General features: G+C 41.3%; 57 protein-coding genes, 1 pseudogene and 1 other annotated feature (2 of these 59 cut by a window edge). Of the genes and pseudogenes, 22 read left to right on the top strand and 36 right to left on the bottom strand.

All coding sequences use genetic code 11. The annotated features are described in order from the left end of the window. The 3 genes in view from I2D69_RS07060 to I2D69_RS07050 are tightly spaced (at most 30 nt apart) and all read right to left on the bottom strand, a layout consistent with a single transcriptional unit that may run on beyond the window. Positions 1 to 414, bottom strand: partial view of an SDR family oxidoreductase gene (locus tag I2D69_RS07060; protein ID WP_148461067.1) — the 5' portion only. It extends 399 nt beyond the left edge of the window; the window shows 414 of its 813 coding nt (coding positions 1–414); it begins with the start codon at positions 412 to 414; its stop codon lies beyond the left edge, outside the window. 15 nt (positions 415 to 429) lie between these two features. Next, complete coding sequence (locus I2D69_RS07055) at positions 430 to 1,473, bottom strand: beta-propeller fold lactonase family protein (RefSeq protein WP_195379656.1); 1,044 nt, start codon at positions 1,471 to 1,473, stop codon at positions 430 to 432. 30 nt (positions 1,474 to 1,503) lie between these two features. Continuing rightward, positions 1,504 to 2,850 (bottom strand): glycosyl hydrolase family 28 protein, encoded by a 1,347-nt coding sequence (locus tag I2D69_RS07050; RefSeq protein ID WP_173773973.1) that lies wholly within the window; start codon positions 2,848 to 2,850, stop codon positions 1,504 to 1,506. 229 nt (positions 2,851 to 3,079) lie between these two features. Here I2D69_RS07050 and I2D69_RS07045 point away from each other — a divergent pair, with 229 nt between their 5' ends. The 8 genes from I2D69_RS07045 to I2D69_RS07010 all read left to right on the top strand — a co-directional run bounded on the left by I2D69_RS07045 (position 3,080) and on the right by I2D69_RS07010 (position 8,940). After that, entirely contained in the window at positions 3,080 to 3,853 is a 774-nt protein-coding gene (locus I2D69_RS07045) for a GntR family transcriptional regulator (protein WP_195379655.1), read from the top strand. Positions 3,854 to 3,887: 34 nt separating this feature from the next. Continuing rightward, complete coding sequence (locus I2D69_RS07040) at positions 3,888 to 4,820, top strand: transglutaminase-like domain-containing protein (RefSeq protein ID WP_195379654.1); 933 nt, start codon at positions 3,888 to 3,890, stop codon at positions 4,818 to 4,820. A 76-nt stretch (positions 4,821 to 4,896) separates the two neighbouring features. Further along, entirely contained in the window at positions 4,897 to 5,940 is a 1,044-nt protein-coding gene (locus I2D69_RS07035) for a type II secretion system F family protein (RefSeq protein ID WP_195379653.1), read from the top strand. Positions 5,941 to 5,961: 21 nt separating this feature from the next. Next, on the top strand, positions 5,962 to 6,312 hold the full coding sequence (locus I2D69_RS07030) for a hypothetical protein (RefSeq protein WP_195379652.1): 351 nt from the start codon (positions 5,962 to 5,964) through the stop codon (positions 6,310 to 6,312). After that, a complete protein-coding gene (locus tag I2D69_RS07025; protein WP_195379651.1) occupies positions 6,309 to 6,797 on the top strand; it encodes a DUF4860 domain-containing protein in 489 nt (162 codons plus the stop codon). Before I2D69_RS07030 ends, I2D69_RS07025 begins: the two co-directional genes overlap by 4 nt. 61 nt (positions 6,798 to 6,858) lie before the next feature. Continuing rightward, positions 6,859 to 7,320, top strand: a complete 462-nt coding sequence (locus I2D69_RS07020) for a hypothetical protein (protein ID WP_195379650.1) — start codon at positions 6,859 to 6,861, stop codon at positions 7,318 to 7,320. Next, the gene (locus I2D69_RS07015; protein WP_173717896.1) at positions 7,317 to 7,865 is read left to right on the top strand and encodes a hypothetical protein; all 549 of its coding nucleotides are present in this window, start codon (positions 7,317 to 7,319) and stop codon (positions 7,863 to 7,865) included. Before I2D69_RS07020 ends, I2D69_RS07015 begins: the two co-directional genes overlap by 4 nt. 4 nt (positions 7,866 to 7,869) lie before the next feature. After that, complete coding sequence (locus I2D69_RS07010) at positions 7,870 to 8,940, top strand: PilT/PilU family type 4a pilus ATPase (RefSeq protein ID WP_195379649.1); 1,071 nt, start codon at positions 7,870 to 7,872, stop codon at positions 8,938 to 8,940. Between the two features lie 268 nt (positions 8,941 to 9,208). Here I2D69_RS07010 and I2D69_RS07005 read toward each other — a convergent pair whose 3' ends face one another. The 3 genes from I2D69_RS07005 to I2D69_RS06995 all read right to left on the bottom strand — a co-directional run bounded on the left by I2D69_RS07005 (position 9,209) and on the right by I2D69_RS06995 (position 11,822). Next, positions 9,209 to 10,402 carry a site-specific integrase gene (locus I2D69_RS07005; protein ID WP_195379648.1) on the bottom strand — a complete coding sequence of 398 codons (1,194 nt, stop codon included), beginning with the start codon at positions 10,400 to 10,402 and terminating at the stop codon, positions 9,209 to 9,211. A 78-nt stretch (positions 10,403 to 10,480) separates the two neighbouring features. Continuing rightward, complete coding sequence (locus I2D69_RS07000; protein ID WP_002341493.1) at positions 10,481 to 10,687, bottom strand: excisionase; 207 nt, start codon at positions 10,685 to 10,687, stop codon at positions 10,481 to 10,483. Further along, on the bottom strand, positions 10,680 to 11,822 hold the full coding sequence (locus I2D69_RS06995) for an XRE family transcriptional regulator (protein WP_107600230.1): 1,143 nt from the start codon (positions 11,820 to 11,822) through the stop codon (positions 10,680 to 10,682). The genes I2D69_RS07000 and I2D69_RS06995 overlap by 8 nt, the downstream gene beginning before the upstream one ends. 511 nt (positions 11,823 to 12,333) lie before the next feature. Here I2D69_RS06995 and I2D69_RS06990 point away from each other — a divergent pair. Further along, entirely contained in the window at positions 12,334 to 12,969 is a 636-nt protein-coding gene (locus I2D69_RS06990) for a helix-turn-helix transcriptional regulator (RefSeq protein ID WP_195379647.1), read from the top strand. 139 nt (positions 12,970 to 13,108) lie between these two features. Here the strand turns inward: I2D69_RS06990 and I2D69_RS06985 are convergent, their stop codons facing one another. Continuing rightward, complete coding sequence (locus I2D69_RS06985) at positions 13,109 to 13,516, bottom strand: MerR family transcriptional regulator (protein WP_195379646.1); 408 nt, start codon at positions 13,514 to 13,516, stop codon at positions 13,109 to 13,111. 103 nt (positions 13,517 to 13,619) lie between these two features. Here I2D69_RS06985 and I2D69_RS06980 point away from each other — a divergent pair, with 103 nt between their 5' ends. From I2D69_RS06980 to I2D69_RS06955, 6 genes are all read left to right on the top strand, one after another. Further along, the gene (locus I2D69_RS06980) at positions 13,620 to 14,480 is read left to right on the top strand and encodes an aldo/keto reductase (RefSeq protein WP_195379645.1); all 861 of its coding nucleotides are present in this window, start codon (positions 13,620 to 13,622) and stop codon (positions 14,478 to 14,480) included. Beyond that, positions 14,480 to 15,148 (top strand): flavodoxin, encoded by a 669-nt coding sequence (locus tag I2D69_RS06975; RefSeq protein WP_195379644.1) that lies wholly within the window; start codon positions 14,480 to 14,482, stop codon positions 15,146 to 15,148. Before I2D69_RS06980 ends, I2D69_RS06975 begins: the two co-directional genes overlap by 1 nt. A 9-nt stretch (positions 15,149 to 15,157) precedes the next feature. Continuing rightward, on the top strand, positions 15,158 to 15,691 hold the full coding sequence (locus I2D69_RS06970) for a flavodoxin family protein (protein WP_195379643.1): 534 nt from the start codon (positions 15,158 to 15,160) through the stop codon (positions 15,689 to 15,691). A 9-nt stretch (positions 15,692 to 15,700) separates the two neighbouring features. Further along, on the top strand, positions 15,701 to 16,102 hold the full coding sequence (locus I2D69_RS06965) for a cupin domain-containing protein (protein WP_195379642.1): 402 nt from the start codon (positions 15,701 to 15,703) through the stop codon (positions 16,100 to 16,102). A 142-nt stretch (positions 16,103 to 16,244) separates the two neighbouring features. Continuing rightward, positions 16,245 to 16,664: a sigma-70 family RNA polymerase sigma factor gene (locus tag I2D69_RS06960; protein ID WP_195379641.1), complete on the top strand. Its 420-nt coding sequence runs from the start codon at positions 16,245 to 16,247 to the stop codon at positions 16,662 to 16,664. A gap of 4 nt (positions 16,665 to 16,668) precedes the next feature. Then, the gene (locus I2D69_RS06955; RefSeq protein ID WP_195379640.1) at positions 16,669 to 16,908 is read left to right on the top strand and encodes a helix-turn-helix domain-containing protein; all 240 of its coding nucleotides are present in this window, start codon (positions 16,669 to 16,671) and stop codon (positions 16,906 to 16,908) included. 224 nt (positions 16,909 to 17,132) lie between these two features. Here the strand turns inward: I2D69_RS06955 and I2D69_RS06950 are convergent, their stop codons facing one another. The 7 genes from I2D69_RS06950 to I2D69_RS20870 all read right to left on the bottom strand — a co-directional run bounded on the left by I2D69_RS06950 (position 17,133) and on the right by I2D69_RS20870 (position 25,675). Next, a complete protein-coding gene (locus tag I2D69_RS06950; protein ID WP_195379639.1) occupies positions 17,133 to 19,835 on the bottom strand; it encodes a C1 family peptidase in 2,703 nt (900 codons plus the stop codon). Between the two features lie 112 nt (positions 19,836 to 19,947). After that, complete coding sequence (gene hisC / locus I2D69_RS06945; RefSeq protein WP_173736032.1) at positions 19,948 to 21,012, bottom strand: histidinol-phosphate transaminase; 1,065 nt, start codon at positions 21,010 to 21,012, stop codon at positions 19,948 to 19,950. Between the two features lie 296 nt (positions 21,013 to 21,308). Then, positions 21,309 to 21,473: a hypothetical protein gene (locus I2D69_RS06940; protein ID WP_173717892.1), complete on the bottom strand. Its 165-nt coding sequence runs from the start codon at positions 21,471 to 21,473 to the stop codon at positions 21,309 to 21,311. Between the two features lie 2 nt (positions 21,474 to 21,475). Continuing rightward, positions 21,476 to 22,111 (bottom strand): beta-phosphoglucomutase, encoded by a 636-nt coding sequence (pgmB, locus tag I2D69_RS06935; protein WP_173717891.1) that lies wholly within the window; start codon positions 22,109 to 22,111, stop codon positions 21,476 to 21,478. Positions 22,112 to 22,161: 50 nt separating this feature from the next. Then, the gene (locus I2D69_RS06930) at positions 22,162 to 23,919 is read right to left on the bottom strand and encodes a glycoside hydrolase family 3 N-terminal domain-containing protein (RefSeq protein WP_173717890.1); all 1,758 of its coding nucleotides are present in this window, start codon (positions 23,917 to 23,919) and stop codon (positions 22,162 to 22,164) included. Continuing rightward, entirely contained in the window at positions 23,919 to 25,478 is a 1,560-nt protein-coding gene (locus I2D69_RS06925) for a GH116 family glycosyl hydrolase (protein WP_202017071.1), read from the bottom strand. The genes I2D69_RS06930 and I2D69_RS06925 overlap by 1 nt, the downstream gene beginning before the upstream one ends. After that, positions 25,466 to 25,675: a DUF6783 domain-containing protein gene (locus I2D69_RS20870; RefSeq protein WP_308768373.1), complete on the bottom strand. Its 210-nt coding sequence runs from the start codon at positions 25,673 to 25,675 to the stop codon at positions 25,466 to 25,468. Before I2D69_RS20870 ends, I2D69_RS06925 begins: the two co-directional genes overlap by 13 nt. On the opposite strand from I2D69_RS20870, the gene I2D69_RS20865 reads away from it, so the two are divergent. Beyond that, positions 25,595 to 25,786: a DUF6783 domain-containing protein gene (locus tag I2D69_RS20865; protein ID WP_306467780.1), complete on the top strand. Its 192-nt coding sequence runs from the start codon at positions 25,595 to 25,597 to the stop codon at positions 25,784 to 25,786. The two genes, I2D69_RS20870 and I2D69_RS20865, sit on opposite strands and share 81 nt — an antisense overlap. Here the strand turns inward: I2D69_RS20865 and I2D69_RS06920 are convergent. From I2D69_RS06920 to I2D69_RS06905, 4 genes are all read right to left on the bottom strand, one after another. After that, on the bottom strand, positions 25,729 to 26,721 hold the full coding sequence (locus I2D69_RS06920) for a sugar ABC transporter permease (protein WP_173717889.1): 993 nt from the start codon (positions 26,719 to 26,721) through the stop codon (positions 25,729 to 25,731). The two genes, I2D69_RS20865 and I2D69_RS06920, sit on opposite strands and share 58 nt — an antisense overlap. 137 nt (positions 26,722 to 26,858) lie before the next feature. Beyond that, positions 26,859 to 28,004: a substrate-binding domain-containing protein gene (locus I2D69_RS06915; protein WP_173736033.1), complete on the bottom strand. Its 1,146-nt coding sequence runs from the start codon at positions 28,002 to 28,004 to the stop codon at positions 26,859 to 26,861. A gap of 87 nt (positions 28,005 to 28,091) precedes the next feature. Continuing rightward, entirely contained in the window at positions 28,092 to 29,075 is a 984-nt protein-coding gene (locus tag I2D69_RS06910) for an inner-membrane translocator (RefSeq protein ID WP_237925871.1), read from the bottom strand. Positions 29,076 to 29,091: 16 nt separating this feature from the next. Then, the gene (locus I2D69_RS06905; protein ID WP_173736034.1) at positions 29,092 to 30,594 is read right to left on the bottom strand and encodes a sugar ABC transporter ATP-binding protein; all 1,503 of its coding nucleotides are present in this window, start codon (positions 30,592 to 30,594) and stop codon (positions 29,092 to 29,094) included. A 186-nt stretch (positions 30,595 to 30,780) separates the two neighbouring features. Here I2D69_RS06905 and I2D69_RS06900 point away from each other — a divergent pair, with 186 nt between their 5' ends. After that, positions 30,781 to 31,833, top strand: coding sequence for an AraC family transcriptional regulator (locus I2D69_RS06900; RefSeq protein WP_173736035.1), 1,053 nt, complete (start codon positions 30,781 to 30,783; stop codon positions 31,831 to 31,833). Here I2D69_RS06900 and I2D69_RS20015 read toward each other — a convergent pair. Both I2D69_RS20015 and mgtE read right to left on the bottom strand, forming a co-directional pair. Next, positions 31,830 to 32,129 (bottom strand): polysaccharide biosynthesis C-terminal domain-containing protein, encoded by a 300-nt coding sequence (locus I2D69_RS20015; protein ID WP_330386374.1) that lies wholly within the window; start codon positions 32,127 to 32,129, stop codon positions 31,830 to 31,832. The two genes, I2D69_RS06900 and I2D69_RS20015, sit on opposite strands and share 4 nt — an antisense overlap. A gap of 210 nt (positions 32,130 to 32,339) precedes the next feature. After that, the gene (gene mgtE / locus I2D69_RS06890) at positions 32,340 to 33,734 is read right to left on the bottom strand and encodes a magnesium transporter (RefSeq protein ID WP_173771490.1); all 1,395 of its coding nucleotides are present in this window, start codon (positions 33,732 to 33,734) and stop codon (positions 32,340 to 32,342) included. Between the two features lie 152 nt (positions 33,735 to 33,886). Here mgtE and I2D69_RS20860 point away from each other — a divergent pair, with 152 nt between their 5' ends. After that, positions 33,887 to 34,075 carry a DUF6783 domain-containing protein gene (locus tag I2D69_RS20860; RefSeq protein ID WP_334285106.1) on the top strand — a complete coding sequence of 63 codons (189 nt, stop codon included), beginning with the start codon at positions 33,887 to 33,889 and terminating at the stop codon, positions 34,073 to 34,075. 491 nt (positions 34,076 to 34,566) lie between these two features. On the opposite strand, the gene I2D69_RS06885 is transcribed toward I2D69_RS20860, so the two are convergent. Both I2D69_RS06885 and I2D69_RS06880 read right to left on the bottom strand, forming a co-directional pair. Continuing rightward, entirely contained in the window at positions 34,567 to 35,988 is a 1,422-nt protein-coding gene (locus I2D69_RS06885) for a phospholipase D-like domain-containing protein (protein WP_243243776.1), read from the bottom strand. A 138-nt stretch (positions 35,989 to 36,126) separates the two neighbouring features. After that, positions 36,127 to 36,432, bottom strand: coding sequence for an MGMT family protein (locus tag I2D69_RS06880; RefSeq protein ID WP_195590586.1), 306 nt, complete (start codon positions 36,430 to 36,432; stop codon positions 36,127 to 36,129). Positions 36,433 to 36,695: 263 nt separating this feature from the next. On the opposite strand from I2D69_RS06880, the pseudogene I2D69_RS20855 reads away from it, so the two are divergent. Next, positions 36,696 to 36,863, top strand: a pseudogene (locus I2D69_RS20855) (DUF4143 domain-containing protein); the annotation flags it as partial. Between the two features lie 81 nt (positions 36,864 to 36,944). Here I2D69_RS20855 and I2D69_RS06875 read toward each other — a convergent pair. The 5 genes from I2D69_RS06875 to I2D69_RS06860 all read right to left on the bottom strand — a co-directional run bounded on the left by I2D69_RS06875 (position 36,945) and on the right by I2D69_RS06860 (position 40,463). Continuing rightward, positions 36,945 to 37,334, bottom strand: a complete 390-nt coding sequence (locus tag I2D69_RS06875) for a VOC family protein (protein ID WP_195379638.1) — start codon at positions 37,332 to 37,334, stop codon at positions 36,945 to 36,947. Continuing rightward, complete coding sequence (locus I2D69_RS06870) at positions 37,334 to 37,594, bottom strand: HPr family phosphocarrier protein (RefSeq protein ID WP_195379637.1); 261 nt, start codon at positions 37,592 to 37,594, stop codon at positions 37,334 to 37,336. Before I2D69_RS06870 ends, I2D69_RS06875 begins: the two co-directional genes overlap by 1 nt. 13 nt (positions 37,595 to 37,607) lie before the next feature. After that, positions 37,608 to 37,688: a hypothetical protein gene (locus I2D69_RS20850; RefSeq protein ID WP_347708385.1), complete on the bottom strand. Its 81-nt coding sequence runs from the start codon at positions 37,686 to 37,688 to the stop codon at positions 37,608 to 37,610. 19 nt (positions 37,689 to 37,707) lie between these two features. Beyond that, positions 37,708 to 38,724, bottom strand: coding sequence for a gluconate permease (locus I2D69_RS06865; RefSeq protein ID WP_347708384.1), 1,017 nt, complete (start codon positions 38,722 to 38,724; stop codon positions 37,708 to 37,710). A 119-nt stretch (positions 38,725 to 38,843) separates the two neighbouring features. Then, complete coding sequence (locus I2D69_RS06860) at positions 38,844 to 40,463, bottom strand: mannitol dehydrogenase family protein (protein WP_195379636.1); 1,620 nt, start codon at positions 40,461 to 40,463, stop codon at positions 38,844 to 38,846. Between the two features lie 407 nt (positions 40,464 to 40,870). On the opposite strand from I2D69_RS06860, the gene I2D69_RS06855 reads away from it, so the two are divergent. The 3 genes from I2D69_RS06855 (at position 40,871) to I2D69_RS06845 (ending at position 44,063) form a co-directional block, all read left to right on the top strand. After that, positions 40,871 to 42,004 (top strand): ROK family transcriptional regulator, encoded by a 1,134-nt coding sequence (locus I2D69_RS06855; protein ID WP_195379635.1) that lies wholly within the window; start codon positions 40,871 to 40,873, stop codon positions 42,002 to 42,004. Between the two features lie 273 nt (positions 42,005 to 42,277). Further along, positions 42,278 to 42,730 (top strand): MarR family transcriptional regulator, encoded by a 453-nt coding sequence (locus I2D69_RS06850; protein ID WP_195379634.1) that lies wholly within the window; start codon positions 42,278 to 42,280, stop codon positions 42,728 to 42,730. After that, complete coding sequence (locus tag I2D69_RS06845) at positions 42,720 to 44,063, top strand: MATE family efflux transporter (RefSeq protein WP_195379633.1); 1,344 nt, start codon at positions 42,720 to 42,722, stop codon at positions 44,061 to 44,063. Before I2D69_RS06850 ends, I2D69_RS06845 begins: the two co-directional genes overlap by 11 nt. A 125-nt stretch (positions 44,064 to 44,188) precedes the next feature. Here the strand turns inward: I2D69_RS06845 and I2D69_RS06840 are convergent, their stop codons facing one another. From I2D69_RS06840 to I2D69_RS06800, 9 genes are all read right to left on the bottom strand, one after another. Continuing rightward, positions 44,189 to 45,892, bottom strand: a complete 1,704-nt coding sequence (locus tag I2D69_RS06840) for a carbon starvation protein A (RefSeq protein ID WP_195379632.1) — start codon at positions 45,890 to 45,892, stop codon at positions 44,189 to 44,191. 74 nt (positions 45,893 to 45,966) lie between these two features. Continuing rightward, positions 45,967 to 46,220: a binding site (T-box leader), on the bottom strand. Positions 46,221 to 46,281: 61 nt separating this feature from the next. Further along, positions 46,282 to 47,622, bottom strand: coding sequence for a sensor histidine kinase (locus I2D69_RS06835; RefSeq protein WP_195379631.1), 1,341 nt, complete (start codon positions 47,620 to 47,622; stop codon positions 46,282 to 46,284). Continuing rightward, positions 47,619 to 48,329: a LytTR family DNA-binding domain-containing protein gene (locus I2D69_RS06830; protein ID WP_195379630.1), complete on the bottom strand. Its 711-nt coding sequence runs from the start codon at positions 48,327 to 48,329 to the stop codon at positions 47,619 to 47,621. Before I2D69_RS06830 ends, I2D69_RS06835 begins: the two co-directional genes overlap by 4 nt. Positions 48,330 to 48,508: 179 nt before the next feature. Further along, on the bottom strand, positions 48,509 to 51,523 hold the full coding sequence (locus I2D69_RS06825; protein ID WP_195379629.1) for a glycoside hydrolase family 3 C-terminal domain-containing protein: 3,015 nt from the start codon (positions 51,521 to 51,523) through the stop codon (positions 48,509 to 48,511). A 467-nt stretch (positions 51,524 to 51,990) separates the two neighbouring features. Beyond that, positions 51,991 to 53,187, bottom strand: a complete 1,197-nt coding sequence (locus I2D69_RS06820) for a hypothetical protein (RefSeq protein ID WP_005333823.1) — start codon at positions 53,185 to 53,187, stop codon at positions 51,991 to 51,993. Between the two features lie 13 nt (positions 53,188 to 53,200). After that, a complete protein-coding gene (locus tag I2D69_RS06815) occupies positions 53,201 to 54,043 on the bottom strand; it encodes a serine/threonine-protein kinase (protein ID WP_005333818.1) in 843 nt (280 codons plus the stop codon). Positions 54,044 to 54,055: 12 nt separating this feature from the next. Further along, complete coding sequence (locus I2D69_RS06810) at positions 54,056 to 54,784, bottom strand: hypothetical protein (protein WP_118520129.1); 729 nt, start codon at positions 54,782 to 54,784, stop codon at positions 54,056 to 54,058. Positions 54,785 to 54,903: 119 nt separating this feature from the next. Then, positions 54,904 to 56,457, bottom strand: a complete 1,554-nt coding sequence (locus I2D69_RS06805) for a recombinase family protein (RefSeq protein ID WP_173736337.1) — start codon at positions 56,455 to 56,457, stop codon at positions 54,904 to 54,906. Next, positions 56,450 to 57,671: the 3' portion of a recombinase family protein gene (locus tag I2D69_RS06800; RefSeq protein ID WP_195379628.1), read on the bottom strand. It continues 434 nt past the right edge of the window; 1,222 of the gene's 1,656 nt are visible here — the last part of the coding sequence; its start codon lies off the right edge, out of view; it ends in the stop codon at positions 56,450 to 56,452. Before I2D69_RS06800 ends, I2D69_RS06805 begins: the two co-directional genes overlap by 8 nt.

The raw sequence follows: 57,671 nt of genomic DNA, 5'->3' as shown, positions 1-57,671 counted from the left end.
TATGTTGATAATGCATCCTTTAACCTCATGTGCCTTCATATATCTGGCTGCCTTACTGGAAAGTACAAGGTAATTCAAAAGATCCAGATTCAGCATTTTCTGGGTTTCCTCCATTTCAAGGTCCAGAATGGACTGAAACACGGTAACTCCGGCATTATTTACAAGCAGATCCAGTCCGCCCAGTTCCCTGACAGCCTGGTCAAAAAACTTCTCCCCTTCTCCTGCCTGTGCCATATCAGCCTTTGCATACCAGGCAAAGGAACCCATATTTCTTATTTCTTCAGCTGCTTCCTTTGCCTCATCTTCTCGTGTCCGATAGGAAAAGGCAATATCATATCCGGCTGCTGCCAGTTCTCTGATAATTCCACGTCCAATTCCACGACTGGCACCTGTAACGATTGCTTTTTTTCTCATCACAGTTTTCCTCTCTTATTCTATTTTCCCAGACAATACCTGCACAGGTACGGGAACTTCCACAAGCACCCGCTGATTTCCCAGTTCTCCCTCTGATTGCCTGTCAAAAATATATATTTTTCCTGTTTTCTGATCTGCTGCAAGCAAATGCTTCTCACTGCTGTCCAGACAGATACTTCGAAACCATCCTTTCGGAACTACAACTTTTTGTTTCAAATTTAACATTCCATTTTCATCTATGGTAAATCCAAAAATTTCTCCGGTTCCTCTCACAGATGCGTAAAGCATTTTCTCCTCTGCAATACACAGTTCTGCTGCAAGCGTGCCCTCTGGCAACTCCTCTTCCAGGGATATGGTCTGGCACAGCTCCCTATTACAGTAAACAGAAATTGTAAGATCCAGCTCATTTAATACATAGAGATACGTTTTTCCATTTTTCTCCAGTATCCCCATATGTCTCGGACCTGCTCCAGGTCTGACCTCTATGGTTTCTTTTTGCAGAAGCTTTCCCTTATCTGTGCCAAAAGAATAAATCTTATCACACCCTAAGTCAGCTGCATACAGATCTCCCCTATGAAGGAAGCAGGAGTGAATATGAGATGCTTCCTGCCGTTCCGGATCCAGCCCTTTTCCTGTAAAAGAAATTTCCTGTAAAAGCTTCGGGCTGCCGGCTTCTGAAATGTCGATCACCTTTAAATCTCCACTTCCGTAATCAGATACAAAAAGCCTTTGTCCTTTTTCATCCTTTTCAATATGACAGGATGCTTTTCCAGGCATCTGAAGACTTGCCTTTTTCTCTGCTGTAAGACTTTCTTCCTGAACCCCTACTTCATATTCCACAATTTCCGCAGCATTTTCACTTTCACTTACCGCAAAAAGCCGGTTCTTCACCAGACAAACCCAGGAAGGATTCTGCATTTGTATGATAAGAGGAGTTCCTGCAACATCTCCCAGGATTTCATTATACGGAATCAGATAGATACCTTTTCCAAGCTCCTGTTTCTCCAATACAGCAGGGGCATCATGCTGTGTATAGGTTCCGACAAGCAAAATATCCATGCTTTCTTCCATCTCCTTTGTTAATTCCTTTTACTGGAATTTCAGTTCATCTGACAATTCCACAACCATGTGTAATTCACCAGGTGACATCACCTTTTTTCCATGAATTACCACATTGTCAAAATAAAAGCCATGAGGTCTGCACACTTCATTTTTCATCTCAAAGCCACGTATAATGGATACTGGAAAAGTGCCTTCTGTAATTTCAATATTTTTAAAGAAAATATCATTTACCATGCCTCTTTCCCTGTCTCGTGAATACTTGGAATCAAGAGTTTTAATATCAATAAATTTTTCCTGGGCATCTTCAATTCGGATGTTTTCATAAACAATATCATGTACATGGGCACGGTCAGCGTTATGAATTGTCAGTACTCCACCTGACTGATTGCCCTCATACTGGCAATGTACAACATCACAATTTCTGAAAACAACATCTGTAATTTCGTCACATCTGGTTTCATATCCGATTTCAAGTGTGTTTCCAAATTCTGCATTCCAGAACAAGCAATCCTCAACAAGGATATGTTTCACATCTGTGCAGCCTGACGGATCCTGGAATTCCACAGCCTTAATAGATATACAATCATCATTTGCCCTTATAAAGCAATTACGAAGCACTACATTCTCACATCCGACTATATCGACGCCATCTCCTGTGATCACTTTTCCCAGAACATTTACGTCTTCAATCAGAACATTTTTACATGCAACCGGAACAATATGCCAGGAACCACCATCCAGAAGTGTGATTCCGCGTATTTCAATGTTCTCACCCAGTACAGGAACGATCAGCTGCTCTGCTCCATTTTCGTCCCATGCATGCCAGTTTCCTCCATACAGGATTCCATTTCCCAGAATACGGACTCTGTCTGCCATTCTGGAATAGATTCTTCCGCTTACAACTGCTCCGTACTCTATATAAACAGTTTCGTCAGAATTAAGCTGAAGGCATCCCACATTGTAGGCTTTTCCACTTTCAAATACATAAGTGGCATTCTCAGGCTTCGGTATGTATTTTCCAGGAAGAACATAAAGTGGTGACTCCAGTTTATCGTCCAGTTCAAGAGTAATTCTCTTTCCGGCAGGAAGGCTTATGCTGATTTTGTTCCCCTCTTCTTCGAACGGTATCTGTGCAGCTGCAGGACGGATAACAGCCTTCTGAAATGGTTCGTTTACTGTAACTTCTACCTCAGCCTTTTCATTTTCATCCAAGAAAGAAACAAAATCAAAAAATTCCGTATGATATACTCGCTGTTCCTTTCCGTTTATCTTAACCTGATACAGCTCTGATACCGGAATATCTTCCACTGATTTCAGTTCATACAGTGGTTTCTCGCTTATCTTTCGCGGTACAAATTCCTGTTTTTTCATCATTATGTTTCTCCTTTATATTTAATTTATTTTTGAAATTCATAATTATGTTTACAAACATTACTATACAATGTTTTTCTTTTTTAGTAAAGTGTTTTATTTAACAAGATACTTTGCTTTTTTTTATGCATTTTGTATAAGTCCCTCTGTTTTTTCAATTACTGTTTGACTTATTTGTTTGATACATATATACTATAGGTTACTAAACAACCTTATTTTGAAAGGAAACATTATGGAAAAACTTCCTGCATACAAGAAATGTTATAACAAATTAAAATCCGATATAGATAATAATGTTTATCCCATAGGTTCCTATCTTCCCACAGAAGATGAACTTGGAAAAATGTTTTCGGTAAGCCGCACAACCGTCCGGCATGCCATTGACCTTCTGGTTAAAGACAAGCGCATAAAGGTGAAGCAGGGTGCCGGCACACAGGTGATCAATCCCAAAGAACGGGAGCTTACCAATTTCTCAAAATTTCATAACGTAATAGACATACACACTCTGTTTCTGGATGATGCCGCCCTGACCATCAGTGGAACCTGGATTGACCGTATTCCTGCAAGCAACCAGGTTGCCAGAGCGTTGGATCTTAATGAAGGAACAGAAGTCTTCCGCCTTCAAAGAGTGGTTTCCTCCAATGAACAGCCTGTGATAATTCAGACAAATTATATCCGTATTGATTTTTTCCCGGATTTAGATACCTACCGCGAACAGCTTGTAGATCTCTATTACTTTATTCAGAAGCACTACGGAATTAAATTTGAAACCGGTGAAGAACACATCAACATCAGCTCAGCAGATTTCCTTGATGCACAGATTCTCAACATTAAACCGGGATCTCCTATTTTTTTCAACACCAGAACGGCACACTGTTCACTGGGTCCTATGGAATACCTGGAAGCCAGGATCCGTCCTGATCTGTGCCATTTCGTAGTTCGTATGAAGGAACCACCTGCATGGTACGATCTTCCCGAATTTCAAAAATCACTGGAACGTGTTTAAAATGAATGATCAGCTTATAAAAAGGAGCGGCGCTATGTCTAAACGCATTTCAGCCCTTCCGCTTTGCTTGTTTCTATTTTGCCTGCTAATAGTTTTCCCTGCAACAGGCTGCGGTCAGAACGGCAGCTCCGGTTCCAGCGAAGAACCGCCTGTTTTTTCCCCGCTGAAGGTTCTGGTTCCGGAAGCCCCCGGGACAGACACCATAGGATATTCACCTCTGATACTGGATATTTCCAACATCAGCCAGGGATATCTGACTGCTGTTAGTGACAGTAATGGTACCACCAAAAACATCCAGCTTTCCGCAGATGACGGCGTTGTTTATTCTTATTTTGTAAGTTCCGGCGAAAGTGCTGTCATTCCTTTTACCAGCGGAAGCGGCACCTACCAGGTATCCTGTTATGAGCAGGTAAACGGCAGTCAGTATGCCGCACTTTTTGCCCAGGCCCTGGAGGTTTCCCTGGAGAATGAATTTCTCCCGTTTTTGTATCCGAACCAGTATGTAAATTTCACCCCGGACTCAGAAGCTTGCAAGCTGGCTCTTTCTCTTCTGGCAGAGGATGCCACGGAACAGGAAAGCATTGACACCGTTTTCCAGTATGTAACCCAGCACGTCACCTACGACGAGGACAAAGCAGCCACCGTTGAGACAGGATATCTTCCTGACATAGACGAAACTCTCTCTACCGGAAAGGGAATCTGTTTTGATTATGCAGCCCTGATGACGGCAATGCTGCGAAGCCGGGATATTCCCTGTAAGCTTCAGATCGGGTATGCAGGTGACATCAAGCATGCCTGGATCGATGTTTACATACGCGGAAAAGGATGGGTGGAACAGGCAATTACCTATGACGGGGAGAAATGGAACCGCATGGATCCAACCTTTACCGCCAACAGTGAAGATGAAGAGCTTATCAATTCCTATATCGGTGACAGCGCAAATTATACGCTGCAGTTTACCCGATAGCACAACGAAAAAACGCCTCGCAGGTTCATGGATTTTTTCAGGATCTGCCTGATATTTTTTTCAGAGAGGACTTTATATGATTACCAAGTTAAATAATCGGGAGCTGTTCCAATTCTGTGAACAGTTTTCCATCATATTACGTTCCGGAATGTCCGCCATTGAGGGCCTTGCCATCTTAAATGACGACAGCCAGACAGAGCGGGGCAAAGAAATTTTGACCTTTCTCTATAAAGACATGGAGGAATCCGGTTCCCTGGCGCACGCCATGGAGCAATCCGGTGCTTTTCCTGCTTCTGCTGCTGCCTACGTCCGCACTGGCGAAGAAACCGGCTGTCTGGATGAGGTTATGAAGGGGCTGTCCGCTTTTTATGCGAAGGAGATTCAGATCACAGACCAGATCCAGAGTGTAGTCGCCTATCCCCTTGTTATGCTGGGCATGATGACTGCAGTTATTGTAATTCTTCTGGTAAAGGTTCTCCCGGTTTTCCGACAGGTTTTCCGACAGCTTGGACTGGAAATGAGCGGGATCTCCGGTGCCCTTCTCGGAATCGGCGAAACACTTAGCCGCTATTCTACTGCCTTCCTTATTCTTCTGGCCGCGATGATCTGCTTTATCCTTTTCCTGGTTCTTCATCCAAAGGGTCAGGAACTGATCCGTAAAATTGTCTGCCGTTTTCCAGGCATGAAGGAAATTCCGGTAAATCTGGATTACAGCCGTCTTTGTCAATGTATTTCCCTGGGAATCCGAAGCGGACTTTCCCCTGAGCTTTGTGTGGAGCTGGCAGGGGCTGTTGTCTCTCAGACTGAGACCAGGGAAAAGCTTGCTTCCATTCAGAAGCAGCTCGCTGAAGGATATGGATTTACAGAAGCCATCACGGAATCCGGACTTTTTAAGGCTATGGAGCTTCGTCTGATCTCCCTTGGTTTTCAGGCTGGTGCATCTGACGAAGTAATGGAAAAACTGGCTGAGCAGTATGAAGAGAAATCCACAGACTCTGTTTCCCATATTGTGTCAATTTTGGAACCTACTATTGTGATCGTCCTTTCAATTCTTGTAGGACTGGTCCTTCTTTCTGTTATGATGCCGCTGCTGGGACTGTTATCTGAAATGATCGCATAACAGCTGTAAGGGAGAGTGAAAATGGATATATTTGAAACCAGACTCATTCGTGTCAGGCGGATTTTCCGCTTTATTGTTCCAATCCTGTTCGCTGCAGTCCTCTGCCTGATCTTCTATCTTGGAATTGCACGTACACAGACTGATTCCCTGGAAAAAGAACAGGTTACTTTAACGCAGGCACTTGAAGGAGGTGCCATCCGCACCTACGCCCTCACAGGCCGATACCCTCAGAGCCTGGATGAATTGCTTTCGGATTACCATATTACCTATGATTCTGAGAAATTTGTGGTAGAATATGTTCCAAATGGATCCAATCTTCTGCCATCGATCAGCGTACTTCCGGTAAATGCCAGAAAAGGAGGTGCCAGATGAATTCCAGATTCCCCCGGAAGAACCACAGCATTGATTCACTGGCAGCCCTGCTGCTTTTTGCAATGTATGTGCTGTTTCTTCTATTTCTGATGCTTTTTGGTGCCGGGAACTATCAGGCCTCTGTAAAAAGCCTGGACACTAATAACAATCTTTATACGGCAGCCTCTTACATCACTACCAAGTTTCGTCAGCACGATATTCCCGGAATGACCTCCCTTACAGAGCTTCAGGGAACACAGGTTCTTTGCTTTCAGGAAGCTATTGAGGGGAAAGATTACTGCACTTACATTTATTTTGATGGCAGTCATTTAAAAGAGCTTTTTACAGCATCGGATTCCCAGGCCGATCTTTCTATGGGGACCAACCTCGCACAGCTTCAGGATTTCCAGATTGACGCTTTAGAAAACACTTTTTACAGGATCACATTAACGGACACAGATGGACATTGTTCCAGTTTTCTGCTTCATCCAGGGGTTCCTGCCTGATTCGCAGGCTCCTGAATTTGGGGCTGGTCACTTCTGAATGATGTGCTGAAAGGAAGTTTTTATGAAAAAAATCACTACCCATTCCAAATCCGGGCTTTTTCTTATGGAAATGATATTTGTCCTTCTTTTTCTGGGGCTGACCTGCGATGTCTGCGTAAGACTGTTTGCGGCTTCCTACATGGCAAGGGTACATGCCCGGGAGGACTCTCATATCCAGGAGCTTATCACCAGTGCCGGTGAAATTCTGGAAGGAACTGACGGCACTGTCCAAAATTTTCTGGCACTGATGCCAGATGGAGTTGCAGATCAGGACAGTATTTGCTATTATTTTGACAGGCACTGGCAGAATACTTCCGAAGAAAGCGCGGTTTATAAAATGAGGCTTGTCTGCTCTGCTTCTGACAAGGTCAAAGAAGTTCAGGTCACTTTTGAAAAACTCCAGAATGCAAATGAGGAAACCAGTCTTTATACACAAACAATTCGCTTTCCAGTTTTTTCCACAAAGGAGGAAGCAAATTCATGAAAGAAAAGAATCACCTTTTTTCCGCAACTGGAATTCCTTCCCTTTTTCTAATCTTTGGAGTTCTTATGCTGGTGATCCTGTCCTTGCTGGGCTATGGTACTTCCAGGCAGGATCTTCGCGCCAGCAGCCTTTCCCTGGAGCAGACATCAGCTTATTATAATGCCTGCAGTGAGGCAGCTGATTTTTACTCCGAGCTGGTTCAGGCATTGGAAGGATTTAAGGCACAGGCAAAAACAGAGACTGCATATTACCAGCTCGTCTCCGATTATCTGAATTCACAGGAGAATATAGAATGGGATTCAGAGGAACATACTGCTGAATATGCGAAAGCATTTTCCGACACCCAGAGTCTGGCTGTGAAAATTGCTGTATTCCGGACTGACTGTACAGCTGATTCCACTGCTTCTGATAACGTTGCTTCTGATACCATTAATGCAGGATTGGACGTGACCAGCAGCAATATCGCCGGAATCCTCTCCTGGAATACGGTTGTAACTGCAGACTGGAATCCGGACAACAGCCAGTCTGTCTACAAAGGAGAATAATTTTATGGAAGAAAAAGTAAAGGCTTTTCTGGAGCTTGCCACTCAGAAAAAAGCCTCTGATATATTTATTATTGCCGGTCGTCCCCTTTCTGTAAAAATTGACGGAAAGCTCTGTACGCTGGATGGTTTTGAAGAACGGCTCATGCCTCCGGAGACAGATGAATTTATCCGGATCATTTACAAGCTTGCTCACGACCGGAATATAGAGCCTATGCTGGAAACCGGTGACGATGACTTTTCCATGGCTATCCCGGGTCTTTCAAGATTTCGTGTAAATACATACCGGCAGCGTGGTTCTCTTGCCGCTGTCATCCGTATTATTGCATTTGATCTGCCTGATCCGCAGGATCTGCACATTCCTCCGGCTGTTATGGAAGCCGCTGATCTTACCAAGGGAATGGTTCTGATCACAGGTCCTGCAGGAAGCGGAAAATCTACCACCATGGCTTGTATCATCGACAAGATCAATCACAGCCGTGAAGGACATATCATCACGCTGGAAGACCCTTTGGAATACCTGCACAGACATGACAAATGCATTGTCAGCCAGCGAGAGATCTGTACGGATACTGCCAATTATCTGGTTTCCCTGCGTGCCACCCTGCGTCAGAGCCCGGATGTGATCCTGCTTGGAGAAATGCGTGACCACGAGACTATCCAGACTGCCATGACTGCTGCTGAAACCGGACATCTGATTCTTTCCAGCCTTCATACTACCGGAGCTGCCAATACCATCAGCCGTATTATGGATGTTTTCGAGCCCAGCCAGCAGCATCAGATTGCCATTCAGCTTTCCATGGTTCTGCAGACTGTTATTTCCCAACAGCTGGTGCCGGATGTGAATGGACACAATATTCCGGTTTTTGAGATTATGAGGCTTACCCCTGCCATCCGAAATATGATCCGCGACAACAAGATTTATCAGATTGACGGTGTGATTGCCTCTTCCTCCCAGGCAGACATGAAATCCATGGATAACAGCCTGCTGGAGCTTTATCGAAACCGCCAGATCACAAGAGAGACTGCACTTAAATATTCATCTAATCCAGAAATGTTAAAACGGAAGCTCATGTAATGGGCTTCCGTTTTTTTAATATCCGAAGGTTGTCCTGCTGCAAAAAACCTTATAGTTTTTACTATGTGCAGACTATCTTCTATTCCACAATGCTTTATTATAAATTATATATGTCTTTTTGACTATCTTTTTATATCTCCTTAAATGTCCGCAAAGCCTTATTTTATAGGCTCTACGGGCATTTTGCTTTTGTGGTAAACCTCACATATCTAGGTCTATCTTCTTATATTTTCGCTATCAAGCGTGGTTAAAATCGTGGTAAATACTTCTATGCGATTAGACGCTGAACCTCTGATTTTGCGGTATCTATGGACGCATGAGCGTACCAGCTCATTGTGATACTGATATTTGAATGTCCCATGATATACTGTAAATCTTTTGGGTTCATGTTCTTGCTTGCCAGTCTTGTGCAGAACGTATGGCGTAGCGTATGCGGTGTGATATGTGGCAAGGGATTGTCTTTGTGGTGCTTGTTGTATTTCTTTACCATACGGACAAATAAGGCGTTGTAATCAATCGCAACTTTTGGCTTGCCCTTATGATTGACAAATAGGAAATTGCCCCGTCCGTCTATCACAAATGGTTCTGCCTTTGGGCGTTTCTTCATAACCCGTTGAAATGCCTGTATCGTTTCTCTGCTTAATGGTACTTGCCTTATTCCGCTTTTCGTCTTAGGCGTTTCAATATAATAGCCTTGTTCCTTGCTCTTTAGTAACTGGTGGTCGATAATCACAACTTCATTCTTGAAATCAATATCGGCTACTGTCAGTCCGCACAGTTCCGAGATACGAAGTCCTGTTTTTAACAGTATCAGCACATCATCATAATGCTTGTGATACACATTGTCCGCCTTGATGAATGAGAGTAAGGCTTGTTCCTGTTCCTCTGTCAATGCGACTTTTTCTTTGGTATCATTTTCTAGGACTTCACTTAGCTTGAAATCAAAGGGGTTTTTCCTCACATAATCATCTTGTATGGCGATATAGAATGACGCTTTTAACGAGCGTTTATGGTTGTTAATGGTATTGTAGGAAAAGCCTTTGTCTTTCATGCGTAACGCCCATTCTTTAGCGTCAGAGGGTTTGATTGTATCAATGCTCCTAGCACCTAACTTATCCTCTTTCAATAACCGCATGAGTTGTTCCCGTTGTTTCTGTGTGCTTTTCTTCACATTTGCCCTTTGTGCGTTCTGTTTGGCATAGAGTTGGCAAAGCGTCATTTTCTTGCCTGTGCTGTCGATACCGTCCTCAATATCCCGTCTTATCTGCTGTTCCAGTTCTCGAAGTGAGGGTTTTTCCCGTTTTCCCTTTGGTGTAGGGTCTGTTGGTGTCAATCTCCAAGCATACACATATTTTGTGTTTCCAAATGCGTCCACATATTTATATAAGTATTTCCCGTCTGTTCGTTGGCTCTCTCCAGTATGCAGGATACGACCTTTGTTATCCCGTCTTTTTTCTTTCATGGTGTCTGCTCCTTTCCTTGTTGGAAAGAGCCTTGATATGACTTGTGTTCATCATAACACATACAAGGCTCATTTGCACTAGATAGCGTCCAATTTATCAATAACCTGTTCAAATTGTCGGCGTTTAATCTGTATGCGGTTGCCATTCATAATGAGCCAGCCAGCGTCCTTGTTTTCCTCTGCCAATCGTCTTAACTTGTTTTCTCCAATACGGAAATACTTTGACGCTTCTTCAATGGTAAGGGTGTATTTTTCCCATACGGGAATATCCTGTGCATTACTCATAAAACACCCCCTCACTTTCGATTACATCTGCTATATCCTTACACATCTGTTCCACAAGCATTTCCTGTTTTTCGGAAAGGTGGGTACATTCATCAATCATTTTCATGTAGTTTGAACCTGTCAGTCTGTCGATTTCCTCTATCATCACGATTGACGGCATGACCTGTCTTTCCAGCCATTGCAGAGTGCGTTCCATATTGATAGGTACGGGGTTCATTTCAAAAGGTAAACTGTCATGGGAAATGAATATCTCCCACAACGGATAGTCGGGAAATTGCACAAAATCAGTAATAAGGTAAAACACCAGCCCATGAGGGTTATATGTCAATAACAATTCCTCAACTGCCTGTACTGCTTTTTTGTCACGCAGACGAATTTCAAAACGGTTGATAATATCCGTATGTTTCTTTTTGGTTGCCTGTTCCTTTTGCTTTTCATATAAGCAGAAATATTTTGTGCTTGCCTTTGAACCGATATAAAGGGTACTTGCTAAATTACGGTTTTTTCCACTTAATTTTCCACCTTGTACATTTTCATAGTTTTTACAGCGACAATCCGCACCGCCATTTTTGTATTTTTCAGACAAAACGGGAATATCCAGCAGACCGCACATATCATTGATTGCCAAGTCAAAACGTCGGATAACACCGCCACAGTCAAGACAGCGGTTTAAAAATGAATACCAATCCCTGTTCTGTGCCTGTAAGACATATTCCATGTTGCGTGAGCCTGCTCCTTTTAATTCTAAAAATACGCCCATGTGTTCATCATCAGAAGCCATAACCTTGATTTCCCCGTAAGCATAATGCTCTTTATAGCCATAATACCCATAGTCATAATGGATAAAATAATCTGCTTTCATGCCAAGCACCTTTCGGATAACTTCCAATGCGTTAGTCGTTGGAAAACGGACAGACAGATAATCAACGAGCAGATAAAAAGGCTTATCGCAGATATAGTAATTCAGACAACGCAGGATAATATTTTGTGTTTCCTTGCTGGCGTTGGCTTTTCCGTTCTCAAAGCGGTTGATACTATATCTTGATACATGGGTAAGACTTGCAAGTTCTCCTTGTGAAAGACCGCTTGCAAGACGTTTGTTCTTCATTTCAAGTGCAAATTCTAAATTGTTCATTGTATTCCTCCAATCCCACAATAGCCTTGAAATACCTGTAAACCACTATTCAAAAGAATGTGAAGTTACTATCTTCTTAAAACTTCTCATTACTACTCACAGGTTTGGGGTTGTATGGTTTTTGACTTGTCTTTTGTGAAATAATGCCCCCCTGTTAGATAACGGGGGCACAATCAAGGCTCGCAAGCTCGCCAGCAGACAAAGCATTTCTTCCCCTTGACACAGGGTGTCATGGCGGTAAGCCTGAGAGGCTTCCGCCACCGCGTCAGAAATACTTTGCCAGCAAGTTCTGTTTTGCCTTTTCTAACAAGTTCCATTTCAACCGATATTCATATCTACGGGTTTAATCAGATAGGCATTTCTTTTTGAATATTTTTATATTTCATTCTATTGTGCTTATTCAATTACAAGAACATAGTAATTCTTATATGCTTATTTGTCAACATCTTTTTTTATCTTTACAAATCGTATTAAGCATGATAGACTTATAACAGCAAAGATATAACGAGATATGGAGGGTTATGCAATGAAAATAAGCCATTTAGGAAATAATATACAGACCATAAGAAAATTTAGAGGAATGAAACAACAGGAGCTTGCGGACAAAATCGGTATCAATATGCAGAGCCTTTCCAAGATTGAAAGAGGGTTGAACTATCCTGCTTATGAAACGCTGGAAAAGATAATGGAAGTGCTGGACGTAACGCCCAATGAATTGTTGTCGGGGGAATGGAAATATGTTGATCAGTCCGAAAAAGAAGTCTGTCAATTTTTGAGAGCAGAGGAACGTCTAAATGCAGAACTGAAGCATGGACATTATGATAACTTCTTTGACAGCGAGGAAGAATGGCTGGAATATGAGTTAGAAAAGTTACGGGAATATATTACCGACTACATCAACGGAACAAGCATTGAAGCGTCCGACCTTTACCCAATCAAAGAATTTATCCAGCATTTGAAATTTCAAAAACTGTTAGACCGCTATGATGATTTATACAGCATGGATATGTTCGGGGAAAGCATAGAGGGACACAAGTATAGGACACCTTATCAAGTCGTGAAAATGATAAACCCGAACTCAAAAGAGGATATGGAACTGTTACGGGAAGTATTAAGGAATAACCATTTTGATGATGAGGACGAGTAATCTTTTTTCTCTTGCATGGAAGATACAGCAAACAAAAAGCCCAGTAAAGAGTGCAAAGCACCACCAATGGTGGCAAGCTCTTGACAGGGCTTTTTCTTTTCTGTTGTGGGTAATCAAGAGGAAAAAAGAAGTCGCATATTTAAACTTTTTCATCATCTACGATTATCAAATTACTTTTATACTTGATTTTCCCTGATAAGACGTCATCATAAAATTGTTGTTTTGAATTGATATAGTCAATACAATCCTGTACTTCCAGTAATTTTTCTTCCAGTAATTCTTTTTTCTTATCTAATATGATTTTGCGTTTGGGAATAGAATTTTCGCCCTCTAAGCATAAAGCTACATATTCTTTCATTTCTGCAATGCCCATACCACATCTTTTTAAGCAGGATAAACTTTCAATCCATGCAACATCTCTTTCATCAAAAACTCTGTAATTATTTTCACTTCGCTTTACATTTGGGACTAACCCCTCGTTACAGTAATATTTTAAGGTTTCGTATTTCATACCCGTTAATTTGCATACTTCCTTCATTGAATACATAATTTTTCTCCTTTTTTCAAAAAAGTATTGACCGGTAGTTGCTACCGAGTTTTACAATATCATTGTACTTGAAAAAGAAGAAAAAAACAAGGAGTGATAAATAATGGAATATGTAACATTAAGCAACGGAGTCAAAATGCAAAAATTAGGTTTTGGGGTTTTTCAAATCCCGAAAGAAGATTGTGAACGATGTGTACTTGACGCAATCAAGGTCGGCTATCGTCATATTGATACAGCCCAATCTTATTTCAATGAGGAAGAAGTAGGAAATGCTATTGAAAAATGTGGTGTTCCAAGAGAAGAACTTTTTATTACTACTAAAGTGTGGATTGACAATTATGGATATGAAAAAGCAAAACAGTCAGTCTTAAACTCTATGAAAAAGCTGAAAACGAATTATCTTGATTTAGTATTACTACATCAGCCTTTTTCGGATTATTATGGAGCATACAGAGCCTTAGAAGAACTATATAAGGCTGGAAAAATTCGTGCAATCGGTGTTAGTAATTTCTATCCTGATAGATTAGCCGACATGGTTGCATTTAACGAAATACCGCCACAGGTTAATCAAGTGGAAACAAACCCACTTCATCAGCAGATAACAGCACAGGAGAATATGATAAAAAGAAATGTGCAAATGGAGGCATGGGCTCCTTTTGGAGAGGGAAGAAACGATATGTTTACAAATCCAATCCTTAAAGAAATAGGAGCAAAATACAAAAAATCAGTTGCACAAGTAATTTTACGCTGGCTTATGCAAAGGAATATAGTAGCCCTTGCAAAATCAACGCATATTGAGAGAATGAGAGAAAATTTTGAAATTTTTGACTTTCAATTATCAGAACATGATATGAAGAGTATTAGCGAATTAGACATGAATACAAGTTTATTCTTTAATCATCAGACACCAGAAGCGGTTGATATGTTTGTTAATATGATTACTGAAAGAAAGGGGAAAATTTAATGCGTAAAATCTTAACCTATATTTTCGCTTTATCTTGTGTATTAGGGCTTACAGCGTGTAATAACAGTACAAAGCCCGAACCGCAAAAGGAAATTCAATCACAATCAGATACTTCTCAAAATACCCTTGTAGTATATTTTTCTATGCCCGAAACAACAAATAGTGAAAATATGACTGAGGAAGAAGATAATAGTACAGTTGTCATAGACGGAGAAGTTATGGGAAATACACAATATGTCGCTATGGAAATTCAAGAAAAAATGAATGCGGATATATTCCGCATTGAACCCGAAACGTCATATACAACAAACCATGAGAAACTTGTAGACATAGCTTCACAAGAACAGGAAGAAAATGCTCGTCCAGCAATAAAGGATAAGATTTCAGATTTTGAGCAATATGACACAATTTTTGTAGGGTATCCTATTTGGTGGTCAGATTTACCTATGATTATGTATTCTTTCTTTGATGAATATGATTTTAGCGATAAAACTATTATTCCGTTTAGCACACATGGCGGAAGCGGACTTGCAGACACAATTAGCACTATTCAAGAATTAGAACCTAATGCGAATGTGTATGAACAGGGATTATCTATTTCAAGAAATGATGTTGAAAATTCATCAGAAGAAATTAGTCAATGGTTAGAAAAAGTTAGAAAAGAATAGGAGTTTATTATGAGAAAAAATGTTTTAGTTTTATCGGGAAGTCCCCGAAAAAATGGAAATTCAGATATGTTATGTGATGCTTTTATAAAAGGTGCTGAAAAGGCAGGACACCTCACAGAAAAAATATTTATACAAAACAAAAAGATTTTTCCATGTTTAGCTTGTTATGGTTGCAGAAATACGCATTTATGTGTTCAAAAAGATGATATGGGAGAAATCCTAGAAAAAATGGTACAGGCTGATGTTATTGTATTAGCCACACCCGTTTATTTTTATTCATTAAGCGGACAATTAAAAACATTGATTGACCGCACATTACCACAATACACACAAATTGCCAATAAAGATTTTTATTTTATGGCTACGGCTGCTGCTGGAAAAAAATCTATGGAACGGACAATGGACGCTTTAAGAGGTTTTACCGATTGCTTACCAAATGCTAATATCAAAGGATATGTTTATGGTGCAGGCGTTTATGAAAAGGGAGAAATTGAAAATACCTCTTATTTGAAATTGGCTTATGATATGGGGATAAATTCATAGGAGGTCATTATGAATACATTAGAAGAAATCACAAAAAGTTGTCCTTTTCCAATCGGACATGAAAACATTGAATACGAACAGTATTTTGCAGGAAAAAGTTATTTATATCCCTTGTCCTCTGAACAAGTAAGTATTGCCAATGTAACTTTTGAACCTGATTGTCGTAATCACTGGCATATTCATCATGGTGGCGGTCAAATTCTTCTTTGTACCGCAGGAAACGGATATTATCAAGAATGGGGAAAAGATATTGTGGAACTTCATGCAGGCGATGTCGTAAATATACCAGCAGAAGTAAAGCATTGGCATGGAGCAACAAAAAATAGTTGGTTTTCGCATATTGCAATATCTGTTCCTTGTGAGAATGGCTATTGTGAATGGCTAGAAGAAGTGGAAAAAGAAAACAAATAAAATTGAATATCTACAAATATTAGGCTCGTACAAACGATATGTTTTGTGCGGGCTTTTTTCTTGCTCTCTTTTCCGTATTTTCAAAGGTATAGACGGTATTTCCGTTTATATATTTCAGCGTATGCGGAAAGGAGGTGAGATTATGGACACATCTTCTTTCGAGCATATTGTTAGAATACAGTTCAATGCTTTGATGATGACTGTTATTAAATGCGCAGTAAAAAGCAGGAACAGGCAGTTTGCAAGGCGTTCTAAACGTGAAATTTTATTCTGTGAATTGTCAGACATGAAAAATATTGAGCGTGGAACAGAGGATAACTATTCCTGTGATTATACTTCTTTTGAAGTCTTGAATTACACAATTCAAATATCAAATGAGAAACTTGCTGTTGCTTTATGCAAGTTATCGAGTAAAGAGCGTGATGTAATTCTATTACGCTATTTTCAAAGCATGAGCGACCAAGAAATCGCAGAATTATATCATGTATCACGTTCTACTATTTATCGCAGAAGAAGTAACGGATTGAAGAAATTAAAAACACTATTGAAAGAGAGGAATTGAACCAATGAAAAAAGAATATGGTTACCCTACATTAAAAGTAATATGTCAAGCGTCTGCTGGAAATGAAACTGCCATAAGAGAGATTTTGAAGTTTTATGACGCTTATATCTATAAATTATGCTTACGCCCGTTTTACCACTCTGAAAGTGGTAAAATCACTATGCAGGTTGATGAAGAATTAAAAGGTCAAATTCATACAGAAATGATGAAAGCAATCTTGAAATTTGAAATCAGAGTGGAGTAATCATATTGCATGAATGAAAAACGGGAGATACACAGATATGATTTGTGCTATCTCCCATGTTATTTTTAGTGTCATATCAAGGCTCATTCAATCGTGGTAAATTCGTGGTAAAATAAGTGTTTCGATATACTTCAAAGTGCTTAAAAGTATAGTGTTTATGCGGATAATCGAAAATTAGATATAAAATTTACTGTAAATTCTATTTCTTTTCTGCAATTGATTTCCTACTTTCTTGTAACTGCCGCCGATGCTTTATACTTTCCCTTTACAACACCATTGGGCTCTTTTACATAAGCACGCACATAATAACGGTACTTCTTTCCTTTTTTTACCTTCGTGTCTGTCCAGGTAGAAGTTTTCCCCTTCTTAATAGTAGCTGCCAGCTTATATTTTCCGCTTCCGGTCTTCTTGTAAATGTAATAGCCATCACACTTCTTCTGTGCCTTCCACTTTAATTTCAGACCTTTCTTCGTATTGGAAACCGATGAGACCGTCTGCCTGGAGGGTGCTGATTTATACTTTCCACTGGACTTGTAACTGCTTGCCACTGTTTTCTTATCCACAGTACAATAAGCTCTTACTGTATACTCATAAACGGTAGTTGATTTTATCTTTTTATCTTTGTAGGATGTAGTAGCTGCTTTCTTTATGTTTGCAAGCTTCGTCCATTTTCCAGAGGATGTTTTCCTGTAAACCACATAGCCAGCTGCACCGGAAATCTTATTCCAGTTTACTGTATTGTAAAGTCCGGAAGAAACCTTCACCGACACTGACGGAGTGGCAAGCACGGTCTTCGCAGCAGCTTCCGCAGTATAATCGGAATATTTCGCAGTACCGTTCACCATACTGTACGCACGAATCTTGTATATATACGTAATTCCCGGCTGAACCTTTGTATCTGTCCAGGCGGTATCTGACCAAGAGGCTGTCTTCACCTTCTGATACTCTCCATCGGAGGTTCTTCTATAGATCTGATATCCGGAAACTCCATCTGCTTTACTCCAGGTCAGACTAATCTGATTATAGGCTCTGGCTGCTGCCTGGAACGAAGCGGGTCTGGTTACATTCACTGCGTTGCTCAATGTTCTTGTGTGAGCTTTTATTCTTACACAGGCACTTGGACTTGTTTTGAAAAAATCACTCCAGCCATTTTTTTCATGGTAACAGAAGCTCTGATTCTCCTCCAGACCTGCCTGAAATTCTACCCAGTCATAGGCACTGTTGGTCTCGCACAGGTATTCCACCGTATCTGAACCGATATTGGTGATCACTACCGAATAAAGAGTTCCATTCATCAGATTTACCTCTGGCACTTCCACTGTGGAAATACCGGCATGTTCCTGATAAAAAGTAACCGGATTGGCATAGGCCGGAGTTCCGCTTACCGGATTGCTCTTATCCTTCAGATTTGTATAAATCTGAATGCTGTAGCTTCCTCCGTCAGTGTAAGTAGCCAGAACCACTTCTCCAAGGGCTTCTCCATTCCCATTTCCGGCTTTCGCCTGAAAAACATTGGCAATGGAGGAAATCCCACTGCTGCCGGAAGGATACAGCTTCAGCTTGCTCAGTGCACTGGAACCGTCATAGAAATAGTTGTTCCGGTACTTCGGACTGGTGGTGGCTTCTGCTGCTACAATATTGTAATTACATTTATTCTCATAGGAAATATAAAAATAACCGGCTTCTCCCCAGTCATCTCCCCAGCTGTTTCTGGCAATCCATGCCCCGTTTGAAGTAACATTGCTGGCAGAATTGAAATTTTCCCTGGAATAATTGTCATCCCAGCCAATCAGGGTTACTGCATGATTCACGCCTGCACTTCCCGGGTAGCTGTATGCATACGTATACGGATTATAATAGGTATCATACATTCCAAAGGACATGGAAACAGATCCATATTCTGATATCAGACTTTTAATGTTATTTACAGAATAAGAGGAAAACGCCGCATTTTCCAGATATGCTGTGGTCTGGTATGCCATTTGGGAGGACGGCACCTTGTCAGAGTCCAGAGTATGATCTGCATTTGTCTCATAAGGAACCTGGGATTCCAAAGCCATACCGCTCCACGTACTCAGGAAAATGGCAGCCAGGGTCTGATTTCCTCCATCTCTGTAGGAATGGAGAATCTCGTTTTTGTCATTAGCTGTATTTCCAAGGGGATCGTTCATTCGGTGGGCAAAGAAATATGCCAGATGTTCTTCTGACAGATCAAACAGTCCAGCTCCTGCCTGCAAAAATGAGATTTCCAGGTTGGCAGCCAATGTGTATGCCCAGCACATATTGGAAGGCTTTTGATTCCTTACCGGGATGGAAATACTGCTTCGGGGATCGTATTTCGCAGGATAAGACGCAGCTCTGGCAGCACCTACGCTTCCTGTATCACCATTCCCGTTGCCAGATGGCGGGTCTACATAACTTATAGGCTGCAGCTCACGAATTGGCTCTAGCTGAGCCTCAATCTCCGCATCGGTCAGATTGTCTTCACTTTTCTCTTCTTCGGCAGAATCCGGATTCATGCTGCCAAAGCCAGAATCTTGTTCCTGAAGTTCATCAGTACCACCATCTGAGAAACCGTCTGACAGGTCTTCCGATTGGGAGGGATTTCCATCTGTCATGCCTGTGAAGCTGGCATCGTTTTCCGTACTTCCATTGCCAGCCTGACCGGCATCATCTAAAGTGCTTTCGCTCCCTGACAGATCATCACCTGCTGAAAAATCATCCTGCACATAAGACTCTTCCGCAGCCATCTTATCAGACGACACAGCGGATACAGTGTCTCCTGCATTTTCCATTTCCGCACTTTCTGTCCAGACCATACCCTGCCCGGCAATATCTGCTGCCTGAATGGGCAAGCCTGTAAAAATCAGGGACTGGGCAAGTAACAGACTTACAGCTGCTTTTTTCAATAATTTCTTATATTTCATATTTACTCCTGTCGTTCTGAGCTTCCTGTTCCGAAGTATTTTTCACACAGGCTCCAGAGTGTATTTAAAAAATCACCAGAACAGAATTTTCGTTCAAACAGATATTTTTCACTTATTTATGATTTTTTAGATATTTTTCCAGAAAATGTATTAATTTCTCCATTTCTTCCTGAGTCCCTACAGTGATCCGCAAATGATTGTCAATCCTCGGCTTCGGGAAGTATCTTACATAAATATGCTCCTGACGAAGGGCCTCAAAAATTTCTTTGGCCGGACAGCTTTTGTGAGAAGCAAAGATAAAGTTGGTCTTAGAATCCGGGAATGTGAAACCAAGAGCAGCCAGTTCTTTCTTCGCCCATTCTCTGGTAGCAATGATCTTCTCACAGGTTTCTGTAAAATATGCCTTGTCCTGGATAGCTGCCACACCGGTTACAAGAGTGGTACGATCCATAGTGTAGGAATTGAAGGAATATTTTACATCGTTCAGAAATCTGATCAGCTGTGGATTGCCGCATGCAAAGCCGATACGCATTCCAGCCATGGAACGGGATTTGGAGAAGGTCTGGACTACCAGGAGATTGTCATATTTCTCTATAAGCTCCAGTGCTGATTTCGCTCCAAAATCTACATATGCTTCATCTACGATCACAATGACGTCCCGGTTGTGTAAGAGAATCTCCTCGATGTCACTGAGGGGCAGCTCCACTCCTGTAGGTGCATTGGGGTTCGGAAAAATAATTCCGCCGTTTTCTCCGAAGTAATCTTCTTTGCGGATACAGAAGTTCTCATCAAGAGCTTTACATTCATATGGGATTCTGAAAAGATCCGCCCATACGTCATAGAAAGAATAGGTGATATCTGGAAAAAGGATCGGTTTATCTGAGTTAAAGAAGGTGAGGAAGCTCATGGCAAGTACATCATCTGAGCCAACACCTACAAAAACCTGTTCGTCTTTCAGCCCATAGTTACAGGCAATTGCGTGTACCAGGTCGCCAGCTGTAGGGTCCGGATAAAGGCGGAGGGTATCTGGCTGAATCCCGTGTAATGCTTTCTCCACGCCTGGTGCAGGGGGATATGGGTTCTCGTTTGTGTTCAGCTTGATCATGTCCGGCTGATTGGGCTGCTCGCCGGGTGTATAAGGTACTACTTTACGAATGTTTGCTTCCCATGTATTCATTTCGGTCCATCCTCGCTTCTTCGTATTTTTATTATAATTTCTTTTTGAAAAAATCTGTAGTATGCATGTTTCTGCATAGTTATTAGTATTTTACTTTTTTCCTTGGAGTTTGTCAAATTAGGTATCTTTGTCTTCGGGATTGCAAGCGATGTTTAAATCTGAGCCATCACAAACTAATAATTGATAGCCATTGTATTTTTTCTCAAGAGTAAAAGAAGCATTGAATTCATGAAACAAAAATGCCCAAGTTTCCAAAAGAAGTATTTTTGGAAAACAGCCATGGAACGGTAGCCATTTCACCAATCAAAGACAATAATTGTTTTTTCACCTGTTCTGCAAATATCATAGACGAAAAGTGGGAAAAACCAGCTTTTTTTCAAAAACTGGGAAACGCGGTTTAGCAAAAAACCTCCAATTATGGAAACATCAGCATTTCCAAAATTGGAGGTTTTCTCATTCATTTTCAGGCTCCCAGTGTCAGGAGCTCTCCAAAACTCTGAATCTTCACATCAGCAGCCGCATATCCAGCTGCAATCCCAATTCCCACAGCCTGCATTCCCGCGCTCTTCGCTGCGTCAATTCCAGCATAAGCATCTTCCACCACATAACAATCCTCAGGCTTTTCTCCAAGGAACTCTGCTGCTCTCAAAAATACTTCCGGATCCGGTTTGGACTTGGTAATATTCGTTCCATCGGAGATCGCATCAAATGCATCCAACAGTTGAACCTTTTCCAGGATAAATTTTGCGTTCTTACTGGAAGAGCCAAGTGCCAGCTTATACCCCCTGTTATGTAATTCCGCAAGAGTTCTTCTTACATCTTCCGTCACATCAGCCGGTGTCATGGATGCCAGAAGCTCTCTGTAAGTATTGTTCTTACTCTCCATCAGTTCTGCTTTTTTCTCCTTGGAAAGAGCCGGTCCTTCATATCTCTCCAGAATAATTTCCAGGCTCTCCGATCTGCTCACACCGCGAAGACGGTTATTTATGGTCTCATCAAAATAAATTCCCATTTCATCCGCCATCTTTTTCCACGCCTGATAGTGAAATTTGTCAGTGAAAACAATAACACCATCTAAATCAAATATAAAAGCTTTCATATATTTCTCCATTCCGTTAACAACTGCAAATAAACCTGCCAGCAATCATCTTAAATATAATTTTTCCCACACAAAGGATCCGCCGGACTTACCCCTGTAAATTCCGAGCGTCCCATAATCTTATCCATTGCTGCCTGAATAAATTCCGGGTTCCCACTGTATGTATTAATGTAAGTTTTCACCATCGGTGCATCAAACAGATGGAATGGATAAGCTGTAGAAATCATCAGCGCCGGAATCTCCGGAGCAAACCAGGGTGCATCATCTCCAAGCCCGAAGCACACATTCCAATTCAAGCGAAGAGTGGTATTATTGGAAGCATTTTCCATGTTACAGATATAAACATACAAGTCGTAGTCCTGCTTCATCTCCTCCACACTTCGGTACATTTCGTGCATCAGTTTTCCTTTTTCCGGTGTCATACCTGCCGGATTCACGAAATCTTCCATAGAGATAGATACCCGGCGGTCACGGACCGTCACCTGGAAGCCTTCCTGCTCAAACTTCTCTTTCCATGACTGCACAAAAGCATTCTCTGGATCCAGATCTTTCTGGATTACATTCAGATAAACCCGCTTGTATTTCTTAGGGGAAATTGGAAGCAGTTCCTGCTCATCCCTTACCAGAGTTATTGCCTGGTCTGCCACCTTTTTCGCCCAGCTTTTGTGCTTCTCACAGCCCACAATTTCCAACGCCTCTTTTTCTGGAACCAGAGTGCCCTCCGCTTTCTTCTTATGAAGCCCCAGTGACGCTTTTGTGGCCAGAATTCTGAGAACTGCCTCATCCAGTCTATCCATGCTCAAATTTCTAGTTTTCGCACCAGCCAGAAGATATCCAAAATCCTCTTCCAGACTTTTGTTGAACAAAATCATGTCACAGCCTGCATTGATTGCCTGAACAATCGCCTCGCTGCGCTTCATAGCTGCGGTAAACCCAACCATAGGTGTTGCGTCTGTGCTGATCAGCCCGTTAAATCCCAGCTTTCCTCTGAGAAGCCCAGTAAGAAGCTCCTTGGATAAAGAAGCCGGACGCAGCATCTCTTCCCTGGTTGCCTGGGGATTGAGCGCCTTCACATAAGCAGGCTGGGCAATATGCCCTACCATCACGGTCTTCGCACCTTTCTTTATCAGATTCCCATAAACATATCCATAGGTTTCATCCCATTTTTCTGTAGAAAAAGAATTAACACTTGTAAGAATATGCTGATCTCTTTCATCCACCCCATCTCCTGGAAAATGTTTGATAGCAACAGCCACACCGCATTCATCTGCTCCCTTCATATATTCCAGGGCAAAATCCAGCACCTTCTTTGGATCACTTCCAAAAGTTCTTACATTGGTAATGGGATTGTGAAAATCATAATTAATATCCACAATAGGCGCAAAAGACCAGTTCAGCCCCAAAGCTGCACCCTCTTTGCAGGCGGTATATCCCATTCGGTATCCATTTTCCGGATCATCTGTAGCCGCCACTGCCATAGGTTTTCCGAAGGAAGTTCCCTCATAGGCAAGTCCGTCTCCGCCTGCTTCCGTATTAGCCGCAAGTAGCAGCGGAATATTGGAAAACGCCTGCAGCTTTCTATAAATATCCTGAATATTTTCCGCGCTGTCTGCACGATACATCAGACCACCCACCTGAATATCCTGGGTAAAATGCTTCAGCGTTTCTTCCTCTCCGTTGAACCCCATGGGGCAAAATACCTGTCCGCATTTCTGCTCCAGACTCATATTTTTCCAGGTATCCAGAACCCAATTTTCTCCTTCTTCATCCAGAAAAAAAGGATTTCCTTTCATATCGATCTCTGTCATTATTTTTCCCCTTTCAATGAGCCGTCTGCTGTAAAATACTTTCTAAGAAAATACGCCGGGCCACAGCTCCAGGCATGGCAGTAGCTGTTCACGATGGTGCCGCCATATGGTGATTCTGAAGGGTTTTCCGGATTATATAATTCCCAGAATGTATCCGCTCCCAGATCGGTCATGCCGCCCCAGTATGCTTCCATTTTCTGCAGAGCCATTTTTTTCTCCCCCACAAGAAGCAGCGCCGCAATATAATTGTGATACATGTATGGCGTCACCATTTTTTCAGCTTCCGAAATGGTCTCCACCCTGCGCAGAAGATTTACTGCTGCCTGGTCTTCAATCGCCTCTCCCAAAATCATCCACACCTGGGAAGCAACTGAAACCTGTCTTTCTTTTCCACTGATGTAGCATTGTTTTTCTCCATCCCAGAGATATAAATTCGCCGCATTTCTGCACTCACAGTAAAGCTCCGCCAGTTTTTCCTCCGTCATAACATCTCCTAGCACCTGGGCAATCCGGATAGCTGCACTAAGCGCATAAAGAAAAATCCCCTGGGCAGACGCCTGTTTATTCAGATTCAGATTCCAATCCACAAAGCACCAGCCCAGCACATCTGAATCTCCTACCAACATTTTCTCATCCAGCTGCTCTTCTGCCAGTTCGATCTGTCTTAATGCTACAGGCCATAACTCCTGCAAAGTTTCCTTATCCTTTGTAGCTTCGTAATAGTCCCAAAGTGTGTTTATGAAAAACAGGGAATAATCAAACATCTGGGTATCATCCACTTCCGGTTCCGGGGAAAGAAACAAGCACGCCCCCATCCTTCCTTTTTCCATAGGAAGTGCTGCAAACAGATACAGGCAGGCTTTCACCATATCATTATTGTTATAAGTTTCATAATTGGTCAGTGCCTGGATACGAAGATCTCCCATCCACAGTCTGCGGTCTCTCTTCGGACCGTCCTCAAACACCTGCTGCATACAATTGTGAAGGGTTCTGCATGCGATCTGATCCATTTTTGCCAGCTTATGATTCTGCGCCTTAAATGCGGAAAGCTCCTGGTCTTTCGCAGAAGAAACAGCGGTACAAAAAGCATCTTCCACAACAAGATCAAACTTGGAACTAATATCCAGAACCTCGATCATCACATACCTGAACGCATATCTCCTTGGCAGGCGCAGCTGGGAAGGAACCACATCCACATGGAGCTGTTCCTCTTCGATCCAAGAAGAACAGATCCAGCCCTGATAGCTTTTTCCATCTTCAAAAAGCTCCGTCGCATTTTCTGCAAAGTGAAGCTTCAGCCACACAGGCGCGTCTGGATGACTCCCCCTGTAATTCAGATTTAAAGTCAGATACCCAACCTGATGATTTCCAAAATCCAGGCATACCCGGCTTCCCTTTTTCAAAACTCTCTTTCTGTAATCAACTGCCTGCTCAATGACAATACTGTTATCATTTTTATAAAGTTCTACTGTCTGCACTGCATCTACTTTTGTCTCAACCAGATCCGGAAGCAGATTTAATGCTTTATTCAACAATTTCTGATTTTTCATTTCAGCCATAAAAACCTCTTGTCACATAGAATTTTGTCAAAATTGTTATAAAAATGCGACCCTACGGAGTTTTCCGGCAGGGCCGCTGCAATCTCAGAGCGTGTTTGAAAAAGGCTTTCTGCAAGATGTGCGTCACAATTTGTGGGAGATTTTGCCCGGATGAGGGCGTCGTAGCGGGCTACGACAACCGAATTCGGGTGAAATATACCGCAAAGTGGGGCGTGCAGATTGCAGGAATGATTTTTCAAACAGGCTCAAGTTATTGTCTGATTTTTCCCGTGAAAATTCTTACCAGTAATTTTTCATTATTCAGATAAATCAGGAATGCCATCAGCAATACTGCATTGATAATAGACTGCATGGAAGCGGTCACCACATTTGAGAGAACTGCAAATGTGGAATTCAGCAAAGACATGCAAACCGCAGCCAGCAAAAATCCAAGTTTCTCATTGCTATACCTGCTTATGTAAGAACCAATAAACATTGGCAAAAATGCTGTAAACATAATGGAAATAGAGCCAAAGTTCAGCTGGCCTCCATTGATGGTCGTACTTCTTGCCGCATTCAAAAATCCAACAATTCCCATCAGCGCACCGCAGATCCCATAACAGCCAATGGCATTTGGAATCTCTTTGATTCCTGTATTTACTGCTACCTTCTGCCCATTTTTCAATGCATTATAGTCATAACCAAACCTTGTATAATCAAACAGAAGAATGGAAAGGACCAGTACCACAGCAATAATAATCGCCGCATAAATCCAGGTTCCTACAAAGCCTGACATGGAAGAATTCTGTACCTCTGTCATTACATATTTTCCGCTTGTAATGGTGTACAAAACACCTTCATAGATCAGGGTTACACCCAAAGATGTTATGATGGGCGGAATCCTGAGAGTCACATAAATAAGACCAGATACCATTCCCAGCACAGCGCCGGCCGCAATAGTGATTACCAGCATAAGTGCTGCACTTCCTGAGCCGCCGCCTAATACTGCATAGCTTATCTTCGCTCCCACTACAGCAGACAGAGAAGCCATGGCTCCAAGTGAAAAATCAAATCTTCCACTGTTCAGGTTAATGGACAGGGCAATTGTTGTAATCATAACAATTGCAGTATAGACCACAAAATTATCAAAGCCCTTCTGATTTGTTATGATGTTTTCTCCATGTGACAGACAGATCACTTCCAAAATAAGTAAGGTCAGTACAGGGATCGTAAATGTTCCCGCTATTTTCTTAGGGGTGCTCATAAATTCCAGCCTCCATCCAGCCTGTCCGATTTCCTGGATATGGGCATCCAGGGTTATCGGTCAGAGCTTTCATAAATTAATTTCCAGTTATTTAAATTCGTAACTGTTTAATGTCTTCACAGTTACCTGCAAAACAATTACTTAGATTCTACTAATGTTTTTACATCCTCAAATGTAACGTTATCGCCAATAATACTGTCCAGAGTTTCTTTGTCATAGATTGGTGCATCACCACTGTCAGAAACAGAGTATTTATCAAATGTGTCGCTGTCAGTTGCTACCAGATATCCCTGGCTGATAGATGGAGCGTTTCCGTCCTCGTCTCTGATCACATTTCCATTGATTGCATTCATTACCAGTGCAAAAACTGGTCCGATAGAAGAAGAATATTTTCCAGCAAGATAAGTAAGGGTACCATTTTTCATAGAATTTCCGTTTGTCTCAGTAAAGGAATCAATATCTGAGAAGGAGATTCCTGCCTCACTTAAGGACTGTGCAAAGAATGTGGTTGCCATACCTACGGAAATAAATGCATCCGGTGTTTTCTGGATTGCTGCGTTTAACTCATCCGTTGTGGTGTCACCATATCCCTGAAGATAGGAAACAACCTCTACATCGCCTTCTACTTTAGATAAATCAACTGTCTGATCCTGGAAAATCTGTCCAGCGATAGCGTTCATATCGCTTTCTCCGCCATAGGTGCAACCCAGTCCGTTAAGGACACCAGCAACACGGTAAACATGCATTGGGTTCGGAATAAAAGCTCCATAGATTGCTACTTTGGAAACACCCTGCTCTTTGTAGTAAGCTCCCATATCTTTTCCAGCTTCAAACTCTGTATCATTTCCAGGTCCTACCTGACCAGCAAAATATTCATAAGTTTTGTAAGTTTCATACTGTGCGTCATCCAGCACACCGGAAGCTACCGCATAGTAAACTCCGTATTTTTCACAAGTCTCAATCTGCTGTACACGATCGTTGCTGGAAAAAGAGATGATTGCCTGACACCCCTGGGAAGCAAACTTCTCAATTGCTGTTTTCTCATCTTCTGCACTTTGCAGCGCATCTGTGTAGTTAAATTCTACGTCATAGTTACCAGCGATATAATTCTCATAATAAGAACGGAAGCCCTGTGCTTCCTCGCCACTTACGTCTGCAACCAGCACACCAATCTTTGCCTTGTCAGCAGCCTTTACTTCACTTGTTCCTGCTCCTGCAAGAACTGCTACAGCCATAGTTCCTGTTAATGCCATGCTTACCATTTTTTTCATTGTTCGTTTCATTAGAATTTCCTCCTTTTTATTTGCAGCGTTATACGCTAATTCACCATTAAAAATCCCATATATCGGACAGTTATTTCTTATTCTCCATTATCTTGGAAGTATATTTGTCTTATAATTCATGCTTGTTACATATACAACGATCAGGAAAAATACTGCACTGATCACCTGGGTGATTCCATAAGCCGCACTTCCGTCAATCACCAGCTCCAGAATGTCATTGAGCAGGATAAAGGAAAAACCGCCAACCAGTGCCGCATAAATTCTGGAACGTGCTCCGCCTGAAATAGGCATTCCGCCAAATACAATTGCAATAAAAATATTCATACCAATGCTGGAGGCCGTAGTGGTTGTTACAGATGGTGTATAAACCAGAGTAAGAAACGCTCCAAGCCCTACGCCCAGGCCTGCCATTACGAAAGCAATAATGGTATATTTGTTGGATTCAATTCCGGTAAGAGCTGCGCACACCGGATTTCCTCCGATAAATTTCTGCCTTCTTCCCACTTTTGTAAGATTGAAAACAAAATAACTGATAATAAAGAAGACTGCCAATACTACGATTTTAAAAACCATATTGTCAAACGGCTTTACCACTACTCCCGGAATACTGATCCCACCAAGTGCACCACCCTTTGTGGTAACGATCTGTGAGGCAATCGCAGAAAGCACAGACATCATGGCAACTGTAGTAACAAATGCTGGAATATGAAATACCGAAGCCAGCAGGGAATTTACAAGGGAACATGCAACTCCGCTTACAAAGATTGCCAGGATCATTAACACTACATTCTGTGTAGTATTGTAAGTAACCACACCCATGGTTGCAGAAAACAAGGTTGCAGCGCCAAGACTGATATCAAAAGTTCCCAATGTGTAAATGAAAATTGCTCCTGTAGCAACCACCGCCAACACAACACCTTCGTTAAAAACAATCTGCAGATACATATCCAGCCGATAGCCTTTTGCACTGACTACTGCCAGGAAGATTCCGAATAAAAGCACCAGAGCCGCAAATGGAAGAACCTTTATCGCAGTTTGGGCTGCTTTATATTTATTCATATTATTTTTCATAATCTGATGTTCCCCCTTAAATCATATATCCAATTACATCTGCGTCTGTCAGGCTTTCACTTCGCATAAATTCACCGGTAATGCTTCCGTCTTTCATAATCAGAAGCCTGTCGCTCATTCCCAGCAGTTCCGGAAGCTCCTCGCTGATCAGCAGGATTGCTTTTCCCTCTTTTTTCAGCTCCATCATCAGCTGATACATGGACTGTTTGACGCCAATGTCAACACCTCTGGTGGGGCAATCCAGGATCAGGATCTCACTTCCACAGCCGATCCATTTTCCAAATACAACCTTCTGCTTATTTCCGCCGGACAGCTGGCTTGTCAGCTGGTCGCCATCAGAACATTTAATAGAAAGATCTTTTATCTGTTTTGCCACATATTCTTTTTCCTTTTTATTTGTTATAAGGAATCCGTTTACGGCATATTTTTCCATTCCGCCAACTGCAATGTTGTCCTGGATACTTGCGGACAGACAAAGGGATTCCACATCCCTGTCCTTTGACACATAACCAATCTTGTTTGCAACTGCGATGTGGGGACTGTTGATCTTCGTTCCATCGTAAGTGGTTACTTCTCCCTCTTCCAGGGCAAGTGCGCCGAACATGGCTTTTCCCAAAGTGTGCATTCCGCAGGCGGCAAGTCCGCCAATGCCTAAGATTTCGCCTTTTTTCAAAGTAATGCTTACAGATTTTAACTCCTCTTTGTACTTCAGATTAGTGGCTGTTATGGCAGCTTCTTTCTGGCTGCTTGGGGTAAAATCACTTCTGTAATAATCTCCCTGAAGCTCGCGGCCGATCATACTTGTACGGATTTCATCCGCATTGAATTCTTCTTTTTTAAACGTACGGATCAGGTTTCCATCACGGAGAACAGTGAGTGTATCACAAACTTCCATAATCTCTTCCAGGTCATGGGAAATAAAGATTATTGCTTTTCCACTGTCCCGCAGCTTTCGGATCAAGGAATACATGATCTCACGTCCATCCTGTGAAAGTGCTGTGCTTGTCTCATCAATTACCAGAATGTCTGGATTTTTCAGCATAACCTTAGCGATTTCTACCAGCTTTCTGGTCTGAAAATCCAGTGAATCAATAGGCATATCGCCGATTACATGTTCTACTCCAATGGCTCTCATTGCCTCTGTCGCTTTCTGGTTCATTGCCTTTTTATTGATCATCCCCAGCTTGTTCCGAAACTGGGAAAGCTCTGCCAGAAAAATATTTTCTGCAACGGTTACCCCCGAAATGGTTCCGCTCTCCTGCACAACCATTCCGATTCCATTTTGTAGCGCATCTATCATACTCGCTGGTTCCCAGCTCTGCTTTTTGAAAGTCATTCTTCCACTGGTGGCTTTCTGCATGCCAGCTGCAATAGAAGATATGGTAGACTTTCCAGAACCATTTTCACCGATCAAACCTCTTATTTCCCCTGGATATACCTCCAGATCTACATTTTTCAGTGCTATTACGCTTCCAAAATTCTTGGAAATATTTTTCATTTCAAGAATCGGTTCACTCATGTTTACCCTCCGTTCACTTGAAAACTGTTTATGAGATTATTATATTCTTCCCCCTAAAATTTCAAATTCACAATTTAGCTCAGTTTTATTGATGTATTTGATCTAAGATGTTAAAATACATCATATAAATAGCTTTATTTTAATATTTTGGATTGTGTGAATAGATTTTGTAAAAGGGGGATTTTTATGGATGTTGAAGAACTGAGACATCAGATTTATCAGTTTAATGATGAAGAATTGTTTTATAAAGAACAGTATGAAGCCCGGGAAGCCGGGCAGATTTATGCTTATATCGCAAAACAGGATATTCAGGAGGTGATCCGCCGCCACTTACTGATTCCGGAAGTGAAAGAAACCATTCCACCGGAATTTAAAGACTCTTTCTTTTTTGATATGGCGGACAAAGATAGCATTGTGGTACAGAAGCATAACCGCTATAGCCCGGCGCTGATTCACTCCCACACATTTTTTGAGCTGGTATATGTTTACGACGGGAAGTGTACACAGGAGATTTCCGGACAGACCATTTCCATGAAAACAGGAGATTTCTGCGTAATCCCCCCTTCTGTAGAGCACTCTATTTCTGTTTATGATGATAGTATTATTATCAACATCATGCTCCGCCGCAACACTCTGCATAGTATGTTTTATAATTTTTTGAATACGCCAAATAAGCTCTCTTCTTTCTTTTTGAATAATATTTATGCAAAAAGAGCAAATGATTATATTCTTTTTCATTCAGGAATGGATTCTTACATCCGGGAATCTTTTTGCTGGATGTTATGGGAAAGTATGAATAAACAGGAATACTCTTATCAGTGCATTACCAATGTACTGCTTCTGGATTTCTATCTATTGGTACGAAATTACTCGGAATCTGTGCAGATGCCTCTTTTCAACAGCAAGATTGATGTGCAGCGTTATGCGATTATTCAGTATATCCAGGATAATTACAGAGATGTGACACTTTCGACTGTGGCAAAGCGTTTTCATTATTCCAATGAATACACTTCCCGTTTAATTAAAGATCTGATGGGAATGACCTATACAGAAGTGGTCCGTACCGTTCGAATCGAACGGTCCCAGGATTTCCTGGCGAATACAACTATGACTGTGGCAAATATTGCGGAAGCAATCGGATATGATACCACAGAACATTATATCCGCCAGTTTAAAAAACATACTGGGATGACGCCTTCTGCTTATCGAAAACAGGAGGCCAAAAATCGGTTGTTTTAATTTTCCATTCTTTTCAGCTCTGGCAGCACCGTCAGCAGCATGATAACGCCTGCAGTACCCAGGCTGATAATATTTTTTGCATTCTCCATGCATCCTGAAAGTTCTTTTTTCTTCAGGAGCCGTGCCTTCATTTCTGCCTTTTTCTCAAGGAAAAGAAGTACATAGGCTGCGGATAAAAACTGGGAGATTACAGTTGCAATGGCAGCTCCCCGGATACCAAATCCAAACACAAAAATGAATAGTGAGTCTAGGATCAGCGGGAAGCAGATTCCTATTTCAAAGTCGATTCGTTTCATTTTTTGTTTCTCTAAAAAACACTTGAACGCACTTTTTGACTTGTGCAGTAAAAGGTTAGTCATTAGCTTGCCGGAACGTTGCGACGCGCGGCGGTAAATATACATTGTGAAATCGCGTCCGGGATAACGACCAACCAATTAAATAGCAATAAGAAAAGCCCCCTAGGAATTTTTATTAACTTCCCAAAGAGCTTTCAATATACAATCTTATTAACCTGCCAGATGCAGTATTCCGATGAGGAATACCCATCCAAGTCCATAATATGTCACAACAGCAACAAGGTCGTTGACGGTGGTGATCAATGGACCAGAGGCTACGGCGGGGTCTACACCTACTTTTTTGAAAAACAGAGGGATACAGGTACCTACGGCACTGGAGATCAGCATTGCAAGGAGCAGGGCGACTCCGATGCAACCGGATACGGCGTATGCAAATACCAAAGTCTTTCCTTTAAATAAGTAAATGTAAAGTCCAATGAGTACAAAGGACAGTATACCAAGCAACGCACCATTGCAAAGACCAATCCGCATTTCTTTAAATACAAGTTCCAGCTTCTGCTTGCCGGTGAGGGACTCATCCATCAGGACACGGATGGTAACAGCCAGAGACTGTGTACCAACGTTTCCTGCCATGTCCAATATAAGGGACTGGAAGGCCATGATGATGGGAAGCTGGGTTACTACGTTCTCAAAGACACCTACTACAGAGGATACAACCATTCCAAGACCAAGAAGAACGATCAGCCATGGCATACGTTTCTTCATACTCTCTTTCAGCGGCTCCTTCAGATCCTCCTCTGCGGTAAGACCTGCCAGCATGGCGTAATCCTCTCCCATTTCATCATCAACCAAGTCGATGATATTGGAAGATGTGATAACACCTAAAAAGCGGTTGTCATTATCCAGCACGGGGATGGAATCCTCGGAATACGCTTTCAGTTCTTCGATACAGTCGTCAATATCCTCTTCAGCATATACATATGGGTAAGAGGTTGCCACCAGATCTTCCAGGGATTTATCCTGTCTTGCAATGATCAGGTCTTTCAGATCAATGGCTCCGTAAAATTTCTGCGACTCGGTTACCACAAAGATTGTGGAAATATTATCGTTCTTAGCAGCCTGCTCTACAAGGCTGTTCATAGCCTGCTTCACAGTCAGGTTCTCACGAATGATAATGCAGTTAGTCGTCATACGGCTGCCGATTTCATCCTCATCAAAGGAAGCGATCATCTCAATATCGTGGCGGACATCATCATCCATTAATTCGAACAGCAATTTCTTTTTGGCTTTATCAATCTTATGAAGAACCTCTACAAGGGCATCAGTCTCCATGCGTGAAAGAATAGCTGCACCTTTTTTTACATCCATCTCTTTCACATATTCTGCTGCATTATCTGAGTCCGTATACTCAAAAATATCGGACAGCATATCCAGTTCCAGAATACGGTACAGTTTGCAGCGTTCCTGAACAGTCAGCCTCGGCATTGCATCTGCAATGTCATTGGCATGAAAATCTCCCAGCTTATCGCTCATAGCTGCCGGAGAGGTATTACTTCTTACTACAGCCAGAATGTCCTGGGTGTAGTCCTGCACTCTTTTCTCCATCCTACTTTCTCCAATCTGACAATAAGACAGTTCACCATTTCCAGGTGTTTATCTTATGTATTTTTGACAGACTTATACAAAGTCCGTTTTTACGGACAGTAAAATCCGTATTTAAACAGAATTCTAGCGTGTAGCTTTTCTGTTCTTTGAGCGTGTTTGAAAAAGGTTTTCTGCAAGATGTACGTCACATTTGTGGGAGATTTTGCCCGGATGAGAACACCATAGCGAGCTACGGCAACCGAATTCGGGTAAAATATACTGCAAAGTGGAGCGTGCAGATTGCGGGAATGCTTTTTCAAACAGGTTCTAGGGAATATTGGATTCTTCTGAAGAACTCATAGGATAGAAAAAAGAAATGAAACAGTGTTCTTAAGCGCAATGCGCCTTTTACATGAAAAGAAGAACAGAATGTGCGCGATGCTCATCTGTCATTTCGTTTTTCCATCCTATGCAACTACTTCGCCCATGAGAATCGCAACTATCCATTCTGTTCACCTGCCTTTATTTTCTAATTTGGGGGAACTATTTTTGTTCCCACAGGTCATTCTAACTGCTTTTATAAAAAAAATCAATTCCTAATTTACTATTTATTTGATTTTTCACTGGCTTTTTTCCTTTTTCTTTCCGTTTCTTTACAATACTGGAAAAACCTGTGTGGTTTTATGTGGATTCAAGGAACAGCAAGTGAAGATATTAACAGATTTTAATCGTACTATTATAGTTTTTATATGACAGTTACGCCCCTTAAGTCCTTTTTCTTGTATTGTTTTTTTTATAACAATAGTAACTTCTTTGCTGTATTTCACCGTTTTTACTTCAAGAAATATAATACTTATAACAGCTGGCGCAATGGTCTGATTATAATCCGCAGCACTCCATAGAAAAGTTTTTTCTGCCAGTTCAGCACTTTCGTTTCATACTGTACCCCTTCTGTCTCCTGTCCGTTTGACAGAACTTCTTTACTTTTTTCTATGTAAGTACCTTCCGTGGACTGAATCTGCTGATTCAGTTCTTTGCTGTCGATAACAAGCATTAATTCCGTATCCAGATAAGTACTTCTCATGTCCAGGTTATAGGATCCGACGACAGAGAGTCGGTCGTCAAGCAGGACTGCTTTGGTGTGAACTGGAACCTCGTTCATCAACTCATATACATCGGCACCGGTATTCAGGATTTTCTTTTTCTGATTCAGGTAGTCGGTGCAGCCCCAGGGATTGGAACCTTTCTCTACTGCGTTAAGAATGATCTTTAACTGGGCATGGGACGCGATCTCATTTAAAGTGTCGTACATGTATCCGTTGCAGATCACATATGGGGTCTGGATCGTTACATTGTCTGCGTTCTTCGCCAGATAGCGGATTGTCTGAAGTACCAGGGGCGTTTTGGGGCCTGCATGGGTTCCGTTGTTAACAAGCGTAATTTTATTCGCCGGAATGGTATCCTCCTGCCAGGAGCTGTAATCTTCAATATCGGTGTATTTTTCTTTCAGGGAAGCGTAACGCATTTCTAAAGACTGGTATTGTTTTTCGTACTTTGAAAGCCTTTCCTGTGTCTCGTCTGTTATCTCATTTTCAGCATTCGATTTTCCATTCACAATATCAGGATTTTTCAAATTACTTTCTGTACCCTCACTGTCGTCTGCCGCTTCTTCTGACACAGAAATTTCCGAACTATTCTTTTTTCTTCCACCCTTTATTTTCACGCAATCTTCATTCCAAATCTGCTGAAAATATGCTTCCAGTTCCTGCAGGGATTCACCCTTGCCATTTGTTGTATCGCATACCAGAATATCCCGATCCACATTGACATCCGTGGTATAATCTCCAAGGAAAATATCATTGCTGTTGCGGCCACCCAGCAGATACATTTTGTCATCCACAATCACATATTTATCGTGCATACGGTAATTGAGCTTAAATATGCCAACCGGGCTCACCGGGTTGTAAACACCTACCTCCACGTTTTCCCTCGCCGCAAGTGCCTGAAATTCCTTGCTTCCATTCAGGAACAGCTGCTGGTAAATTCCGTCAATTAAGAGCTTGATTTCCACCCCTTTTTCAGCAGCGTGATTCAGCGCCGCAAGAAGATCCGTTCCGCTTTCATCCGCCCGCAGATCAAAGGTTGCCAGCACAATACTCTTCTTCGCTGCTCCAATCATCCGCAGTCTCCACAAAAGAGCCTCTTCATTGTCATCAATACAGCGGATCCGTTCGCCCCCTGGCGTATCGGAAGTAAATTCTGTCTGTTTCAGCATTTCCGCAAATTTTTCATCTGGCTTCCTGCAATACAGCGGTGCAAAAACATTTACCAGCACTACGATAAGCAGAAACCATAGAAGTATATTCCTTATTCGTTTTAGATTTTTCTTTATCGCTATACACCCTTTCTAAAATCAACATTCCCACAAATATTTCTTCAAATCTACACAACCATTTTCTTTCAGAGTAACTCCTTCCCCTTTCAGCAGCCACTCCTGCTCCGCCCAACCAGGCGCCAGTCTTCCCATATGATTCACCACCCGATAACATGGAAACTCCCCATAATTTCCTACATGAGACAGCACTCTCGCCACCAATCTGGAATTCTTCTCCCGCCCGATCAGCTTTGCGATCTGTCCATAGGTTGCCACTCTCCCCGCCGGAATTTCCTCCACCACGGAAAGAATCTCATAGGCAAGATCATCGTTTAATTTGGAAATATTTTCTTTGCGCTTGTTTGTTTTCAGTAAATCTGAAAAAGGATCGTCAATCATAACTTTTGTCCCACTTCATCTGTAAAATCACATATTTCATCATTATTTTCATAATATATTCAGCTATGCTTTTCGTCAATAACTAATATGATTAACATTTCCACTTCTATTTTCGAAAGAATGTTTCGGCTAATCTTGCATATAATATAAAATCAGCCGTTTTTTCTGTAGAATTGCAAAAATCTATTTGAACTGTGGACAAGAACCATATATATTACTACCGTGATAAAGATGCCAGAGAAATTGACATTGTTCTGGAACATGATGGGATACTGAATCCTTTGGAAATCAAAAAAACCTCTAATCCAGGTTCCGAACTCACTAAAGTATTCGCACTTCTTGACAAGGCTTCTGTTCCCCGGGGAAAAGGTGCAATTTCAAAATGCCATCACACCGGATACTCCAAGTGTGATGGCATTTTGATTTACGGATGGGTAATTGATGTTCCCGCTAGGGAATCACAGATACTGGCTGAACTCTATCTTTTCCTTATTCGGCCCCTCAATTGTAAAAAATCTGACACCATTTTCCCAGAATGGTAAAAAATGGATTGTATCCCTGGTGGTATTCAGATCCGCCTGATTGATCAATTCATATACTTTTTCGATATCTTTTACATCAATTGCGACGTGATCAATAGCACCTGATTCCATTTTTGCGGCTTTATTCTCATAGGTCTCAATTACCAGATTATTCAGCTTGAGGAATGCAACTTTCTCATTTGCTTCCTCATTGACAGTTTGCAAAGCGACCTCAAATCCAAGCTTTCCATAAAATTCAATGGTTGCTTCTATATCATTTGTGGGAATTCCTACATGCTGAATTCCATTTAACTGCTCCCTTAACATTATTTTTCCTCCTGCTTTTTCTCATATAACAGCCCGGCTTCGTCCAGCTTTTCTAAAATCTGCTTCTTTTCCACTTCGCTTTCAACTGGAATCTGCAATTCTCCATATGCAAAATCCGGCAGGCTTAAAACTCCGAGCATGGATTTCGCATCTACTATGTAACGGCCATAACACAAATCCACATCATATGCAATTGATCCTGCAATACTGACCAATTTACTTGCATTTTGCATAGTTCCCAATATTACTTTTATTTTCATCGCTTTCACGCTCCTACGCAAACAGGCTGAGCACAATCGCACAGACCAGACCTGTAATTCCAATAATGGTTTCCATCATGGTCCAGGATTTCAAAGTCGTTTTCTCATCAATCTCAAGAAGGGAACTGATTTCCCATTCCGCAGTCCTGAAGCACCCAGCGGACAATTCCGCCGCCAGTAATTACCAGTAGGATTTGTCCTGTAGGGCGCAGGGAACGGTCCAGGATTTTCTTTAACTGTTCTCCATCATATCCCTGTTTTTTACCAAGGAAGTACATGGCACACAGCACTGCTATGATCAGCGCTACAAATGGAGTTCCCAGAAATTCCAGCACTGGTCTCACTGGATCAATCCCAGGAATATAAGTTGAAACTGTGTTACACAAAATCAGTACCAACGGTACAAGAATAATGCATAACACGGTAGAAAACTTCGGAAGATTACCTTCTTCGGCTTCCCGAACTTCCTGGATATTTGAAGGAAGCCCTGCATCAATTTTACTGCCGATAAATTTTGACCATAAAATACCGGCAAAAATCAGTGACAGAATTCCAACGGGCACACCTACTGCAATCATAACTCCCAGATCCACGTTCAGCATATTTGCCACCAGAACAGAGCCGGCAGATGGTGGAATAAAGGCAAAGCCTGTGGCCAGTCCTGCCAGAAGAGGGATCACATAATATAAAGTAGATTTCTTTGTCTTTTTTGCAAGTCCGAATGCCAGTGGAATGAGAATCACCACGCCAGCCTCAAAGAATACGGTTGTACCAACTACCAGCCCTGTGATTCCCAATGCAATTCCAGATTTTTTCTCACCGAATTTATTGATCAAAGTCTGGGCAACACATTGTGCACCTCCTGATACTTCCAGGATTCCTCCAAACAAAGAGCCAAGTCCAATTAATAGGACAATTCCCTGCAAGGTATCCCCCGCACCTTTTTCCACTGTACTTACCAGGGTTGGAACCGGCATTCCGGCTCCAAGCCCAATAACCAATGCTGAAATCAGCAGTGATAAAATCGGATGAATCTTAAATTTAATGATAAGAAGCAGAAGCAATATAATTCCTGCCCCTGCCGCGATCAGCAGTCTGGCTGACTCTGCCACAAATACCGGTTCTGTCATTTTGTATTTCCTCCCCAAATTTCTCATTCAATAGTCTACAGTTAAACAGATAACAACACCCGCATTTTTGCTATCCTATATTCGGGACTTATCAGCATAGTGCATCCCAGATAAATTTATTACGCTGTAACATATTTATGAATTGTAGCTCTCACAGCTCCCGGCCCTGCGATCATTTCCCTGAACATGTTCTCAATCTTCTCTCCCACACCAGCTTTGTAAAGATCTGTGAAAAACAGGCGCTCGTTAGAAAGGATCGGTTTCAGCTGATCCTTAAAAGTCTCAGGCTTTCCAATAACAATATCCTTTAACTGTTCCTGGAGTTCCTCATTCATCGGATCTGGTGCCAGTTCATATTTATTCCCTGCATCATCCACTGCCAGCATATATCTTAACCAGCCAGCGATTCCAAGAGGAATTGCTGTGAGCTTAGATGCATTCCCGAATCTCTTCACATATGCCTTTACAGTCTCTCCAAAACGGATTCCAACCATCTGGGATACATCCACAGCAAGACGAAGGTTGGTATCGCCAAGGTATTCATTTGGGAAACGATCGTTAAAAAGCTCATCCACAAATGCCTGTGGGGAAAGGATTCCAGGATCAGCAACTACCGGAAGACCCTCACCATAGGCTACCATACGTGCCATTTTCATCATGTCTTCATTTGTATTCAGCATATGGGCAAAAAGGTCATATCCAAGAACCACGCCAAGAGGACCAGTTGCAGAATGAACCGGATTCAGACATACCGTTACTTTCATTCTCTCAGAAAGATTTACTGTATTTCTGTCTGCCATGTATACGCCGAAACCTTTTTCCAGAGCAGGACGTCCATTGGGGAAGCTGTCCTCGATTACAAGATACTGTGGTTTCTCAGCATTTACAAATGGTGCAATATATGTTTTCTTGCTTGTGATAACAGGCTGCATGCTTTCTACGCCAAGCTTCTCAAGGTCAGCTGCAATCTGCTCACTGGGACGAGGTGTGATCTTATCGATCATGGTCCATGGGAAAGCAACCACTTTCTCATCACTTACATAGCTTATAAATCCATCATCTACAAATCCGGCTTTCTTCCATTCTTCTGTCATGGTCAGCACAGACTCACGAAGCTTCGCACCATTCTGGGAGCAATTGTCCATGGATACAAGGGCAATCGGATATTTGCCTGCTTTATATCTCTCGTAAAGCATTGCCACCAGAACTGCCATAGCACCTGTAGCTTTGTCCGGACCATTCTGGATATCAGCCTGCACAAATGGGAACCAGGTTCCGTCAGCTTTATGTAATGCATATCCTTTTTCCGTGATGGTAAAGGATGCCATCTGAAGGGATTTGCTGGTGAAAATTTCTTTCAGACGGTTCCACTGTTCCAGTTCTGAAGACTGAGCCTTTACAGCTTCTGCCAGAGCGCCCAGAACCTTATATTCACGGGTTCCGTCTCCATGAAGGATTACATTTAATCCAAGATTGTCATATGGTTCATAAATCTTATCCACTACATCATAGTCAAAGGTCTCCACACAGGTGATTCCTCTGTCCAGAATTCCCTCTTCCAGAAGTCCGTCTGCAATACCACCGATAAATACGCGGAAAATATTGCCGATTCCAAAATGTACCCATACTGGAGCTTCTTTCGCTTTGGCAGATATTTTCTCCACATCATAACCTGGAAGCTGAATTCCTGCTTTTTCCCATGCTTCATGCTCTTTGATTCCGTTTAATGTTAATTTCATGTTCTGTTCCTCCCTAATTTTCTTATTGTACAGATCTGATTCTCAATCCCAATCTGTTTTGTTGTTCTTTATGTTTCTTTTTGTTTTAACTTATGTGTATGTCTTAATTGTAAGTTGAGTATATATCTTTTCTTTTCAAAAATCCATTGACAGAAATCCTAATTTTTATTTCTAATTTTTGTATGGTTTTACCAGTAATTTTCTGCTTATTGCTTTTTTAACTGTTCTATACTAAAATGCAAGTAAGACTTAACATTATCTGATAAAGTAAAGATTACATGATTACTGTTCACTTCATAGTCTGCAATACAAGCTTTGTTACCAATGGACAGTAACATTACCTATTTGAATATTTATTAGCAGTCACTAACCTTATGTTGTACTAAAGACATAACCAGGAGACCATCATGAGTGAAAAAGGATTAACCACCATTGCTTTAAAGAAAATAAACCGTTCCAAAATTTACCAATACATTTACCGGAGCAAACTGACCTCAAAGCTACAGATCGTTCAGGATCTGCAGATGGGTCTGTCTACTGTCAGCCAGAATTTAAATCTTCTGGAAAATGAAGGGCTGATTGAGAAAAATGGTTACTTTGATTCCACCGGAGGACGAAAGGCCAATGCCATTCAGATTGTTTCGGATTTCAGAATTTCCATTGGTGTTGGAATATTAAAAAATATGTTTCATATCACCGCCATTGATCTGTACGGAAACACGGTCTATACGGATACAATTCCGCTTACCTACTCAAACACAGCTGCGTATTACCAGCAGATCACTGACAAAGTCAAGGACTTTATTGACAAAAACCAGTATCCGGAGAATAAAATTCTGGGGGTTTCCATCGCTACCCAGGGAATTACTTCCCCGGATAATACCACTGTTATCTACGGAAACATTATGAACAACACCGGTATGCGTCTAAAGGATTTTTCCAGGCATCTGCCTTATCCCTGCCATCTGGAACATGACTCCAAATCAGCTGCTTTTCTGGAATTGTGGAATCATCCGGAGCTTGACAGCGCTGTTGTCCTTTTATTGAATCGAAATCTTGGCGGTGCCATTATCACCAATCACCAGATTCACCAGGGACGTTCTATGCACAGCGGAACAATCGAGCATATATGTGTCAACCCTGACGGACCGCTTTGCTACTGCGGAAACCGGGGCTGTCTGGAAACCTATTGCTCTGCCAACTCCTTGGAACAGGCCAGCGGCATGACTATAAAGGAATTTTTTCCTCTTTTAAGAGAAAAAAAATCCCCCCAGCTTATACAAATCTGGGAGGATTATCTCAAGCATCTGGCTTTTGCAATGAAAAACCTGAATCTGGTTATTGATGCACCCATCATTATCAGTGGATATCTTGCACCTTATTTTACGGAAGATGACACGGATTATCTGCTGCGGCAGATCAATTCCATGACTCCATTTGAGCTGAAAGAAGAACAGATTCTCGTGGGCACACATGGGCAGTATACACCTGCGATCGGGGCTGCACTTTTTTATGTGAAGGAATTTATCCAGTCAGTTTGACACTAAAAAAGCTACTGTTCACTCTGTGACCAGCAACACGCTTCGGGATGCACAGAAATCATGCATTCGCATGATTTCGCGCCGAGGTTCTCGTTTTTTCTGTGAGCTTTGCTTACAAAAAACACCTCGCAGAATGTTACCAATAAACAGTAACCTAAAAAATCAATGCAAAATATGTAATTACACATTTTTCTTGACAAAAGTTTTCGCTCTTATTATAATTACCGCTGTTAATTAACAGTGGTAATTATTTTTTTGTAAGGAGAAATAACTATGGACATTGAACTTATCAAGCGGATGATGGATGCCTGTTATCAGGGCAAGCGGATCCGGGATATGCTGCCGCCTCTGCCAGATGGAGTTGCATCTTCTTATATTCAATATCTGGATATCATTGAAAAGCTGGAAAAGCAGGGAATCCAAGTGAAGGTATCAGATGTAAGTGATGCTCTTTCCCTCCCACGTCCCGGTGTAACCCGTACAGTGAAGGACATGGAAGCCAAAGGCTATGTGAAAAAGTTTGCATCTACAGAGGACGGCCGGGTTACTTGTCTTACTGTCACAGAAGCCGGAAAAGCCCTTTCCGAAAAGTACAATAAGCAGTACTTTACTATCCTGTCCGGTTATGTAGACAGTATTCCAGATGAGGACATTCTGTGTACCATCCGGACCATGGAGAAATTTTATAAGATTATGTGTGAAAGGAGAATTGACCTTGACAAATGAAAAAAATGATTTCACCCAGGGCAGCATTCTGAAAAAGCTTGCCCTTTTTATGCTGCCGATTCTGGGAGCGCTTGTACTGCAGGCAGCATATGGTGCCGTAGACCTTCTGGTAGTTGGACGCTTCGGCTCCACCTCCGGATTATCTGCCGTTTCTACCGGAAGCCAGGTACTGAACCTTGTGACTTTTGTGGTAACACAGTTTGCTATGGGAATCACAGTCCTCATAGCCCGCTATCTTGGCGAAAAAAAGCCTGAACGGATTGGCTCTGTCATTGGCGGTGCTGCAGTTGTTTTTGCTGTTATCTCTGCCATACTTTTTATTGTAATGATTACCTTCGCCCACCCTATTTCCGTGCTTATGCAGGCTCCTGCGGAGGCTGTTTCACTTACCACAAGCTATGTAAGAATCTGTGGAAGCGGTATTTTCTTCATTGTTGCCTATAACCTGCTTTCTGCTATTTTCCGCGGACTGGGGGACAGTAAATCGCCGCTTTTATTCGTTCTGGTAGCCTGTATTGTAAATATTTTCGGAGATTTATTTCTGGTTGCAGGGCTTCATCTGGATGCCGCCGGCGCAGCTCTCGCAACCGTTTTCGCACAGGCGGTCAGTGTAGTATGTGCAATCGTCATCCTGCTGAAAAAGAAGCTGCCCTTTTCCATCCAAAAATCCGACTTCCGTTTTAATTCCCAATGTAAACGATTTCTGGGAATCGGGCTGCCTCTTGCTCTCCAGGAATTTCTTACCCAGATGTCCTTCCTGGCACTTTGTGCATTTGTAAACAGATTGGGGCTGGAAGCCTCCTCCGGATATGGGGTTGCCTGCAAAATTGTAAACTTTGCCATGCTGATTCCAAGCGCACTGATGCAGTCCATGGCATCCTTCGTTTCCCAGAATGTAGGAGCAGGAAAGCCGAAGCGTGCAAAGCAGTCCATGTTCACCGGAATCGGAATCGGACTGCTATTCGGATGTCTGGTTTTTGTTCTGATTCTATTGAAGGGTGATGTACTTGCCAGCCTGTTCTCAACTGATGCAGCAGTTATCCAGAAAGGCTTTGAGTATCTGAAGGGCTTCGCGCCTGAAACAATTTTAACAGCAATTATGTTTAGTATGGTTGGTTATTTTAACGGAAATAATCAGACCTTATGGGTTATGTTTCAGGGATTGTTCCAGACACTTCTGGTGCGTCTTCCAATGTCATATTATATGAGCATTCAGCCTGATGCCAGCCTGACAAAAATCGGCCTGGCGGCACCTGCCTCCACACTTGTTGGAATTTTGCTTAATGTGATTTTCTTTCTGTATTTCAACAAAAAAATCAATAAGAGGCAATAAGTAAAAATTCAAAGTGTCTACACGATGCGTAGACATTTTGAACAGGCTAAAGCCGTATAAAAAAAGTCCTCTGCGCAGTCTGTAAAATATACTGCGTAGGGGACTTTTTTAACAGGATATTCTTATTACGCCCGTTCTGCTTTCTTTTCAGTTTCCGGTTTTTCCAAAAGCTTCTTAATACCCTGGATTGCAACCAGCACACCCAGTATTAACAGTAATACTGCAAATATCAGCTGTAAAGAATTTCCAAGATCCAGACCTGTTGTTACAAATGCTTTGGAAAGCTTTACAATTGTCATTCCAAGTGCGGTAAAGGTAACTGCCATCATAAATACCATTGGTACCCAGAGCATCCAGCCCTGACGCTTGGTTTTCTTTAAAAATACGGCGCAGGCTACCAGTGCCAGTACAGATAACAGCTGGTTTGCAGAACCAAACAGTGGCCAGATTTCCGCATATCCAACCTTTGTAAGCAGGTAAGCAAGTACAAGTGTAATGATGGTTGCAAAGTATTTGTTTGTTACTACTTTCTGGAATGGACTCATATTTTTCTCATCTGTGTCAGAATCAAGGAAAAATTCCTGGAAGGACAGACGTCCTACTCTGGCTACAGAGTCAAGTGATGTAAGCGCAAAAGCAGATACAGCAAGGTTGATCAATGTAAATACCAGTGAGTGAGGCAAACCGATCACAGAAAGGAAGTTTGCAATCGCACCTGCGAAAATCTGGGGCTGGGTGGTAAGTCCCTGTGCAGCTGCCTCGCCCTGTCCAAAGGATGCAACTGCGATCAATGCGATGATTGCAAGCATACTTTCCATAAGCATTGCACCAAATGAAACTGGAAGCATGTTCTTTTCATTTTTAATCTGCTTGGAAGCAGTACCGGAAGATACCAGGGAATGGAAGCCGGAAACTGCACCACAGGCGATTGTTACAAATAAGATTGGGAACATGTATTGTCCATCTACATTAAAGCTTGTAAAGGCCTGAAGATTACATGCCGGGTTCGCTGCAAATACACCGATAACAGCGCCCACGATCATGAAGATCAGAAGATAACTGTTCAGATAATCACGTGGCTGAAGCAGCGCCCATACAGGAGCTACACTGGCAATCAGAATATATACAAAGATAATAATGTGCCATGTTCCAAGGCTTACATACATTGGGAACTGCAGTCCCAGCACAATTGCTGCAACCAACAGCACAATTGCAAAAGCAGTATTTACCCATTTATTGAACTTTGTGTATTTCAGGAAAAATCCAAGTCCAACTGCTTCAAAAATGAATAACATGGAAGTTGTTGCAACAGCTCCGTTTGCCACTACCTTTGTCACTTCTCCTGCATCATTTGTAGCAAATCCGTTAAAGGTTCCGGCTACAACATCTGCGAATGCCGCAACAACCAGAATACAGAACAGCCAGCAGAATAAAAGGAATAATTTTTTTCCAAGTTTTCCAATGTACGCTTCAATAATGTATCCGATTGTACGTCCTTTGTTCTTTACAGAGGCATACATAGATGCAAAGTCCTGAACTGCTCCAAAGAACACACCACCGATCAGGATCCAAAGAAGTACCGGAAGCCATCCAAAAATTGCAGCCTGGATTGGTCCGTTGATCGGGCCAGCACCGGCAATGGATGCGAACTGATGTCCAAATACTACATTGGTATCGGCCGGTACATAATCAACTCCATCCTCCATTTCGTAAGCCGGAGTTTTGGCTTTCGGGTCAATTCCCCATTTGTTCTGGAGGTAACGGCCATACAGAAGATAGGCGCCGCCCAGAACTACGATAGCGATTACCATCATCATAATTCCACTCATAATCTTTCTCCTCGTCTTTCATTTGTAGTCAAGTGGTTAATATATATAAAAAACGCCCTTGCTATCCAATGGATAACAAAGGCGGAATTTCCGTGGTACCACTTTGTATTATCGTATCTATTACTAAATACGACCACTCATTGCTGTCTGTATAAACAGCTTCTTCTGTAACGTGAAGACTACGTCCCGGCTTACTGAAATTAGTTATTATTTTTTCAGCGGGATGCTCCCAGGTGATACCACAAAATACCTTCTGCCGCCTCTCACCAGTCTGCGGCTCTCTGTGTTCCGGTTATCTTTTGTAATTTGTCCTGTTCAATGCATTTCTCTTTATCTAACTAAAGTTTTACTACTTTTTTTAGAAAATTGCAATACATTTTTTGTATATATTATACGATTTTATCAATCTGTTTTTGTGCATTTTCGCTGGCCGGTATCAGTATCTTCAGGTCAAACCAATTCTCCTTTGTATCAATGGAAACAGCGCCATCATATTTATTTACCGTATAGCGAATGCTTTTCAGTCCATAACCGTGGAATTCTTTGTCCCGCTTCGTTGTGATAAACGCTCCGCCCTGGTAATTCAGTTCGGTATCATAATAATTTTCAAACCGGAGAAGCAGAAAGTTTTTCTGTTTTGAGACACTGACGTGTATTAATCTTTTTTCTTTATCTGGAATCTTCAATTCACATTCAATGGCATTATCCAATGCATTTCCAAAAATACTGCAGATATCCATAACATCCATAAAATCCAGCAGGGTTCCATCTGCAACGCAGGTAAAGGTTATGTTATGCTTTGCGCAATAAAGGCTCTTGGTAGTCAGCACGGTATCCAGCACTTTATTTCCTGTTTTGTTCTGACTTTCATATTTCTTTATATCTGCTTCCATTTTATCCAGAAATGCTTCCCTTTTTCCAGGATCAGCTTCACTTCTTAGCACAGCAATCTGATGCTTCAGGTCATGATACTTATAATTGATCAGCTCAATGCTTTCTTTTGACTGCTTGTATTGCGCATACTGATTCTGAAGCACATTCTGTACCGCCTCCAGTTCTTTTCTCACCCGGAGCTCACAGCACTGTATCAAATGTGCATATAGAATTGCAATTCCTGCAACATCTACTACAGTACGGATATTCCCTATTTCAAAAGAATATCTGCCTGTAAATGGCGTGTTCACATTCACATAACTCATATTACTGACAGCAAATACGGCAATACTGATCAGGAGTCCGGAAAAATATTCCCTTCTGGTGATTTCCATCTGTCCATCCTTTGGCATATGAATATGAAGAATTTTGTACAATATCACTGCAATCACACCATAGATCAGAAGAATTGCCATTCCCTGCTGCCACCAGGACATCCATGCTTCTTTCCCTGTATAACACAGGATCTGCCACCCGGCAGAAGCCATAAATTCAGCTGCTACAAAAGCAATCATTCCAAAATATGCCGCATCTGTCAGCCTGATCTCACAGCAGCAAAAAACAAAAGCAACCATCAGAAAAACCGCAAATATCATACAGGGGATCCAAAAAATCAGTCTTACCCCACCGGTAGAAATCAGAAATACGCTCTGTATTCCAAATGCACCTGCCACAAGACAACCTGTTACAGCCGGTGAAAATCTTTTTTTGAAAGGCAAAATAAAAATCAGACAAGCCATCCACTCTGCAAGTGCCGTATAAAGTCTTGGAATATCGGGCAGATAATATTCTGTCATTTTATCACCTCTCCCCAATATCTGGTCAGGGCTTCCATGAAGACCTTTCTTCGTGCACGGCTCAATGTCAGATTTTCTCCCTTCACCAAAGCACATCCATCCTGGATCCGTTCCACATGCTGGAGGTTGATCAGATATCCCTTATTTCCACGGCAGAAATTCATCTCCGCAAGCTTTTCCTCCATCTCCTTCATTTTCCCTGTTGTTTCATATTTTCCCAGTATGGTATGGAGTATCAGAGTATGTCCCTGACTTTCAATATAATAAATATTTGCAACATTGATTCTGACCATACCGCCTTTCATATTCACCATGATAATCTTTGTTTCCCGCTTTTTCATCCGGCTGATAGCACGGTTAAGCCTCTGGGAAAATGCGAAATAGGACACCGGCTTCAGCACATAATCCAGCGCATCCACTGCATATCCTCTGATCGCATATTGTGCCATATTCGTAATGAAAATGATCACAACCTCCGTGTCAATTTTACGGATTTCTTCAGCAGCAGACATTCCGTCCATAAATTTCATTTCCACATCCATCAGGATAATATCGTACTGGGATTTATATTTATTTACAATCTGATCGCCGTCTGAATAGACTGTAATGTCAAACATCTCTTTGTTCTCTTTTTCATATTGATGCAGAAACTGCTGAAGCTGCTTTGCATACATTTCTTCATCTTCCACAATCGCAATGCTGATCATACCAGTCCTCCTTTTTTCCTGTTATTACAACTCCTTTCATAATAAATAATTTTCCCTCACTCTGCAAGACAAAAATCACATAAAAAAATCCCCCTTTTTTCTCTGAAACTTTTACAGATTCCTTGCTCTGCTTTTTCCAGATTTAAAAGGGGGACTTATGTCTCCAGATTACTGTTTAATTATTCGTTTACAGCCTGTTTTTTCTTTTTTCTCCAGCGTACAATTACAATTGTATCAACTACAATAAGAACAACTGCAAGAATCACATCAATCATTACAAACAGTTTTGTCATATTGGTCATTCCGCTTGCCGGATTTCCATCTGCATAATATCCGCTGTTTGCTACTGTATAAAGGATATTTTTGCAAGCCTGACGCATTGCAAGAACTGCTGTTGCGCTCTCATCTGTCAGTTTGTTGGACTCTGCACTGTTAAATCCAAGCATCAGATCATTTCCGTTTCTGATACAATGATCGGTGATCATGTAACCATAGGAACCGTCATAATCGGTTTCTACCATTCCAACGAATCCCCATTCTCCACGGAGCACGTTGTTCAAAAGCTCGTTGTTTGCACAGCTTGGCACTGTACCGATCCAGTTGAAGGAGGACATAACTGCCATTGCTTTTCCTTCAAAGCCCTTTGTTGCAAGCTCAAATGCTTTCAGATATCCTTCACGGATGGTCTGCTCAGAAGCAAATGTGAGAAGGAAGGAGCATCTGTTTGTTTCCTGATCATTTAATGCAAAATGCTTCATGTATGGATAAACACCCTTGGTGGCTGCTCCATTCATTTCATTTGCTGCCATGTATCCGGACAACAGACTGTCTTCTGAATAATACTCGAAGTTACGTCCTGCAAACGCTGTACGGTGGATGTTCATAGCGGGTCCGTACCATCCGTAGTTGTCAGCATCTACATATTCCTGTCCCATAGAAACGCCGATTTCATTTGCAAGTTCTTTGTTCCAGGTCTGAGCCATAAGAACTTCAGATGGATAAGCAGTTCCATATGCCTTTGTGATGAAGTTGCTTAATCCTGCAGGTCCATCACAGTCAGATGTGGCAATTTTACCTACTGATTTGATTTCTGCAGTCTGCCATCCACCAACATTGATCAGAGTAGTCATATCTTCAAAGCTAAGCTGGTCTAACAGCTTATCCCAGTCTGCATCGTCATAATCTTTTCCGGTAAGGTCAGCAAGCTGAAGTCCGTTGTCTGCTCCCATTTCCGGCATTTCATCAGAATCATTGTTATATTTGGTTCCATCATAAATACCAAATACATTCTCTTCTACGGCTGCTCTTGTCTCGTCGCTCATTACATAAGCATCCTCTTCCGGCACACCGCATGCTTTGTCATAATTTGCAAAACCGTCCTCACGGGAAAGCTGCTCAAAGTCGCCTCTCGCATAATCCTCAAACTGGTTTGTTGCAACAGTTTTGTCAGAAGAGCGACCATCTTTGCTGTAATCAATATCTTCATCAACGGTGAACTTCTCTTCACCAAGAACTGTATGAGAGTCTGAACGAAGAGAAATTGTGTATTCGCCAGCCTCTAAGATATAACCGCCTCCGGAGATCTTAATACCTTCAGAATCATAGGAAGCCATATCTTCTTTGTTGATGGTAAAGGATTTTGTCTGGGATTCTCCCGGCTCAATAGAATCTGTTTTCTCGAAAGCGATCAGGTTTGCTGCTGCTTTCTCAATTCCACCGTTTGTGTAAGGTGCTGTGTAATAAATTTCCACAACATCTTTTCCTGCAACAGAGCCTGTGTTCTCTACTGTTACATCAAAGGTGACGGTATCTCCGTTATCCTTGAAATTCTCAATCTGTTTGTCAAAGGTTGTGTAGCTGAGTCCATATCCAAATGGATACTGTACCATATCCTCATACTTGATAAGACCCTCTTCAGCTGCTGTTTCATAGAATTTATATCCTACATAGATTCCTTCTGCATAGTTTACAAATCCCATGCTTCCTTCGTAAGCCGGATCATTTGCTGCGATCTGCTCTTTCAGATCTTCTACGTTTGTATAAGCATTCAGACCCATATTGTTGTAGTATGGAGTCTCTGTCAGATCCTTTACAAAGGTATCTACTGTTTTTCCAGATGGGTTTACAGAACCATTGATGATCTCGCCCAGTGCTTCGAAGCCTGTTGCACCTGCTCCAGGAGCAAAGATAACAGCACCGATCTGCTCATATTTGTCAACCCAGTCCAGTTCCATTGCATTATTTGCATTTACAACTACAATAACATTATCAAACTGGGAGCATACTGTATCCAGCATATCTTCCTCTGTGTTGGAAAGCTCAAGATAGCTTTCTCCCTCGTCGAAGTCATCATAGTCTCCATTGTTTGTGTAGCTGCCTTTTACATATCCGTAATTGTCTGGGGAAACAGATACTTCTTCTGCTTTCTTTGCATAGCTTCCATCAATTACAGATTTCATGTCGGTTGGAAGGTCTGCACCCTCTCCACCGGAACGTCCGATTACAACTACAGCTGTGTCAGAATACTCTTTTGCTTCGTCCATCAGACTGTCTGTGTAATAATCCTTTGTCGGCTCAGGAAGTGTCCAGTCCTGCTGTGCCATAGCAATTGTAGGACGGTCAGCTCTGTAGTCAGTATACATCTTGGTAAGAGACTCGTTTGTCTCATATCCGGCATCCTTTAAGGACTGCAGAATACCGATTGCTGTGGAGGAATCAGAAGATCCTGATCCTGTTCCGCCAAACAGCGGGTTTGTAGAATCCCAGCCGAATACATTCAGTTTCTTTGTATCTGAGGAAAGAGGTAAAATACCATCGTTTTTCAGTAACACCATTCCTTCTTCAGCAACCTTCTGAATGGTTGCACGGCTCTGGTCTGTAGTCTCTTGTGCAAGTACTACTTTCTTTGCGTTTAAAACACTTGATACGTTGTTGTACATCGGTCCGTAGCAGATTACATTTACAAGCACTGCAACAATTGCAATAAATGCAATGGCAGCCTGCCAGCGGATCACATGACGGAATCCCTTTTGGGCTTTATGAGCCACAACCATTACTACGATCATCACAACAAGTAAAGCAAGGATTGCGATAACATAGCCGATCAGCTTCTCAATATAGGATGTAAGGTCAGCCTGACTTACACCGAGACTGCTGAAAACCGTGCTCAGTAAGTTTACTAAAAATCCTGTCATAATCATTTCCTCCCTTTGTTATTTTCAGGAGTATTCTATCAGATTTCAGCAGATTCTGCTGTATTTTACATAAACGGTTCTTTTTTTACATAAACGGTTCTTTTTTTTACATAAATGGTTCTTTTTTTTACATAAACGGTAGTTTTTATGGCATTCGTTTTATTAATCCATTCGGAAACACTTGGTGTAAAAGTCAATAATCCGACCTGCTTTTTAAAATGTTCAGATTGGGACACTTTAAATTGCTACATCTTGTACATTAATTATCCTATTCTGGCAGGCTACTTTCCAAACAGAGCCGTCCCGAGGATGTCAAGTCATTGCTACAAAAAATATGCGGCTTTTTTGCCACGAAAATGGCTTAAAACCGCATATTTCTGTATAGAGGACGTTATATAATTGTCACAAAGTAGGTGGGGAAGATGTTACGTCATTGCTACAAATATCATTCTCCGCATAACGATTTTTTATAAATCATTCCATTCTTGTGAAAGCGGAAAATGATAAGCCATATCGAAAGCTGAAATAGCTGCTCTATTTACATCCAAAATTTCAGTAAAATCTCGATCTTGCCCTTTAATTCCTTTTTTTCCTAACCCCGATAATAATTGTTCAGCTGTTTCCAACATTAAAACATGTAAATTTTTTGTTTCAGCATAGGTTTCCAGAACACTATTTTGACATTGTTTATGAAGACAATAAAGATAATGCCTAAATGCTTCTTTTTCGCCAAAACCTGTTGATGATGGTAAACTTCCATTGAACAACATTTCACTATATTTATTTTTCATCGTTACTGGAGGTTCAATTCTATCTAATAGGTCCATACGTTTTGCAATGTCTAAAAAAGGAATTTTATACTCTGATAATGCTTGTGGACAATAATACCATACCGCTCGACGGCTAGGCTGTTTATCATCTATTGTTTCAAAATGTTCTGGCTGAAACCATCTTAAATTCAAAAAATTTCCTGATGCAATTGCATCACATTTTGCTAATGCCATACATAATAATTGATGACTTGCATAACCCACAATCGTCATCTTCCGCTGTCTCTTAATTCCTGCTACTAATGACATAATATTAGACACCCACAATGGTCGATCCACCAAATAATATCGTTCCGGATGTTCGCATACAATATATACACCTTCTACATCCCATTCTTCAACATACTCTATCACCCGTTCAATCTGGCTTTCATCATTAAGTACATCACTACTCAATGAAATTGTGTGTATATACTTCATATCAGGTGCATATTTTTTTGCACTTTCTATTATTATTTTCTGTATTTTATTCCATAAATCGTCTATTTTCTTAGCAGTAATGGAAGGCAACAAAAACGCTTCTGCCTCAACTTCGTTATTTAATTTTGATAGTTCTTCTACTACCGTATCAAATTGTCCCATTTCCAATGATGTAATATCACTCTTCGGCCAATATGCATACTGAGACAATTTTTTTTGATATTGTCTAGGATAATACAATTGTGGATCAACAAGTACTTTCCCTTTTTTCTTATGCACCCTAGTTGCATAACCTTTTACCTTATTGGGCAAAATGTTCATAGGGCTAATGATAATAGTTCCACCATCAAACTCTTCTAAATGCTCGAGAGCTAACGCTTGCATATTATGTCCCATTTGTATAAAAAGTTCCATTCTTTAACCCCTTCTATTCATAAACAAATGTCTTTTTAGCTACTTTTAACCAATCTATTGCTTGCTTAGCAGTCCTAGGTCTTCTAGAAGGATATTTTCCCATCATTGCCCCTAATAATGCCATAAACTGACTTTGAGTATCCCCTTTGATTGAATACTGTACAGGTGTAATAGTTTCTGTCTTTTGTAAGACTTCAAGTGCATTTATAGAGCCTTCTCTAAATGGATTTTTTCCTGTAATACATTCATAGGTAACAACTCCTAGTGAAAAAATATCTGCTCGAGAATCAATTTCCTTTTTTAAATTATTAAATTGCTCAGGCGCAGCATATCCAGGTGTATGCGGACCCATCATTGCACCTGTTCTTGTCAATGAATCTGCTCCCAATATCCTTGCAATTCCAAAATCCAGAAAAAATATTCTACCATCATCTGCTCGTATAATATTTTCCGGTTTAATATCTCTATGCACAATACCTTTATTCTCTATACAAGCAATAAACTCTAACCCCTGTTCCAAAAATGTCACTGCTTCCTCTAAAGAAAATCTCTTTCCACTTTCAAGCACCTTCCGTAATTCTGTTCCTTTTACTTTTTGCTCAATAATATATAATGTCTCTGTTCCCTCATACTCTATGGTTCCAGTTTCATATATTTTAGGTACCATGGATAAGTTTAAATCTCTTTCTATTTGTATTTCCCTAAGAGACCTGGGATCGTTAAGCTGAAAATATAATTTAATAACAGTTTCTCCATATGAGTTGTGAACTCCATCAAATACAATCTTCTGTCCACCACGTGCCATCAATTCAATTTTTTCAAATTCTTCTTGACACATTTCTTGAAATTTTTTCATCTCTCATTTCTCCTAACTTAAATGGGCAACAGTCCTTCCAATCCATTCATTAAACTGTAAAGACTGATAACTTGACGGTGATGCTAATTTCTTTGCTTCTACTATTTTTCTAAAACTTCTCTTCTTACAATACAAACCTGTGCCTTGTCTTTCAAACTTTTTAATCGTACTACTTTGCGGATTTGAAGTACTTGTTAATGCATATGATTGTGATGCAAACCATGTATTAATAAGAGACTGTTCAGCAACTTTCTTTATATCCGTCATTTTAGCTTCCACTGAAATCAATTTTTTTATATTATATATCTTTTTGATGTCTACTGGTTTCCATAAGCCGTGATCACGTATAATCATATGTGCATCTAGTAATTTTTCTATGGCCTGAATTGTATCTTTTTCTGGCATCTTAAGTCTTGTTATCAATTCACTTCCTGTACTTCCTTTAGTCATCAATAACTGAGATAACACTTTTAAATCATTCGTTTCCAGATTTTCTCTTTGTTCAGACCAATTCTCCAATATTTTAGGTGAATATGATGCAAATACAATGTCAGGAAATCCGGATGCAACTTTAGGTTCTACAAATATAGCTAAATTGTTTGTTTTATTGCTTTTTAAAAAATTATGAATATAATATTCAATAAAATCTTCAACCAAATCCAACTCATCCCCTTGAGTTGATGGTCGTGTATACAATCCTATATCTTTAATATTATGATCAAACATCAATATCCTATCCATTGTTACATTTCACCCTTTTCAATCTCTCTTTTGCACTTTTTATAGAAACAATTATAACAATCCCGCCTTTAAAAATCAATCACTCAAGGCTTCTTAAAATAAACATAACTAGTATTTTTTCATCCCCACTCTACCTCCACTCTCCCATCATCATACACATATATTCCGGACACATATTCTTCCAGCATTTCTCGTGTTAGCTTCTCATAGCCTAAATACTTCAACATTTGCTCCACCGGAACATTCTTTTTCATCAGGATGTCTTTCTCAGCGTTTATCAACTCAGCCAACTCCTGCACACGCTTCTGCAGTCGTTCTTTTTTTTCTTCCAGCTGCATCTTTGCTTCCATGAACTGTTTCTGGTTCATCTGTCCCTCGTGATACTTCTCATAGTTCTGTCGGTTCTGAATCTTTATCTGCTCCTGACGTTTTTCGCAGTCTGCACTTTCCATCTTATAGGCTTCTATACTGTCCTCATGCTGTTTTCTCATAGATTGCTGCATCTGTTCTTGGCTGATATTCTGACGTAAGTAAGCCTTTATTTCTGCCAGCACGATATACTCCAGCATTTTGTTATCCGCTTTCCCGGCAAAACATCCTGTATCTTCTTTTCCTTTACTGTAAGCACAGCTATAAAGGATATGACCATGAACCGGACTGCTTGAAGTCAAGCTTCTGCGACAATTTCCACACTTCACATAGCCACCTAACAGTGTTGTTTCCCTGTCAAATTTACTTTTCTTTGTGTATCTGATCTGCAGGGACTGTGCTTTTTCAAAAACTTCTTTTGATACGATCGGCTCATGGTGATTTTCCATCACTTTCCACTGATTTCTCGGCACTGGTACTTCTTTCCCTGTTCCGGGATCTGGAATCTTTGTCTTTCCATAGACCATACAGCCTATATAAGTCTTATCATCCACAATCTTCCGTATCATATCACTCGTCCACTGCAATCCTCTTGATGCAGCTTTCTTGCTGTCTGATTTCTGTCGTCTGCTCATAGACTGCAAGGGAGTCAATACACCCTCTTCATTGAATAACTTACAAATCTCTATCTTGGAATACCGCTGATTGGTCAGTTCAAATACTCTGCGGATTACTTCCGCTTCGTCCTCTACAATCACCAGTTCTTTCTTATTTTCAGGATTGATTCGATACCCATACGGTGCAGAGCCACAGCAATACTCACCTTTTCCTCGTCTGGTACTGACTGCCGCTTTTACCTTTACGGACTGGTCTTTCACATAAAAATCTGCTATCAGTCCTTTAAACTGTACTTCAATATCCGAACTCTTTCCCTTATAATCTTTAGAATCATATCGGTCTGAGATAGAAATGAATCGTACTCCCAGGAATGGAAAAATCTGTTCCAGATAAGTTCCCATCTCAATATAGTTTCTGGCAAAACGTGAAAAATCTTTTACTACAATACATTGCACTTTATTCTCCCTGGCAAGTTCCAGAACCTGCTTAATTGCCGGACGTTCCATACTGGAACCAGAATATCCATCGTCGTAGAACTCCTGAAAGGGCATAGCCACCAGTTCAGGAATATTGGAAATATAATCTTTTACCAGTTTTCTCTGATTAATAATGCTGTTACTTTCTCCCTCTGAGTCATCTTCCATGGAAAGGCGGTAATATCCAATAATCAGTTTCTGATCACTCATGTTCTACCGCCCCCTTAAACTCGAAGTTGATTTCCAGTCTGCCATCACCATATAGATACATACTTTCAATCAAGCTCTCCGCAAGTTCCGCATTGATTCTGGTTGTCACATCCAATTCCAGCAGACTTCGTAAAAATCTGGCTTCTTCTTTCTGCTGTTTTCCCAGCTTTTGTATGGTATGCTCCAGAGTTCTCTTTCTCTCTTCGCAGAATGCTTTCCAGTTATTACGGTCATCTTTCATTTCTATATAGACTTCTTTGGAAAGTTCACCCTCTTTATATTGCATGAATGCCTGTGCCAGTTTTTCTGAACGTCTTTCCATATCTGCATCCAGTTTCCTGATCTCTGCTTGAATTTCTTTGATTTTGGAAAGAAATACCGCACTGCTTATAGCAGACATATCCTTTTTCCGTAAGCCAGATAACTGAAACTGTCTGGTCAGCTCCGAACGGACAATTTTCTGCAATTTATCTTCAGAAATAGATTTCTGCCTACATTTTCTTTCATCCCGATACCAGGCAGCATTGCAAAAGTAATACACATTGCCTTTGCATCTACGTGTACACATTTTCCGCTTACAATCACCACAATAGAATACATTGTAAAATGCTCTTTCATCATCCTCCCATCCTTCTGTAGTTTTTGTTGCTTTCTGTTGTGCTGCTTTTAACCTGATCTGTGCTTTGTCAAACAGTTCTCTGCTGATAATCGGCTCATGAGCATTTGGCGTAATAATCCACTGACTTTCGTCCAATATGTCACACCATTTTTCACCTCTTTGAAATCTGGATTCGTATTTTCTCTGAACCAGATCACCATAATAATTATTTCGATTTAAAACCGCACGTATCGAAGAATTTCCCCACTGGTGAAGATTCTCTCCATCCTGACAGTACACATGATGATATTGGTTATAGTCCGAAATCCGATGTACCCCATCTTCAAACAGCCTGTCAATAATACTCTGTATACCATCTCCAGAAGCATATTCTTCAAAAATCCTACGGACAATCTTTGCAGATTCCGGTTCCACAATCAGCTTATAAATCCCATTTACCTTTTCCACACAATATCCGTATGGAGCTGTAGATCCCACATATTCACCATTTTTCTGTACAATACGTTTCGCTGCCCGTTCCTTTGCTGAAATGTCTTTCGCATAAGCATCATTCACCAGATTCTTGATATTCATGGATAATTCCTGATTCTTAGCA

The organism is Ruminococcus sp. D54t1_190329_F1, from assembly GCF_015551645.1.
GTDB classification, from domain to species: Bacteria; Bacillota; Clostridia; order Lachnospirales; family Lachnospiraceae; genus Blautia_A; species Blautia_A faecis.
The sequence above is the reverse complement of the archived record's forward strand: the minus strand, read 5'-3'. Positions and strand labels throughout refer to the sequence as shown.

Bases quoted from the DNA above. Each gene is read 5' to 3' on its own strand.
- I2D69_RS06860 (WP_195379636.1), bottom strand. From the start codon at position 40,463: ATGAAATTAACATTAAACGGAATCAAAGAGCATGAAGCATGGGAAAAA.
- I2D69_RS06850 (WP_195379634.1), top strand. From the start codon at position 42,278: ATGGACATTGAACTTATCAAGCGGATGATGGATGCCTGTTATCAGGGC.
- I2D69_RS07040 (WP_195379654.1), top strand. From the start codon at position 3,888: ATGTCTAAACGCATTTCAGCCCTTCCGCTTTGCTTGTTTCTATTTTGC.
- I2D69_RS06990 (WP_195379647.1), top strand. From the start codon at position 12,334: ATGGAGGGTTATGCAATGAAAATAAGCCATTTAGGAAATAATATACAG.
- I2D69_RS06995 (WP_107600230.1), bottom strand. From the start codon at position 11,822: ATGAACAATTTAGAATTTGCACTTGAAATGAAGAACAAACGTCTTGCA.
- I2D69_RS07000 (WP_002341493.1), bottom strand. From the start codon at position 10,687: ATGAGTAATGCACAGGATATTCCCGTATGGGAAAAATACACCCTTACC.
- I2D69_RS20015 (WP_330386374.1), bottom strand. From the start codon at position 32,129: ATGAAACGAATCGACTTTGAAATAGGAATCTGCTTCCCGCTGATCCTA.
- I2D69_RS06940 (WP_173717892.1), bottom strand. From the start codon at position 21,473: ATGAATGAGAAAACCTCCAATTTTGGAAATGCTGATGTTTCCATAATT.
- I2D69_RS06970 (WP_195379643.1), top strand. From the start codon at position 15,158: ATGAGAAAAAATGTTTTAGTTTTATCGGGAAGTCCCCGAAAAAATGGA.
- I2D69_RS06975 (WP_195379644.1), top strand. From the start codon at position 14,480: ATGCGTAAAATCTTAACCTATATTTTCGCTTTATCTTGTGTATTAGGG.
- I2D69_RS07035 (WP_195379653.1), top strand. From the start codon at position 4,897: ATGATTACCAAGTTAAATAATCGGGAGCTGTTCCAATTCTGTGAACAG.
- I2D69_RS20865 (WP_306467780.1), top strand. From the start codon at position 25,595: ATGTGCGTCACAATTTGTGGGAGATTTTGCCCGGATGAGGGCGTCGTA.
- hisC (WP_173736032.1), bottom strand. From the start codon at position 21,012: ATGAATACATGGGAAGCAAACATTCGTAAAGTAGTACCTTATACACCC.
- I2D69_RS07055 (WP_195379656.1), bottom strand. From the start codon at position 1,473: ATGGATATTTTGCTTGTCGGAACCTATACACAGCATGATGCCCCTGCT.
- pgmB (WP_173717891.1), bottom strand. From the start codon at position 22,111: ATGAAAGCTTTTATATTTGATTTAGATGGTGTTATTGTTTTCACTGAC.
- I2D69_RS06920 (WP_173717889.1), bottom strand. From the start codon at position 26,721: ATGAGCACCCCTAAGAAAATAGCGGGAACATTTACGATCCCTGTACTG.
- I2D69_RS06985 (WP_195379646.1), bottom strand. From the start codon at position 13,516: ATGTATTCAATGAAGGAAGTATGCAAATTAACGGGTATGAAATACGAA.
- I2D69_RS07025 (WP_195379651.1), top strand. From the start codon at position 6,309: ATGAATTCCAGATTCCCCCGGAAGAACCACAGCATTGATTCACTGGCA.
- I2D69_RS07045 (WP_195379655.1), top strand. From the start codon at position 3,080: ATGGAAAAACTTCCTGCATACAAGAAATGTTATAACAAATTAAAATCC.
- I2D69_RS07005 (WP_195379648.1), bottom strand. From the start codon at position 10,402: ATGAAAGAAAAAAGACGGGATAACAAAGGTCGTATCCTGCATACTGGA.
- I2D69_RS07030 (WP_195379652.1), top strand. From the start codon at position 5,962: ATGGATATATTTGAAACCAGACTCATTCGTGTCAGGCGGATTTTCCGC.
- I2D69_RS06855 (WP_195379635.1), top strand. From the start codon at position 40,871: ATGAGTGAAAAAGGATTAACCACCATTGCTTTAAAGAAAATAAACCGT.
- I2D69_RS06900 (WP_173736035.1), top strand. From the start codon at position 30,781: ATGGATGTTGAAGAACTGAGACATCAGATTTATCAGTTTAATGATGAA.
- I2D69_RS06915 (WP_173736033.1), bottom strand. From the start codon at position 28,004: ATGAAACGAACAATGAAAAAAATGGTAAGCATGGCATTAACAGGAACT.
- mgtE (WP_173771490.1), bottom strand. From the start codon at position 33,734: ATGGAGAAAAGAGTGCAGGACTACACCCAGGACATTCTGGCTGTAGTA.
- I2D69_RS06965 (WP_195379642.1), top strand. From the start codon at position 15,701: ATGAATACATTAGAAGAAATCACAAAAAGTTGTCCTTTTCCAATCGGA.
- I2D69_RS06825 (WP_195379629.1), bottom strand. From the start codon at position 51,523: ATGACAGGATTTTTAGTAAACTTACTGAGCACGGTTTTCAGCAGTCTC.
- I2D69_RS07020 (WP_195379650.1), top strand. From the start codon at position 6,859: ATGAAAAAAATCACTACCCATTCCAAATCCGGGCTTTTTCTTATGGAA.
- I2D69_RS06820 (WP_005333823.1), bottom strand. From the start codon at position 53,187: ATGGAACTTTTTATACAAATGGGACATAATATGCAAGCGTTAGCTCTC.
- I2D69_RS06840 (WP_195379632.1), bottom strand. From the start codon at position 45,892: ATGAGTGGAATTATGATGATGGTAATCGCTATCGTAGTTCTGGGCGGC.
- I2D69_RS06815 (WP_005333818.1), bottom strand. From the start codon at position 54,043: ATGAAAAAATTTCAAGAAATGTGTCAAGAAGAATTTGAAAAAATTGAA.
- I2D69_RS07015 (WP_173717896.1), top strand. From the start codon at position 7,317: ATGAAAGAAAAGAATCACCTTTTTTCCGCAACTGGAATTCCTTCCCTT.
- I2D69_RS06805 (WP_173736337.1), bottom strand. From the start codon at position 56,457: ATGAGTGATCAGAAACTGATTATTGGATATTACCGCCTTTCCATGGAA.
- I2D69_RS06830 (WP_195379630.1), bottom strand. From the start codon at position 48,329: ATGATCAGCATTGCGATTGTGGAAGATGAAGAAATGTATGCAAAGCAG.
- I2D69_RS06980 (WP_195379645.1), top strand. From the start codon at position 13,620: ATGGAATATGTAACATTAAGCAACGGAGTCAAAATGCAAAAATTAGGT.
- I2D69_RS06950 (WP_195379639.1), bottom strand. From the start codon at position 19,835: ATGAAATATAAGAAATTATTGAAAAAAGCAGCTGTAAGTCTGTTACTT.
- I2D69_RS07010 (WP_195379649.1), top strand. From the start codon at position 7,870: ATGGAAGAAAAAGTAAAGGCTTTTCTGGAGCTTGCCACTCAGAAAAAA.
- I2D69_RS06875 (WP_195379638.1), bottom strand. From the start codon at position 37,334: ATGTTAAGGGAGCAGTTAAATGGAATTCAGCATGTAGGAATTCCCACA.
- I2D69_RS06870 (WP_195379637.1), bottom strand. From the start codon at position 37,594: ATGAAAATAAAAGTAATATTGGGAACTATGCAAAATGCAAGTAAATTG.
- I2D69_RS06835 (WP_195379631.1), bottom strand. From the start codon at position 47,622: ATGACAGAATATTATCTGCCCGATATTCCAAGACTTTATACGGCACTT.
- I2D69_RS06905 (WP_173736034.1), bottom strand. From the start codon at position 30,594: ATGAGTGAACCGATTCTTGAAATGAAAAATATTTCCAAGAATTTTGGA.
- I2D69_RS06885 (WP_243243776.1), bottom strand. From the start codon at position 35,988: ATGCTGAAACAGACAGAATTTACTTCCGATACGCCAGGGGGCGAACGG.
- I2D69_RS06910 (WP_237925871.1), bottom strand. From the start codon at position 29,075: ATGAAAAATAATATGAATAAATATAAAGCAGCCCAAACTGCGATAAAG.
- I2D69_RS06865 (WP_347708384.1), bottom strand. From the start codon at position 38,724: ATGACAGAACCGGTATTTGTGGCAGAGTCAGCCAGACTGCTGATCGCG.
- I2D69_RS06955 (WP_195379640.1), top strand. From the start codon at position 16,669: ATGAAAAAAGAATATGGTTACCCTACATTAAAAGTAATATGTCAAGCG.
- I2D69_RS07050 (WP_173773973.1), bottom strand. From the start codon at position 2,850: ATGATGAAAAAACAGGAATTTGTACCGCGAAAGATAAGCGAGAAACCA.
- I2D69_RS06925 (WP_202017071.1), bottom strand. From the start codon at position 25,478: ATGGCTGAAATGAAAAATCAGAAATTGTTGAATAAAGCATTAAATCTG.
- I2D69_RS06960 (WP_195379641.1), top strand. From the start codon at position 16,245: ATGGACACATCTTCTTTCGAGCATATTGTTAGAATACAGTTCAATGCT.
- I2D69_RS06930 (WP_173717890.1), bottom strand. From the start codon at position 23,919: ATGACAGAGATCGATATGAAAGGAAATCCTTTTTTTCTGGATGAAGAA.
- I2D69_RS06810 (WP_118520129.1), bottom strand. From the start codon at position 54,784: ATGGATAGGATATTGATGTTTGATCATAATATTAAAGATATAGGATTG.